Annotated in this window: 47 protein-coding genes, 1 tRNA gene and 1 pseudogene (2 of these 49 running past the window's edge); 21 read left to right on the forward strand and 28 right to left on the reverse strand. The window is 63.3% G+C overall.

Going from position 1 to position 57671, the window contains the following annotated elements; all coding sequences use genetic code 11:
* Both ACG33_RS10330 and lpxH read left to right on the forward strand, forming a co-directional pair.
* Window positions 1–3: the end of a peptidylprolyl isomerase gene (locus tag ACG33_RS10330; protein ID WP_066920964.1), read on the forward strand. It extends 597 nt beyond the left edge of the window; only the last 3 of its 600 coding nucleotides appear in the window; its start codon lies beyond the left edge, outside the window; it ends in the stop codon at window positions 1–3.
* Window positions 4–10: 7 nt separating this feature from the next.
* A pseudogene (lpxH, locus tag ACG33_RS10335) lies at window positions 11–742 on the forward strand (UDP-2,3-diacylglucosamine diphosphatase); the annotation flags it as partial.
* A gap of 220 nt (window positions 743–962) precedes the next feature.
* Here lpxH and ACG33_RS10340 read toward each other — a convergent pair.
* From ACG33_RS10340 to prmB, 11 genes are all read right to left on the reverse strand, one after another.
* A complete protein-coding gene (locus ACG33_RS10340) occupies window positions 963–2336 on the reverse strand; it encodes a serine/threonine-protein kinase (RefSeq protein ID WP_066920965.1) in 1374 nt (457 codons plus the stop codon).
* 6 nt (window positions 2337–2342) lie between these two features.
* Entirely contained in the window at window positions 2343–3854 is a 1512-nt protein-coding gene (purF, locus tag ACG33_RS10345; RefSeq protein WP_066920967.1) for an amidophosphoribosyltransferase, read from the reverse strand.
* Window positions 3855–3908: 54 nt separating this feature from the next.
* Window positions 3909–4409: a CvpA family protein gene (locus ACG33_RS10350; RefSeq protein ID WP_066920969.1), complete on the reverse strand. Its 501-nt coding sequence runs from the start codon at window positions 4407–4409 to the stop codon at window positions 3909–3911.
* 89 nt (window positions 4410–4498) lie between these two features.
* Window positions 4499–5293, reverse strand: a complete 795-nt coding sequence (locus ACG33_RS10355) for an SPOR domain-containing protein (RefSeq protein ID WP_066920971.1) — start codon at window positions 5291–5293, stop codon at window positions 4499–4501.
* A gap of 70 nt (window positions 5294–5363) precedes the next feature.
* Window positions 5364–6689, reverse strand: a complete 1326-nt coding sequence (gene folC, locus ACG33_RS10360) for a bifunctional tetrahydrofolate synthase/dihydrofolate synthase (RefSeq protein WP_066920973.1) — start codon at window positions 6687–6689, stop codon at window positions 5364–5366.
* Between the two features lie 71 nt (window positions 6690–6760).
* Window positions 6761–7624 (reverse strand): acetyl-CoA carboxylase, carboxyltransferase subunit beta, encoded by an 864-nt coding sequence (accD, locus tag ACG33_RS10365; protein WP_066920974.1) that lies wholly within the window; start codon window positions 7622–7624, stop codon window positions 6761–6763.
* Between the two features lie 26 nt (window positions 7625–7650).
* A complete protein-coding gene (gene truA / locus ACG33_RS16165; RefSeq protein ID WP_066920976.1) occupies window positions 7651–8448 on the reverse strand; it encodes a tRNA pseudouridine(38-40) synthase TruA in 798 nt (265 codons plus the stop codon).
* Window positions 8449–11940 (reverse strand): FimV/HubP family polar landmark protein, encoded by a 3492-nt coding sequence (locus ACG33_RS10375; protein WP_066920979.1) that lies wholly within the window; start codon window positions 11938–11940, stop codon window positions 8449–8451.
* Window positions 11941–12092: 152 nt separating this feature from the next.
* Window positions 12093–13115 (reverse strand): aspartate-semialdehyde dehydrogenase, encoded by a 1023-nt coding sequence (locus tag ACG33_RS10380; RefSeq protein WP_066920981.1) that lies wholly within the window; start codon window positions 13113–13115, stop codon window positions 12093–12095.
* 170 nt (window positions 13116–13285) lie between these two features.
* Complete coding sequence (gene aroC / locus ACG33_RS10385; protein ID WP_066920982.1) at window positions 13286–14398, reverse strand: chorismate synthase; 1113 nt, start codon at window positions 14396–14398, stop codon at window positions 13286–13288.
* A 144-nt stretch (window positions 14399–14542) separates the two neighbouring features.
* Window positions 14543–15439 carry a 50S ribosomal protein L3 N(5)-glutamine methyltransferase gene (prmB, locus tag ACG33_RS10390; protein ID WP_066923194.1) on the reverse strand — a complete coding sequence of 299 codons (897 nt, stop codon included), beginning with the start codon at window positions 15437–15439 and terminating at the stop codon, window positions 14543–14545.
* Window positions 15440–15629: 190 nt separating this feature from the next.
* Between prmB and ACG33_RS10395 the strand changes: the two genes are divergently transcribed.
* From ACG33_RS10395 to epmA, 3 genes are read left to right on the forward strand one after another with little or no spacing between them, the layout of a single operon-like run.
* A complete protein-coding gene (locus ACG33_RS10395; RefSeq protein ID WP_066920985.1) occupies window positions 15630–16442 on the forward strand; it encodes an SCO family protein in 813 nt (270 codons plus the stop codon).
* 14 nt (window positions 16443–16456) lie between these two features.
* Window positions 16457–17341 (forward strand): archaetidylserine decarboxylase, encoded by an 885-nt coding sequence (asd, locus tag ACG33_RS10400; RefSeq protein WP_066920986.1) that lies wholly within the window; start codon window positions 16457–16459, stop codon window positions 17339–17341.
* 10 nt (window positions 17342–17351) lie between these two features.
* A complete protein-coding gene (gene epmA, locus ACG33_RS10405) occupies window positions 17352–18305 on the forward strand; it encodes an EF-P lysine aminoacylase EpmA (protein WP_066920989.1) in 954 nt (317 codons plus the stop codon).
* A 162-nt stretch (window positions 18306–18467) separates the two neighbouring features.
* Here epmA and efp read toward each other — a convergent pair whose 3' ends face one another.
* The gene (efp, locus tag ACG33_RS10410) at window positions 18468–19037 is read right to left on the reverse strand and encodes an elongation factor P (RefSeq protein ID WP_066920991.1); all 570 of its coding nucleotides are present in this window, start codon (window positions 19035–19037) and stop codon (window positions 18468–18470) included.
* A gap of 292 nt (window positions 19038–19329) precedes the next feature.
* Here efp and epmB point away from each other — a divergent pair, with 292 nt between their 5' ends.
* The 4 genes from epmB (at window position 19330) to ACG33_RS10430 (ending at window position 23847) form a co-directional block, all read left to right on the forward strand.
* Window positions 19330–20340, forward strand: a complete 1011-nt coding sequence (gene epmB / locus ACG33_RS10415) for an EF-P beta-lysylation protein EpmB (RefSeq protein ID WP_066923197.1) — start codon at window positions 19330–19332, stop codon at window positions 20338–20340.
* A 194-nt stretch (window positions 20341–20534) separates the two neighbouring features.
* Window positions 20535–20942: a toxin-antitoxin system TumE family protein gene (locus ACG33_RS10420; protein ID WP_066920993.1), complete on the forward strand. Its 408-nt coding sequence runs from the start codon at window positions 20535–20537 to the stop codon at window positions 20940–20942.
* 107 nt (window positions 20943–21049) lie between these two features.
* Complete coding sequence (locus ACG33_RS10425) at window positions 21050–21310, forward strand: HVO_A0114 family putative DNA-binding protein (RefSeq protein WP_210399011.1); 261 nt, start codon at window positions 21050–21052, stop codon at window positions 21308–21310.
* Between the two features lie 485 nt (window positions 21311–21795).
* Window positions 21796–23847 (forward strand): EAL domain-containing protein, encoded by a 2052-nt coding sequence (locus ACG33_RS10430; RefSeq protein ID WP_168160066.1) that lies wholly within the window; start codon window positions 21796–21798, stop codon window positions 23845–23847.
* A gap of 44 nt (window positions 23848–23891) precedes the next feature.
* Here ACG33_RS10430 and parC read toward each other — a convergent pair whose 3' ends face one another.
* Window positions 23892–26096: a DNA topoisomerase IV subunit A gene (gene parC / locus ACG33_RS10435; protein ID WP_066923200.1), complete on the reverse strand. Its 2205-nt coding sequence runs from the start codon at window positions 26094–26096 to the stop codon at window positions 23892–23894.
* A gap of 290 nt (window positions 26097–26386) precedes the next feature.
* Entirely contained in the window at window positions 26387–28279 is a 1893-nt protein-coding gene (gene parE / locus ACG33_RS10440; RefSeq protein ID WP_066921000.1) for a DNA topoisomerase IV subunit B, read from the reverse strand.
* Between the two features lie 546 nt (window positions 28280–28825).
* On the opposite strand from parE, the gene xseB reads away from it, so the two are divergent.
* The 4 genes from xseB (at window position 28826) to folE2 (ending at window position 32858) form a co-directional block, all read left to right on the forward strand.
* Complete coding sequence (xseB, locus tag ACG33_RS10445) at window positions 28826–29026, forward strand: exodeoxyribonuclease VII small subunit (protein ID WP_066923203.1); 201 nt, start codon at window positions 28826–28828, stop codon at window positions 29024–29026.
* Window positions 29027–29078: 52 nt separating this feature from the next.
* On the forward strand, window positions 29079–30020 hold the full coding sequence (locus tag ACG33_RS10450) for a polyprenyl synthetase family protein (protein WP_083536744.1): 942 nt from the start codon (window positions 29079–29081) through the stop codon (window positions 30018–30020).
* Window positions 30021–30045: 25 nt separating this feature from the next.
* Entirely contained in the window at window positions 30046–31926 is a 1881-nt protein-coding gene (gene dxs / locus ACG33_RS10455) for a 1-deoxy-D-xylulose-5-phosphate synthase (protein WP_066921002.1), read from the forward strand.
* 80 nt (window positions 31927–32006) lie between these two features.
* A complete protein-coding gene (gene folE2, locus ACG33_RS10460) occupies window positions 32007–32858 on the forward strand; it encodes a GTP cyclohydrolase FolE2 (protein ID WP_066921004.1) in 852 nt (283 codons plus the stop codon).
* A 300-nt stretch (window positions 32859–33158) separates the two neighbouring features.
* On the opposite strand, the gene ACG33_RS10465 is transcribed toward folE2, so the two are convergent.
* The 11 genes from ACG33_RS10465 to ACG33_RS10515 form a co-directional block, all read right to left on the reverse strand.
* Entirely contained in the window at window positions 33159–34442 is a 1284-nt protein-coding gene (locus ACG33_RS10465) for a serine/threonine-protein kinase (RefSeq protein ID WP_066921006.1), read from the reverse strand.
* Window positions 34443–34503: 61 nt separating this feature from the next.
* Window positions 34504–35004, reverse strand: a complete 501-nt coding sequence (locus ACG33_RS10470) for a phosphatidylglycerophosphatase A family protein (protein WP_066921008.1) — start codon at window positions 35002–35004, stop codon at window positions 34504–34506.
* Between the two features lie 122 nt (window positions 35005–35126).
* A complete protein-coding gene (thiL, locus tag ACG33_RS10475; protein ID WP_083536746.1) occupies window positions 35127–36152 on the reverse strand; it encodes a thiamine-phosphate kinase in 1026 nt (341 codons plus the stop codon).
* Between the two features lie 49 nt (window positions 36153–36201).
* The gene (nusB, locus tag ACG33_RS10480; RefSeq protein ID WP_066921010.1) at window positions 36202–36642 is read right to left on the reverse strand and encodes a transcription antitermination factor NusB; all 441 of its coding nucleotides are present in this window, start codon (window positions 36640–36642) and stop codon (window positions 36202–36204) included.
* On the reverse strand, window positions 36642–37133 hold the full coding sequence (ribH, locus tag ACG33_RS10485) for a 6,7-dimethyl-8-ribityllumazine synthase (RefSeq protein WP_322109159.1): 492 nt from the start codon (window positions 37131–37133) through the stop codon (window positions 36642–36644). The genes nusB and ribH overlap by 1 nt, the downstream gene beginning before the upstream one ends.
* A 193-nt stretch (window positions 37134–37326) precedes the next feature.
* A complete protein-coding gene (gene ribBA, locus ACG33_RS10490; RefSeq protein ID WP_066921012.1) occupies window positions 37327–38481 on the reverse strand; it encodes a bifunctional 3,4-dihydroxy-2-butanone-4-phosphate synthase/GTP cyclohydrolase II in 1155 nt (384 codons plus the stop codon).
* A complete protein-coding gene (locus ACG33_RS10495) occupies window positions 38478–39173 on the reverse strand; it encodes a riboflavin synthase (RefSeq protein ID WP_066921014.1) in 696 nt (231 codons plus the stop codon). Before ACG33_RS10495 ends, ribBA begins: the two co-directional genes overlap by 4 nt.
* Before the next feature lie 58 nt (window positions 39174–39231).
* Complete coding sequence (gene ribD / locus ACG33_RS10500) at window positions 39232–40374, reverse strand: bifunctional diaminohydroxyphosphoribosylaminopyrimidine deaminase/5-amino-6-(5-phosphoribosylamino)uracil reductase RibD (RefSeq protein WP_210399013.1); 1143 nt, start codon at window positions 40372–40374, stop codon at window positions 39232–39234.
* A gap of 5 nt (window positions 40375–40379) precedes the next feature.
* Window positions 40380–40898 carry a transcriptional regulator NrdR gene (gene nrdR, locus ACG33_RS10505; RefSeq protein ID WP_066921016.1) on the reverse strand — a complete coding sequence of 173 codons (519 nt, stop codon included), beginning with the start codon at window positions 40896–40898 and terminating at the stop codon, window positions 40380–40382.
* Window positions 40899–40934: 36 nt separating this feature from the next.
* On the reverse strand, window positions 40935–42188 hold the full coding sequence (glyA, locus tag ACG33_RS10510; protein WP_066921018.1) for a serine hydroxymethyltransferase: 1254 nt from the start codon (window positions 42186–42188) through the stop codon (window positions 40935–40937).
* 40 nt (window positions 42189–42228) lie between these two features.
* On the reverse strand, window positions 42229–43179 hold the full coding sequence (locus ACG33_RS10515; RefSeq protein WP_066923216.1) for an arginase family protein: 951 nt from the start codon (window positions 43177–43179) through the stop codon (window positions 42229–42231).
* A 289-nt stretch (window positions 43180–43468) separates the two neighbouring features.
* On the opposite strand from ACG33_RS10515, the gene ettA reads away from it, so the two are divergent.
* Window positions 43469–45145, forward strand: coding sequence for an energy-dependent translational throttle protein EttA (gene ettA, locus ACG33_RS10520; protein ID WP_066921020.1), 1677 nt, complete (start codon window positions 43469–43471; stop codon window positions 45143–45145).
* A gap of 14 nt (window positions 45146–45159) precedes the next feature.
* A complete protein-coding gene (locus ACG33_RS10525) occupies window positions 45160–45846 on the forward strand; it encodes a hypothetical protein (RefSeq protein WP_066921022.1) in 687 nt (228 codons plus the stop codon).
* Window positions 45847–45943: 97 nt separating this feature from the next.
* Here ACG33_RS10525 and purL read toward each other — a convergent pair whose 3' ends face one another.
* On the reverse strand, window positions 45944–49933 hold the full coding sequence (purL, locus tag ACG33_RS10530) for a phosphoribosylformylglycinamidine synthase (protein ID WP_066921025.1): 3990 nt from the start codon (window positions 49931–49933) through the stop codon (window positions 45944–45946).
* Between the two features lie 321 nt (window positions 49934–50254).
* On the reverse strand, window positions 50255–50584 hold the full coding sequence (locus ACG33_RS10535; protein ID WP_066921027.1) for a DUF1820 family protein: 330 nt from the start codon (window positions 50582–50584) through the stop codon (window positions 50255–50257).
* A gap of 89 nt (window positions 50585–50673) precedes the next feature.
* Here ACG33_RS10535 and tagH point away from each other — a divergent pair, with 89 nt between their 5' ends.
* Together tagH and ACG33_RS10545 are read left to right on the forward strand one after the other, a co-directional pair.
* Window positions 50674–52167, forward strand: coding sequence for a type VI secretion system-associated FHA domain protein TagH (gene tagH, locus ACG33_RS10540; protein WP_066921029.1), 1494 nt, complete (start codon window positions 50674–50676; stop codon window positions 52165–52167).
* A gap of 101 nt (window positions 52168–52268) precedes the next feature.
* Window positions 52269–53654 carry an IS1380 family transposase gene (locus ACG33_RS10545; RefSeq protein WP_066921031.1) on the forward strand — a complete coding sequence of 462 codons (1386 nt, stop codon included), beginning with the start codon at window positions 52269–52271 and terminating at the stop codon, window positions 53652–53654.
* Window positions 53655–53898: 244 nt separating this feature from the next.
* On the opposite strand, the gene mltF is transcribed toward ACG33_RS10545, so the two are convergent.
* The gene (gene mltF, locus ACG33_RS10550) at window positions 53899–55302 is read right to left on the reverse strand and encodes a membrane-bound lytic murein transglycosylase MltF (protein WP_066921033.1); all 1404 of its coding nucleotides are present in this window, start codon (window positions 55300–55302) and stop codon (window positions 53899–53901) included.
* A gap of 524 nt (window positions 55303–55826) precedes the next feature.
* Between mltF and ACG33_RS10555 the strand changes: the two genes are divergently transcribed.
* The 4 genes from ACG33_RS10555 to ACG33_RS10570 all read left to right on the forward strand — a co-directional run.
* Window positions 55827–55919: transfer RNA gene (locus tag ACG33_RS10555), tRNA-Ser, on the forward strand.
* Between the two features lie 171 nt (window positions 55920–56090).
* Window positions 56091–56972, forward strand: coding sequence for an REP-associated tyrosine transposase (locus ACG33_RS10560; protein WP_066921035.1), 882 nt, complete (start codon window positions 56091–56093; stop codon window positions 56970–56972).
* Window positions 56973–57060: 88 nt separating this feature from the next.
* Window positions 57061–57606 (forward strand): glutathione peroxidase, encoded by a 546-nt coding sequence (locus tag ACG33_RS10565; RefSeq protein ID WP_066921037.1) that lies wholly within the window; start codon window positions 57061–57063, stop codon window positions 57604–57606.
* 58 nt (window positions 57607–57664) lie between these two features.
* Window positions 57665–57671: the 5' end (the start) of an ABC transporter permease gene (locus ACG33_RS10570; protein ID WP_066921039.1), read on the forward strand. 1730 nt of this gene lie beyond the right edge of the window; 7 of the gene's 1737 nt are visible here — the first part of the coding sequence; the start codon lies at window positions 57665–57667; the stop codon falls past the right edge of the window.

Consider the following 57671-nt stretch of genomic DNA (forward strand, 5'->3'; position numbering starts at 1 on the left):
TGAGATCCGTGTGACCACGCTGTTCATCTCGGATCTGCATCTGGACGCGCAGCGCCCGGACATCACCGCGCGGTTCCTGGATTTCCTTGCCCACGAAGCCCGCCAGGCGCAGGCCCTGTACATCCTGGGCGACTTGTTCGAAACCTGGATCGGCGATGACGATCCGGATGAGAGCAAGCGGCAGGTGATCGCTGCACTGCGCGCGGCGAGCGACGCCGGCCTCCCCATGGGACTGATCCATGGCAACCGCGATTTTCTCATCGGCCGACGCTTCAGCCGGGAGACGGGCGTGCAGCTGCTGGCGGACGGCACGATCGTGACGGTGTACGGGCGCCGGGTTCTGTTGATGCACGGCGACACCTTGTGTACCGACGATCACGCCTACCAGCGCCTGCGGCGCATCGTGCGCCATCCGCTGGTGCAGTTCACGTTGCGGCACCTGAGCCTGCGCCGGCGCATGGCACTGGCGCGGCGCATGCGCGCGGGCAGCAAGGCGCATATCGCCTCCATGGATCGTGCCGCGCCGCTGATCATGGATGTGAATCCCGAGGCGGTCCGCCGGACATTCCAGCGCCATGACGTCGATTGCATCGTGCATGGACACACGCATCGGCCGGCCATCCACGAGGTGGCGCTGCAAGATCAAGATCGGCATGGCACGCGCATCGTGCTCGGCGACTGGTACGAACAGGGCAGCGTGCTGCGCTGGAACGCAGCCGGCTATGAACTGGCGAGTCTCCCGGTGCTGCCGGCCGGCGCCTCGCCTTCAGCTGAGCGGCCGAACCCCGAACAACCAAACCTGGAACAACCAAGCCCCGAACAACCAAACCCGGGATTAGCAAATCCCGGGCAACCGGATCCCGCCCCGGGCACGCAGCCATCCTGAATCCATGCTGCCCCCCTGAAGCAACGACCCGCTGATATCGGCAGGCATCCGCCCAGGCGATGGATCCGCCTTGGATTCAACCTCCGGCTTGCGCCTGGAGCATCATTTCGTCGGCGAAAGATTCCGGCGGCGCAGCAGATACGCATGCCAGCTCGGCTTCGATAGCCGCCAGCAAGGCCTGGGCGCTGGCCGGGCGCTGCGCCGGATCCTTGGCCAGCAGCCGTTCCAGCAAAGGCTGACAGGACTGCAGATCGCCTTCCAGGATCGGCAGCGGCGCGTTGGCGTGCAGATAGATCACGCCCATGGGCGTGGTATCCACGTAGGGTTTCCTGCCCGTCAGCATCTCGTAGAACACCACGCCCAGGCTGTACAGATCGCTGCGTGCATCCAGGGGCCGGCCGTGGCCCTGCTCCGGGCTCATGTAATACGGCGTACCGAAGATTTCTCCGGTGGCCGTCATCTCGATATCGGCGATCTCCTGCCGGGCCAGCCCGAAATCGATGATGGCGATGGAATCATCCGCGCGCAGCATGATATTGCCGGGCTTGAGGTCGCGATGCAGTACGCCGACCTGGTGCACGGCCTGCAGGGCGCCGGCCATCTGTGCCAGCATGCGCAAGGCCTGTTCCCGGCCGATGCCCGCGGCGATGCGCGCGCGCAGGTCGCCGCGGGGAAAGTATTCCATGGCGATGTAGGCATGATCATCGGCAATGCCGAGATCGAAGATGCGCACCACATTGGGATGGCGGATCGCACAAATCAGCTCATACTCGCGCAGAAAGCGCGCGTACTGCGCCTGTTGCTCGCCGCTCTCGGCGGATTCCCGCAGGACCTTGAGCACCACCAGGTCGCCGGCACGCTCACTCTCGGCCAGATAGACCCTGGAGGTGCCGCCGCTGGCCAGTTCACGCACACAGCGATGGCCACGGATCGTGACCGTGCCGAAGCGCGCATCCCGTGCGGCCTGGGCACTGGTACGATGCAGGGCCAGATCCTGGCGACGCCGGCGCACCGAATCACGCAAGCAGCCTGCCAGGCGCCGGTGATCGATACGCTCGCGCGCCAGGCAATCCACCGCTCCCGCCTTCACGGCCCGCGCCGCGAGCGCCGAATCCTCGCCCGCAGCGAAATACAGCACGGGCGGAAAGCCGCTGCGATGCATCAGGTTTTCAAGCCACTGTTCGCCTGTGGGTTCGCCTGTGGGTTCGCCTGTGGGTTCGCCTGTGGGCTCACCGAGCTCGTCATCGGGCCGAGCGCGACGTATCTCGACCTCGTGATCGAGCAATACGGCGTCGAACCCCAGCGCCGTGAACCCCGAATGCAGCCGGCCGGACTGCGCCGGTGAGTGAATGCGGCATTGTGCCTCCGGCCAGACGATGGACACATGCTGTTCGAGTGCGCGCCCGAATGCTGCGTGGTCCGTGATGATCAGCAGGCGGGGCGCGGTCATGCCCGATCAGACGGCACGGATCGCCTTGAGCATGCCGCGATGCATCTGGCGCCGGCGCGCCTTGGCCTGATCCGAACGCTGGTGCTGCAAGCGTTCCAGGTAGCTTGGCGTAATGTCTCCGGTCACATACCGGCCGGAGAAACAGGAATCATCGAATTCCTGGATGTCCGCATCATGATGCTGACAGGCGCGCAGCAGGTCGGCCAGATCCTGATAAATGAGGCGGTCGGCGCCGATCAAACCGGCGACTTCCTCCTCGGTGCGGCCGGCGGCGACGAGTTCGGCGGCCGCGGGCATATCGATGCCGTAGACGTTGGGATACCGCACCGGCGGCGCCGCCGAGGCGAAATAAACGCGCTGCGCGCCCGCCTCCCGCGCCAGATCGATGATTTGCGCAGAAGTCGTGCCGCGCACGATGGAATCATCGATCAGCAGGACATTCTTGCCGCGAAACTCCAGATCGATCACATTGAGCTTGGAGCGCACCGAGCGCTCGCGCAACTCCTGGCCGGGCATGATGAAAGTGCGGCCGATGTAGCGGTTCTTGACGAACCCTTCGCGGTATTTGATGCCCAGATACTGCGCTACTTGTACGGCCGCCGTGCGGCTGGTATCCGGAATCGGGATCACGACATCGATATCGTGATCGGGCCAGATGCGGTGGATCTTTTCCGCCAGCAGATCGCCCATGCGCAGGCGCGCCTTGTGCACCGAGATCCGGTCGATGATCGAGTCCGGCCGGGCGAAATATACATATTCGAAGATGCAGGGCGTATGACGGGACACCGGCACGCATTGCTGCGAATACAGACGGCCGTGCTCGTCGATGAACACCGCCTCGCCCGGAGCCACATCGCGCAGGAAGGTGAAACCGAGCTGGTCGATGGCGACGCTCTCGGAGGCCAGCATGTATTCGCAGCCGCTGGCCAGCTCGCGCCGGCCGATGACCAGCGGACGGATGCCGTGCGGATCGCGAAAGCCGACCAGGCCGTGGCCCACGATCATGGCCACGACCGCAAAGCCGCCGCGCGCGCGGCGATACACGGTCGTGAGCGCCGTGAAAATATCGGCGGCGGAAACCCGCGGCGTACCGGGACGCGACAGCTCGCTGGCGAACACGTTCAGCAGCACTTCGGAATCCGAGCTGGTATTCAGATGCCGCAGATCCTCACGCACCAGGACTTCGGCCAGCTCCGCGGCATTGGTCAGGTTGCCGTTGTGCGCCAGGCAGATGCCGTAGGGCGAATTGACAAAGAACGGCTGTGCTTCCGAGGATGAATCGCAGCCCGCGGTGGGATAGCGCACATGGCCTATGCCGATAGTGCCCTTCAAGGCCAGCATGTGACGCTGCTGGAAGACATCGCGCACCAGGCCGTTCTTTTTGCGCATGAACAGCTCGCCGCCGTGGCAGGTCATGATGCCGGCCGCATCCTGGCCACGGTGCTGCAGGACCGTCAACGCATCATAGATCTGCTGATTGGCGGGCGAATGCCCAACGATACCGACGATACCGCACATGCGTTAAGGCCCCGGGTAAGAAGCTCCAATCTTACCACTTAGTGACTGGACAGCTCACACAGACGACTGCTCCTGCAATACGCGCAGGCCGGTTTCGGCAAATGATTGAATCCAGCCGGCCAGCTCCGCGGCGTACGGCAGCAACTGGGAGCGGTGCCACCAGTCGACCTGCTGCAGTTCGGCGAATTGTCCGAGCAGCACACAGATCGCCACCACGACCGCACCGCGCAGCAGACCGAAACCCATCCCCAGCAACCGGTCCACCGAGACGCTGACGCTGGAGTGACGCAGGAAATAGCCCACCAGGGCCGCCAGCAGCCAACCCAGGATCAAGACACCGATGACGATCAAGGTGCGCGCCACCCAGGTACTCACCGGCGGCTCACCGATCGCCCCGCCCAGGACGGGTTCCAGCAAAGGCGCATACCGCCAGGCCAGCCACAGGCCGCACAGCCAGGAGAGCAGCCCGATCGCCTCGCGCAGAAATCCACGCAATATGCCCAGCAGCATGGAAGCGGCCAGCAGGCCGAGAATCAGATAGTCAGCAGCATTCATGGATGAGTGCGATGGCCACGGCGCCGAAAGTAAGGCGCATGAAGTCTAGCAGCCCCCGCCCGCCGCCAAATCGGCGGCGTGTCGCAATTCTAGGGATGAGGCACCGCGGCGGCGGCACTCATGGAAGCGCCGGAAGCTTTGAGCTGCCTTGCCTTCGCCTCGGCGCTGGCCCGATCTTTCATGGGACCGACCCGCACCCGGTACAAGGTGCTGCCCTTGGCCTGGACGGGCATGACGAACGCCTGGTGGCCTCGCGCCCGCAATTGCTCCGCCAGCTGCCGGGCGGTCTCGTGCTTGGAGAAGCTGCCGACCTGGACCGCCCAGCCGCCGCCGGAGGCCGCGCCGGGGATCGCAGCGGCAGGGACGGCCGGGTTCGCCGCGGCGGCGGGCCGGGCTGCGCTGCTCGGCGCGGAAGCCGGCACTGCGGTCCTGGGAGCGGATACCGCCGCCTTTGGAGCCGGCTTTGCCGCTGTCGGCGCCGGCGTAGCGGCCTTGGGCGCAGGCATCGAAGCCGCCGCGGGGACGGCGAGGGACGCTTCGGCGGATGCACCGGCGAGTGGCACACCTGAAGGTGCGCTGCCCGCCGGCATCTCACCGGCCTCGAGCGCGGTCTTTTCGGACGGCGGCGCGCGCGTATCGTCGCTACCCGGTCCCGGCAATGGTGCAGCATTGGAGGTACTTCCCGGAGGCTGCTGCAAGTCGATCGTGTAGGTTTTGATCGGGGCGTCGGCGCGCCCCTCGTGGGCGGCAGCGAACTGCGCCTTGCCCTGCTCCTCCAATGTCTCGGCGCGCTTCGGCCCCGTCAGCATTTCCGGTACCAGGATGATTGCCGCGGCCATCAGCACGGCGGCACCGATCAGACGTTCTTTGACTGCGCGTTCCACGGTCGCGAAGTATAAGAGCAGGTGAGGCCTGTAGCGACTCCTGCGGCATCCCGGTATCGATGCCAGGTGGTCAGATGTCCTGCGCAGTGCCGAGGAACCGGCGTGAGCGCAGATAATCCAGCGCCGGGCCGACGGTCAGGAACGAGCCGAACACCACGATGCGATCACCCGGGCGTGCCATCGCTGCCGCGGCCCGGCAGCCGGCCGCCACATCCGGCGCATCGCTGACATTCCCGGCACCGGCTTGCCGTAAACGATCGGCAAGCAGGCCTGACTGGAGCGCACGAGGACTGTCCAGACCGACGACGATCCAGGCGTCCATGGCGGCCTGCAGCGGCGCGACGATGCCGGCCGCATCCTTGTCGCCCAGAATGCCGCATACCGCGATCGTGCGGCCCCGGCAGGGCCGCTGCGCCAACTGGCCGGCCAGACTGTGCGCGGCCTGCGGATTGTGCGCGACGTCCAGGATCCATTCTGCAGGGCTGGACTCCGCGGCATCGATGATCTGGAAGCGGCCGGGCAGATGCACTCGCATCAATCCGCGCTCGATCGCCGCGCGGCCGACCGGCAGCCGGACCGACAGACAGGCCAGGGCGGCGAGCACTGCGGAGGCATTGTCGAACTGGATGTCGCCCTGCAAGGCGGGACGCGGCAATCCCTCCAGGACATCCTGGCGGCCATGCCAGTTCCAGCCGGCCGGGCTTTGCGCCGCCGCTCGGCCGGCACGCGTCCAATCGAAATCATGGCCCAGACAGCGCAGATCGCTGTCCAGCGTCCGGGCGGCCGCCCGGATGGCGGCGGGCACTTCGCGCGAGCCGAAAATCACCGGACGAGCGGCGCGCATGATGCCGGCCTTCTCCCGGGCAATCGCCTCGAGGTCATGCCCGAGCCAGTCGCAATGATCCAGGGCGATCGAAGTGATCATCGCCACATCGGCATCCACCACGTTGACGGCGTCCAGACGGCCGCCCATACCCACTTCCAGCACGATCGCATCCAGCCCGGCGGTCTCGAACACCAGCAGCGCGGCCAGCGTGTTGAATTCGAAAAACGTCAGGGTATCCGCGCCGCGTGCCGCATCGATGCGTGCGAACGCCGCCACCAGAGAAGCGTCGCTGATTTCGCGCCCGGCAATGGTGATGCGCTCGTTGTAACGCAGCAGATGCGGAGAACTCAGGGAGCCGACTCTATAGCCGGCCTCGGCCAGGATGCACGTCAGCAGCGCTACGCTGGAACCCTTGCCGTTCGTACCGCCGATCGTGATGATCGGACAGGCCGGCCGCTGCCAATGCAGGTGCGCCAGCACCTGTCGCACCCGCGTCAATCCCAGGTCGATGACGCTGGGATGCAGCGCCTGCTGCCAGCCCAGCCAATCGGACAGACGATCGAATCGCATTTGCGAGCAGCCTCCCGGCCTTCATTCCGCCGGGCGCCGGCGGCACTGCGGAATGGATCGGTTCGCTTCGATCAGGCGCTGAGAGCCGGCCGGTTCATCAGCATGGTCAGCAGGCTGGCGATACGATCGCGCATGTCGCGCCGGTCCATGATCATGTCGAGCACGCCGTGTTCGAGCAGGAACTCGCTGCGCTGGAAACCTTCCGGCAGGGTCTCGCGCACCGTCTGCTGGATGACACGCGCGCCTGCAAAACCGATCAGCGCCCGAGGTTCGCCGATATTGATGTCGCCGAGCATGGCCAAACTTGCCGACACGCCGCCGGTCGTCGGGTCGGTGAGCACCGAAATATACGGCAGGCGTGCCTGGGCCATGCGTGCCAGCGCGGCGCTGGTCTTGGCCATTTGCAATAGCGACAGCAGGGCTTCCTGCATGCGCGCTCCGCCGCTGGCGGAAAAACATACCAGGGGCTTGCGATGCTCCAGGCAATGCTCCACTCCGCGCACGAACCGCTCGCCCACCACCGATCCCATGGAGCCGCCCATGAAAGCGAACTCGAATGCGCAGGCAACGATGGGCAAGGAATTCAAGGTTCCGGCCATGACCAGCAGCGCATCGCTTTCGTGAGTCGATTTCTGCGCCTGAATCAGGCGATCGCGATACTTCTTGGTGTCACGGAACTTCAACGGATCTTCCGGCAACACATTGTCGGCCAGTTCGACGATACCATCGGGATCCAGGAAACATTCCAGGCGATCGCGTGCGCCGATGCGCATGTGATGACCGCATTTGGGACAGACGTGCAGATTGCGCTCCAACTCGGCGCGATACAGCACGGCGTCGCAGGCGGCACACTTCATCCATAGACCTTCGGGCACCGAACGGGTACGCCGTTCGGTCTTGATGCGCGAAGGCATGATTTTTTCGAACCAGGTCATGCGATGAAATCCGTCAGCTCCATTGCTCAGCTGCTCCCCGCGACGCCGCCCAGGATATCCGCCGGTTCGCTCGGCAGCTGCAACGCGGATGCATAGCGTACACCGGCCAGGTACAGACCCGAAGCCACCGCCGTGACGCCGCCGCGAGTACGATCCCGCGCCGCCAGGACCTCCGCGGCCCACTCCGGCGAACGCTCCCCGGTGCCGATCGCGATCAGCACGCCGGCGATATTGCGCACCATATGGTGCAGGAAGGCGTTCGCACAAACCGTCAGCAGCACCAACTCGCCACGGCGCTGCACCTGAATCTCGTACAGCCGCCGCAGCGGCGTGCGGGACTGGCATTGCGCGGCACGAAAAGAGGAAAAATCATGCTCACCCAGCAAGTGTCGTGCGCCGGCCTGCATGCGCGCCGTATCGAGCGGATCGCGCACCCAGCACACACGCTGCGCCGCCAGAGCCGGCCGGGCGTTACGATTGAGGATCACGTACAAGTATCGGCGCGCCTGCGCACTGTAGCGGGCATGAAATGCATCCGGCACTTCGCGGGCCCACAGGACGCTGATCTGGGCGGGAAGATAGGCTGTCGTGCCGCGCACCCAACCGCGCTCGCTGCGCGAGGATGTGGTATCGAAATGCACGACCTGACAAACCGCATGCACCCCAGCATCCGTACGCCCCGCTGCGGTAACATGCACGGCGTGATCGGCGATCCTGGACAAGGCCGCCTCGACCACCGATTGCACGCCCAGCGCATGCGCCTGTGACTGCCATCCGGCGAAGGCGCTGCCGTCATACTCCAGTCCAAGCGCGATTCGCGTCATTCACCGGATCGAGTCGAGCAGCCGCTGAGCTTCCTGCTTCTGGCTGGGATTACCTTCCGCAACCACCTCATCGAGGATGCTGCGTGCCCCGTCCGGATCGCCCATGTCCATATAGGCACGTGCCAGATCGAGTTTCGTGCCAACCTCGCTCATGGTTACCGGATCGAGTTCCGAAAGCTCCAGAATCGCGGTGTTCTGTTTGTTGGTCGGCGCATCGTCATCACCGGACAGCGGTTCGCCCAGATCCAGGTCGATGCTCGGCTCCTCGGCGGCGCCGTCGGTGAACACATCGCTGAGGAACCGGTCGGCATCCGGCAGCCGGCGCTGCTCGACGGTGTCGCCAGCACCCGCTCCGGCCGCTTCGCTCAAATCCAGATCCAGTCCGGATCCCTGCGATACATCATCCAGGTCCAGGCCAAGTTCCGGCGACACATCGCCCAACCCGGTGAAATCCGCAGGCATCTTCATCGAGGCCGTGGCATCGGCATCCGGATATCGCGATTCGGTCGTATCCGACCCGACCCCCTCGCCAATATCGAGACCGTCGACATAGATCGTACCGGTGTCCGTGGGATCCGGCAGGGTCGCTCGCGGGACTTCCAGGGTACGGTCGAAGCTGCCGCTCGAGGGCGGCAGGGTCGCCTCGTCATCCTGCAGGGATACGAATTCCTGGGTCTCCGCCAGGGCTGCATAATTGTCCGCAGAGGCGATCTGGGTTGCCTCGAGCAGCGTCGGATCGCGTTCCAATGAGCCCGTATCCTCGAGCGCGGAAGGCTCCAGGGCATCCACATCCAGCCCAAGATCGTCGATCGACAATTCCGCCGTCTGATCCGTGGCGTACTTGGCCAATACCGTCTTGTCGATCTGTTCACGGATTGTCTGATCGCTGCGATCGGTCTCGACGCTGTCGCGCAGAGCATCCTCGGCGAAGGAAACCGGTGCCAGCAGAGTCTTATCCGGATCGATATCGCCCAGCCCCCGAGCTGTAAGTCCCTCCTGCTCGTCCAGCGCCGTGGCGCTCAGCACCGAGCCTCCCAAAGTAGTTTCGGGGGTGGTTTCGGGGGCCGTCCCAGGAATGATCGCGGAGGTCGCCAGGGAATCGCTCTGCCCGATCCGCATCGCATCCGGCGCCGCAGATTCGATCGTCGGCGAATCCAGTGAAGCCAGTTCTGTCGTGGGTGCATCCAGGAACGGCGACTCGATCGTCGGGGTTTCCTGGGTACGCGCCAATGCCTCGGGCGTACGCGTCGTATCTTCACCGAGCGACTCTTCACTGGGCGACGTCGAGTCGTCTTCCAGTAGAAAATCCAGACCCTCGTCAGCCTGGGCCGGCGCCAGCGCCTGCACCGGGAATTCGTACTCCCCGCTGCTGAGCTGCAGGTCCAGACCGCTGGAGGCTGTATCGACATCGGTGTCTGTATCCGTGCCTACCTCGGCAAACAGATCGACATCGACTCGGTTTTCGCCGCCTTCCAGGTTCACATCGACCAGGTCGACATGCGCCGCGCCCGCCTCGCCCTGGAACATGGGATCATCACCGGCGATCTGCCGGCCCATGATGAGCACTTTGTCCCATTCACCCGCTGCGGCATTGTCGCGGCCGGCATGCAGCCCGCGTGCGGTATCCAGGAACAAGTCCTTGTTGCCCCACACGAAGTAGATTTCGAGCAGCTTCAGTTTCAGATCGCGACGCGCCGGCTCGCGGTCGATCGCTATCTTGACCAGGTCCGCCGCCTGATCGTACAGGCCATAGGCCATGTGGAAGTCGGCTTCCGCCAGCGCATCCTGCTGATCGAAGCGCACCGCCGTTTCGCTGCTGAGCGTCTCGTCTGCCGCCAAGGCAGGCGCCTCCTCGGGCTCCAGCAGCGACATGGGTGCATCGGGCTCGGCGCTGACCGATGCCGGCGGCTGCGGTTCGCCTCGAGCATCCTCCTCGAAATCTTTTTCAACCTGCCTTCCAGAAAAGGAATCCGCCGGGTCGCCGTCTCGCAGGGCCATCGCTCCCGCGGCTGCCGGTCCTTGCGCGCCCGTATGCGCCGCACCCGCCCCGGATCGCATCTGCATCCCGGTTTGCGCCACCTGCGAGGTGTCCATTCCGGGTTCGGTTCGCTGCCCGAGTCCGCCCTGCTCCAAGGCGGCGAATGCCGCCTGGGACTCGGATTCCTCCCGGCGTCTACGAATGAATGCCAGCACCAATCCCAGCACGAGCAGCAGGCCGGCGACGACCGGTACCCACCAGTGCTGCGCCAGCCGCTCGAATAAAGTGGGGCTGGGTGAGGAATCGGCCGGTTGCTGCGCCGGCGCGCCACGGACGGCGGCCTGTTCTTCGGTTTCGGGAACCGCCGGCGCTGCTTCGGCGTCGGTGTCGGCTTCGGCCTCGGGGGCGAACTCGGCCTCCCCGGCCGGCACATCCTCGGTGCGCTGAACACCGGCCAGCGTTTCGCTGTCGATCTCCACGCGCCGGTCCTGTGCCGCGGCGCCCCTGCCGGTGTCGCCCGGTGCCGATCCTGCCTCCCCGCGGCCCGCGGGCGCCGGAGCCGGCTCGGTCGGAATTTCTTCCGGCGTCACCAGACGCAGGCGGCTGGCTTCCTCCGCCGACGGCACGGGCAACGCGCCGCTCCATTCCGCGGTCTGCCGGGCGACTTCCACGGACGCCTCGCTGCCGGAGATCGCATCGATCTCGGCCAGATCCGGAATACGCAGTACGCTGCCGGCGAGCAGCCGATTGATATTGCCGTTGAAGGCATGGGGATTCGCGCGGAACAGCGCGATCATGGTGCGATTCACCACGCTGGTCGCGCCGGGATTCGTCGCCTGGGCGATCCGCCACAAGGTATCGTTGCGCTCTACGACATATTCACCGCCTTGGGTCAGGCTGCGAGCCGCAGGCTGGGCCGGTGTCTCGGTACGGGGTACGGGCGCCGATGCCGGCGTCGCCATAGAGGCGGGTTCCGGCACCGCTTCGGCGGCCGGCTCCTCGGATTGAACCGGATCGGGCCTGACAGGCTCGGGCTGGGTACGCTCGATACGGCCATCGGCCTGGGCACCCGCCTGCGGCGTCGCCACGGGCGCCGGGGCCTCCGGCTGGGCCGGCATGAAGACCGGTGGATCCAACAAAACCGTATATTCGCGCAGCAGACGTCCGCGTCCCCAGCTGGCCTCGACCAGCAAGGTCACGAAAGGTTCGGTCACCGGACGCGAGGATGTCACCTTGATCGCCGTACCGCCGTCGCCGCTGCGGCCGACGGAAAACTCGAAGCCGGACAGGAATGCCGGGCGATCGATACCGTAGCGATTGAACAGATCCGCTTCCGCCAGGCCCACCTTCAGGCTGAGAAGCTCGTCCCGAGTGGGTGAAATCAGTTCGATTTCCGCATCGAACGGCTGGTTCAAGGCCGAACTCAGACGAATCTCACCCAGACCCAGCGCATGCAGCGTCACGGGGGACAGCAATGCGCCCGTCATCAGCAGACGCGGCAGATGTCTTCTCATCAGCTCTCCCGGTACCAGTGGTTCCGAAGCGTTCGGCCCCGGCGGGACCTGGTTTAGGCCTTGATTTTTAAGTACTAGTTTAGATGCTTATCAAAGCGGACGCGGGCGGCCAAAGCTCATGTGCCAGTTGACTTTACGCGCGCAACTATAGCTTACAAATACTCTTTCACCAAAATCTCGGCAATCTGTATGGTATTTAAAGCAGCTCCCTTGCGAATGTTATCGGACACAATCCACAGATTCAGGCCGCACTCGTGGCTGATATCTTCACGGATGCGGCCGACATACACCGCATCGGTGCCTGCCGCCTCGGTCACCGCCGTCGGATAGCCGCCGGGCTTGCGCTCATCCATCAATACCACCCCAGGGGCGTTCGACAGCAGTTCGCGCGCCTCCCCCACGGTCAGCTTGCGGCGGGTCTCGATACTCACCGCTTCGGAATGGCCGAAATACACACCGACACGAACCGCGGTCGCATTCACTCGGATCGAGGTGTCCTCGAAAATCTTCTGGGTTTCCCAGAACATCTTCATCTCTTCCTTCGTATAGCCGTTATCCAGGAAAACGTCGATCTGCGGCACGCAATTGAAGGCAATCTGCTTGGCGATCACCTGCGGCCTCACCGCCTCCCCGCTCGCCAGGGCGGTCGTCTGCCGGGCCAGTTCATCCATGGCCTTCTGGCCGCCGCCGGAAACGGACTGATAGGTGGACACATTGATGCGCTCGATGTGGGCGGCATCATGCAGGGGCTTGAGCGCCACCAGCATCTGCATGGTCGAACAATTGGGGTTGGCGACGATATTGTGCTTGCGATAGCCGGCGATCGCGTGCGGATTGACCTCGGTGACGACCAGCGGAATATCGTCCTGGTAGCGAAACTGCGAGGTGTTGTCGATGACGACACAGCCGGCCTGACCAGCCCGCACCGCATGCACCTTCGAGACGCTGGCGCCGGCCGAAAACAGGCCGATCTGTGCCTTTGAAAAATCGAAGGTCTCCAGATCCTGGACCGCCACGTCCTGGCCGCGAAACCGCACCGTTTTACCGACCGAGCGCGCACTTGCCAGCGGGAAAAGCTCCCCCACCGGGAATTCGCGTTGCTCAAGGATGGACAAGAGAGTGCCGCCTACCAGGCCGGTCGCGCCGGCGACCGCTACATTCCAACGTCTGCTCATCGTCTTTCTGTCATGCCCTCTGGGCGTCATCGGTCATCCGGGCGACGGCACGCCAAGCCGCTCCTACATGGGTCGTCCCAGTCAGCGCGCGATGCCCGTGAACCGCACGCAACTCACAACACTACCGTAAACTTCGCCGGCACATAAGGTGTGCCGTGGACTTTTCCTGCTCAAGCGCCGGCGGGAGGGGCGCTGGCGGGAATCGCCGCAGTATCCGGCGCCACATCCGCATTCTGGGCGCGATGGCGCAAATAATGATCCATGAGCACCAGCGCCAGCATGGCTTCGGCAATCGGCGTGGCCCGCAATCCGACACAGGGATCATGACGCCCCGTGGTGACGACTTCGACGCTGCGCCCCTGAATATCGATCGTCTCCCCCGGAATCACGATACTGGAAGTCGGCTTGAATGCCAGGCTCACCAGGATGTCCTGACCCGAGGAGATGCCGCCGAGCACGCCGCCGGCATGATTGGAGAGAAATCCCTGCGGACTCATCAGGTCGCGATGTTCACTGCCGCGCTGCGCCACCGACTCGAAACCCGCCCCGAGCTCTACTCCTTTCACCGCGTTGATGCTCATCATGGCATGGGCGATATCCGCATCCAACCGATCGAAGATCGGCTCGCCCAGGCCCGGCGGCACACCGCGGGCCAGCACATTGATCCGGGCCCCCACTGAATCGCCGTCGCGACGCAGCTGGGTCATATAGTCCTCGATTTCTGTCAGCCGCGATGGATCCGGGCTGAAGAACGGGTTGTCATACACGGTCCGCAGCGAGCGCACCTCCAGACGCAACGGTCCCAGCTGCGCCAGGTAGCCCTGGATCGTCACGCCCAGGCGCTCGCGCAAATACTTGCGCGCAATCGCGCCGGCCGCCACGCGCATGACGGTTTCGCGCGCCGAGGAACGCCCGCCGCCGCGATAATCGCGCCGGCCATACTTCTGTTGGTAGGTGTAGTCGGCGTGTCCCGGGCGAAAGCGATCCTTGACCTTGTCATAGTCGCGCGAACGCTGGTCCTGGTTCTCGATCAGCAGCCCGATCGGCGTCCCCGTGGTGCGCCCCTCGAACACGCCGGAAAGAATGCGCACCTGATCCGGCTCCTTACGCTGGCTGGTGTGGCGGGACGTCCCGGTACGGCGGCGTTCGATCTCCGGCTGGATGTCCTGCTCGGACAGCGGCAGGCCTGGCGGACAGCCATCGACGATACAGCCCATTGCCGGCCCGTGGCTCTCGCCGAAGGAGCTCACGCAAAAAAGCTTGCCGAACGTGTTACCGGACATCGCAACCGACCTTATCTGCGTCTGCGCCGGCCCTCCCCGGCATCATGCGGCGTCGGGCGTCGCGCCGGCCCGCATCCCATCCGGTGATCATCATGCAGGGGGTATCGTGCATCCGCTGCGTTCCTCCATCGTCCACGGCTGTCCTCATTCTACGGCAGCCTCCAGTACCGCGCGCGCTTCATGTAGTTGTGCCGCGGTCAGCAGGAATACGCCGCCGCCGCCGCGCTCGAACTCCAGCCAGGTGAAGGGCACGTGAGGATAGGCCTGCACCAGAGCTTGTTCCGTATTGCCGACTTCGACGATCAGGATGCCCTCGGGATACAGATGCGCTCCGGCCTCCCGCAATATGCGGCGCACCACCTTCAGACCATCGCGCCCGGCATGCAGCCCGCCGACCGGCTCATGATGATATTCGCTGGGCAGAGCGCGCATTTCCTCATCCCCGACATAGGGAGGATTGGACACGATCACATCGTAGCGTTCGCCGGCCAGCGCTCCGAACACGTCCGATGCCACGGCACGCACGCGCCCGCCCACGCCATGGCGTTCGATGTTCATGCGCGCCACGGCCAGCGCTTCTGCGGAAATGTCCGCCGCATCGACCTGCGCCCGCGGCAAGGCGAGCGCCGCAGCGATGGCGATACAGCCCGAACCGGTGCCGATGTCGAGCAGGCGGCGAATGCGCGATGCCGGTATCCAGGGCTCGAAACCCGTCTCGATCAACTCCGCGATGGGAGAGCGCGGCACCAGCACCCGCTCGTCGACATGAAATTCGTATCCCGCGAACCACATGCGTTGGGTGAGATACGCTGCCGGCACGCGCTCGCGCACGCGTCGTTCGAACAGACGCCGTATTGCCTCCTGTCGGGCCGGCGCCAGCGGCTGCGCATAGACTCCGGGCGCATCCGCGTGATCCAGGTCCGCAGCGAAAAAAACCAGTTCCGCCGCTTCGTCGAAAGCGTTGTCGCTGCCATGGCCGAACCACAGGGATGCCGCCTCCAAGTAGCGTGCGCCTTCATGGATCAGCTGTTCGACGGTCATCGGCTCGAGGCTTGCCGCCCCGGAACCCGCCGGCCCGCGAGCCGCCGATCCGGAACTCGCCGCTCCGCCGCGTCCTCGGCCCTGGCGCAGGACTTGGCGAATATCTTGATCCGAATTTCGGTCGGCGCGGCGTTTCGGGCCGGAGGGGGGTTTGGATCCGGGTTTCATGCGGACGTGCGATAATATTGATATGTCACGAATTCCACGAATTCCATCGATCGCCCTGGCGATCGTCGTTATTGTAGCCGTGGTCGCGGGAATGCTGCTGTCCCGTGCGTTGTTGCAGTCTGAAACGACCCTCCCCGTGCTCACCGCCGGCACCTTGCTGGATCCGCCCAAGCCGCTGCCGCCGATGGCCGCGCACACGACCCGTACGGCGGAGGGCGCGTCGATGCTCGCTGCCGGCCCGAAGACCGATGCACGAGCGTCCATGTCCGCGCCGGTATCCGCCGCCGCATCGTCCGCCGCGGGTTTCGTCGATCAGGACCGGCAAACCTTCGACCTTGAGCGTCTCGAGGGACACTGGAGCCTGATGTTCTTCGGTTTCACCAACTGTCCCGACATCTGTCCGATGACCCTGGGTACGCTCGCTCAGACCGAGAAACAGCTGATGGATCTGCCGCCGGCGCAGCGTCCCCAGGTCATCCTGGTATCGGTCGATGCCCGGCGTGACACGCCCGAACAGCTAGCCACCTACGTCAAATTCTTCAGTCCATCCTTCACGGGCATCACCGCACCCCAGGAGATCGTCGAGGAGTTCGCCCGCCGGATGGGCGTGGTCGTGGCCATCGCTCCGATCGGCAGCGGCGGGATCCAGGCGGACGGCACGCCCGGGGATTCATCCGGCAACCACGACAGCTACACAGTCGATCATTCCACATCCATCTTCCTGATCGATCCGCACGGCGCGATGCGTGCCCTGTTTTCGCCGGCTCATTCCGCGGCGGCGATCGCCGCGGATTACCGGCGCGTGATCGCCGCGGATCGGCGCGACCTCCGGTGAGGCGGCATCCATCGATGACAGTTGATCGTGCCCCCGGTGTCGGTGACCGCCTGTTCGCCATTCTGCAGTATCTGCTCCCCAAGCATCTGCTTTCACGCCTGGTCTACGCCCTTGCGCGCTGTGAACGGACACTGGTGAAAAACACACTCCTGCGCCTGTTCCTGCACAGCTATCGCCTGGACCTGAACGAAGCTGTACAAAGCGATCCCTTTGCCTACCGCAGCTTCAACGATTTCTTCACCCGCGCGCTGCGTCCCGAGGCACGGCCGATCGATGACTCGCCGCAGAGCATCGTCAGCCCGGTCGACGGCACGGTCAGCCAATACGGCCGGCTCGACAATGAACGGCTGCTGCAAGCCAAGGGCCGCGAATATTCCTTGCTGGAACTACTGGGCGGAGACCGGCGGCTCCTCGAAACTTATCGTGACGGCAGTTTCGCCTGCATCTATCTTGCTCCCTACAACTATCACCGCATTCACATGCCCTGCGAGGGCACTCTGCGCGGCAATTTGTACATACCCGGCGACCTGTTCAGCGTGAATGCCGCGACCACGCGCGCCGTGCCGCGCCTGTTCGCGCGCAATGAACGTTTGATCTGCAACTTCGAGACGTCTTTCGGTTCCATGGCCCTGATCCTGGTCGGCGCCCTGTTCGTCGGCAGTATCGAAACCGTCCATGCTGGAGAGATCAATCCCGTGCCGCGCCTGCGCAAGGCGCCGCAACCGCTCCAGGACGGCCTCGGCCGTACCTTCGGCAAGGGCGAGGAACTCGGCCGCTTCAACATGGGCTCGACCGTGTTCGTCCTGTTCCAGCGCGGCCGCGTCACCTGGGACCGGACACTGGTATCGCAATCCATGATGCGGCTCGGCCGTCCCATCGGCCGATGCACGCAAGCGTGAACCGCCGCGGATGAGCGATTGGATGCCGACCGCCACGCTCGCTACGCTGGAACTGCGCGCCTCCATGCTGCGCGCGGCACGCGAGTATTTCACCGCCACCAGAGCGCTCGAGGTGGACACGCCGGCTCTGGGCGCCGCGGGCGTCACCGACATCCATCTCGCCAACGTCGAGGCATGCGCCAACGGCCAGCGTCGTTTTCTGCACACCTCGCCTGAATACGCCATGAAGCGCCTGCTCGCGGCGGGTTGCGGCGATATATGGCAGGCCTGCAAGGTGTATCGCGATGGTGAAAGCGGACGCTGGCACAACCCGGAATTCACGCTCATCGAATGGTATCGCCTGGGTATGGATCATCATGCATTGATGTCCGACGTGGAGCGTCTGCTGGCGGCCATGCTGCCGCCGGCGCGCGCCTTGGACCGCGCCGAACGCCTGAGCTACCAGGATGCCATGCAGCTGCATGCCGGCATCGATGCGCTGCAGGATCCCGCGCCGGTGTTGATCGCGCGTCTGGATACCGCCGGCATCGATGTGCCGGACGGGTTGCACCGCGATCGCGATGCCTGCCTGGACCTGATCATGGCGACGCTGGTCGGGCCCCGTCTCGGGCTTGAACGACTGTGCTTCGTCTATGACTATCCCGCCAGCCAGGCCGCGCTGGCACGATTGCGCGGACCGGTCGCTTCGCGCTTCGAGGCCTATTGGGACGGCATCGAACTCGCCAACGGATTTCATGAACTCGCCGCGCCTGCCGAACAGCGCGCCCGCATCGAGAACGATGCCCGGGAACGCGCCCGGCGCGGCCTGCCTCCCATGCCCGCGGATGAACGCTTCCTGGCGGCGCTCGAACACGGCCTGCCCGAGTGTTCCGGAGTGGCCCTGGGATTCGACCGCCTGGTCATGTGCGCCAGCGGCGCTCGCCACATCGACGAAGTTCTGGCCTTTCCTTTCGCCCGCGCCTGACTTCGTGCTTGTCCAAGACGCCGGCTTTTCCCGCCGGCATCCGGCGTATCAGCCGAGGTTTCGATACTCAGCCGGCATCCGGCGTATCAGCCGAGGTTTCGATACTCAGCCGGCATCCGGCGTATCAGCCGAGGTTTCGACACTCAACCGGCTCCCGGCACATCAGCCCTTGGCGCGCGCGATGTATTCGCCGCTGCGGGTATCCACGCGAATGGCTTCACCTTCGTTGATGAACAGCGGCACGCGCACGACCGCGCCGGTTTCCAGCTTGGCGGGCTTCTGTCCGCCGGTGGCCGTATCGCCGCGCAGCCCCGGATCGGTCTCGACGATCTTCAACTCGACATGCGCGGGCGGCGTCACGCTCAGCGGGACGCCGTTCCATAGCATGACCGTGCATTCCATGCCGTCCTTCAGCCACTGCGCGTTATCACCCAGCGCGTCCTTGTCGGCGGTGAATTGCTCGAAGCTGTCCGGCACCATGAAATGCCAGAATTCCCCATCCGCATATAGATACTGCATCTGGGTTTCCATCACGTCCGCCGCCTCGACGCTGTCGCCCGACTTGAAGGTGCGCTCGATCGTGCGCCCGGTCTTGAGATTACGAACCTTGACGCGATTGAAAGCCTGGCCCTTGCCGGGCTTGACCATTTCGTTTTCGACGATCGTATAGGGATCGTTGTCGAGGATGATCTTCAGGCCGGACTTGAACTCGTTTGTGGAATAACTAGCCATTGAATAGCGTCGCGCGGTCTGTGGATTACGGAAGATTCGTATGAAGCTGGAAGCTGCTTGTATGATGCTGCGCCTGTTCCGGCGCGGCTAAAGAGCGCAAATGATATCCGCAACCCGCCCCTCTGACCACTTCCCTGGGCACACCGCAGACCGAGACGGTCTCCCGGCCGGTCTTTCCGGAGATCTTTCGGGCAACCGTGCAGGAAAGGATCTTTCGCAGGACGGCCCCGGCGAAACAGCCGGAAATGACTCAACCGGGAGCGCTTCGGCCGGGAGCGGTTCCTCGGGAGCTCTGCCGCCCACTGGACACTGGCAGCAGCTGCTCGCCGATGCGCTCAGTGACCCACGCGAACTGTGCTCTCTGCTGGCGCTGGATCCGGATCTCGTGCTGCCGGCGATCCAGGCAGCCCGCGGCTTCGCGCTACGGGTGCCGCGGGGCTACGTGGCGCGGATGCGCCCGGGAGACCCCAAGGATCCCCTGCTGCTGCAAGTGCTGCCCGTGGGCGCGGAGCTCGTGGCGGTCGATGGCTATCTCACCGACCCCGTGGGCGACATGGACAGCCGAGCCGGTTCGGGCCTGCTGCAAAAATACGCCGGCCGGGCCCTGCTGGTGACGACCGGCGCCTGCGCGGTGCATTGCCGTTACTGCTTCCGGCGTCATTTTCCCTATGGACAGGAATCGGCGCTGCACGGCGGCTGGCAACCGGCATTGGCGCAACTGCGCGCCGCACCGGATATCCATGAAGTCATCCTGAGCGGCGGCGATCCCTGGAGCCTGAGCGACCGGCGCCTGCGCCAGCTCACCGACGGTCTGCAGGAACTGCCGCAGCTGCGCCGGCTGCGCATACATACGCGCTATCCCGTCGTGCTTCCGGAGCGGGTCGATGCGGGGCTGCTGGCCTGGCTGGGAGAATTGAAGCTGCAGATCGTCATCGTCATTCACGCCAATCACGCCAACGAGATCGACGCTTCGGTCCGCGAGGCCTGCGCCCGCCTTGCCGGAACCGGGGCGACCCTGCTGAATCAGTCCGTGTTGCTGGCGCAGATCAACGACGACGTCGATACTCTGGCACAGCTGAGCGAAGCTCTATTTGCAGCCAAGGTCCTTCCTTATTACCTGCATATGCTGGACAAGGTGCGCGGCGCGGCGCATTTCGACATCGATACCAAACGCGCCCTCGCACTGCACCAGGAACTCGCCGCGCGCCTGCCGGGATATCTGGTGCCGCGGCTGGTACGCGAGGTCGCAGGCGCGAACGCCAAGACGCCGGTCGGCCCCAACCTCCCTGGAACGCTCGATTGACACACTCCGGTAAGCACGCGGTTGATAGGATTCGACAACGCTCACGGCGTGCCGCCGCCAGGATCGCGTTTCAATAGGCACCCCGCAGCGGCAGATCACTGGCACCGCACGCCGAACGATCCGGGACGGCCTGCTGTTTCCGTTTGACACTAATCAGCCGACAGATATACTATGATCATGTGAGGATATGATATATGCCATGGACAGGCGACGAATATACGCTTGAATTTCTTCTGGAATTCGACGGACGCATCCACAAATACGGAAGCGGTCATTTCCTGAAGTTCGAGATCAAGCGGGTACCGGTGACAGCGACCCGCCCGCACGGATTGAGTTACTCGCTCACGTTGCATGCGCCCGAAGGCACGCGGTTGATCGGATTCGACAACGCTCACGGCGTGCCGCCGCCAGGATCGCGTTTCAATAGGCGCCCCGCAGCGGCAGACCACTGGCACCGCACGCCGAACGATCCGGGACGGCCCTATATCTTCAAGGATGCCGATACGCTGTTGGCGGATTTCTTTAAAGAGGTTTACCGCGTCATCGATGAACTGGAGATTTCGGACATCATCGTGGCCGAAGAGGAAAGGCAGAAAAGGTGAAAAGGATCAAGATTCAAAGCACCCGCTCCCTTGAAAGGGAAATGCGCGCGGTTGCACGCGGTGAGCACAAGGCGCCGAAAGATGCCGCCGTCATCAGCTTCGAATCCGTGGATGCGCTGCTGCGTCTGCTGACGCCGGAGAACCGCACGCTGCTGGCAATCATCCGTGACAAAAGGCCCCAATCGATCGCCGAACTTGCGGAACTGACCGGCCGCGCCCAGCCAAATCTGACGCGCACGATGCGCAAGCTGGAAGCCGCCGGCTTCGTGCGCATGGATATGGTCAAACGCCGCAAGGTACCGACGACCTCGATCCATCCGTTCACAATCAGAATCGATCCATTCTCGCAAAACGACCGTATCGTCTGAAACGGGCACGGGCAATCGGTATAGCGGCCCGGCAATGAGCGTTCGTGCGAGCGCCGCGTCCACCCAGCCGGGATTCGCTGGATACCGATCCGCGAGAAGCTAATAATTAGAAAACATAAAAATCAATTACTTACACTTTCGCCTCTATTGAACGACGGCAACGGACCGGACCGGACGGGGGCAACGAGCCAGGGTTGCACGGCTGAAATACCTCAGATCCATGACGACCCCTGTCGATGGCGGCCCATCGAATCGATGACGGCCCATCGAAACACCCGCTCAACCGGGAATTCTGTAAAAAAGCGGCAAAATCCAGGTTGCAGGGGCCAACCTTCGACGCAGGTTGCAGAATTCCCCCCTGCGATTCTGGCAGTGTTCACGGGCTGGAGTGCACAGGGTCCCACCGACCCGGCCCCGACACTGCGGTGCGCCGGAATTGCCGGCCGAACTCCGCGGACATCATGAGGATCGATTGGAGAACGATTTTGGCTGAACAGAGCGCTGTACCGATGATCGTCCTGACCCGTCATCAGGACAACGTCGAGGCCATCAACAGTACCTTGCGCAATGCCGGACATGCTGCGCGCTGTCACTGGATCCGCGAGCTCAACGATCTAGGCGATGCGCTGATGCAGATCAATGCCTATCTGCTGATCGCTTTCGCCGGCCCCGATCCCGAAGACAGTGCCAAGATCATGAGCGTCTGCCGTCAATTCGGCAGCGATATGCCGGTTCTGATTGCACGCGATCAGGTGGATGAGGACATCATCGCCTCGGCCATGCAGCAGGGCGCACGCGACGTCGTCACCCTGATTCATCCCGCACGTCTGCAGGCCGTGGTGACGCGCGAGTTGGAGGCGCACCGCCAGGCGCGCGCACTGAACAGTACGATCCGTTCGGCGCGTGAGTATCGCGAGCAGCTTAAATCGTTCATGGCGGGTTCTGCCGACGCCATCGCTCATGTCCAGGAAGGCATCGTCGTGGACGTCAATCCGGCATGGCTGGAACTGTACGGCTACGCAGAGGCGAACGACGTTGTCGGTACGCCCTTGATGGATGCCTTCGACCCCGAGGCACACGCGGCGCTCAAGGGCGCACTGGTAGCCTGCTCGCAGGGCAAGTGGGCCGACCATAATCTGCGCGCCAGTGGCCTGCTCAGTGACGGCTCCAGCGTGTCCCTGGAGATGGAACTGTCTGCGACGGAATTCGAAGGTGAGCCCGCCGTGCGTTTGTGCATCGCCGCTAACAAGCGCGACGCCGGCAACCTCAATGAACAACTCTCCCAGGCATTGCAGCGCGATGCGGCCACCGGTGCGCTGCAGCGGCGTTTTTTCCTGGAGCACCTGGGCACGACGCTCTCCCAACCGATCAAGGCCGGGGTCCGCCAGTTGCTGGCGATCGAGCCGGACAAGTTCGACACGCTCATGGAAGAAATCGGGCCGCTCGGCATCGAGGAGTTCGTCGGCCAGTTTGCCGGACTGGTCGGCGAAGCACGCGCGCCCGGCGATCTATTCGGACGATTCGGGGATGGTACCCTGATGCTCTTGATGGAACGCGGCACCACCGGCGATATCGAGACCTGGGCCGAGCACCTGATCCGCAAGGCCGGCGCTCAGGTCTTTCGCATCGGCGACAAACAAATCTCCTGCACTTGCAGCATCGGTATCGGCACGATCGATCCACGCTCACCCGATACCGGTGCGGCCATCGCCACTGCGCTTGCCGCACGGCGCAACGCCGAGCAGGACGGCGGCGCGCGCACCGCCAGCATCGACCGGCGCGATGAGGATACCCGTCAGCAAGCTACCGACGAACTCTGGGGACGCAGTATCCGCGCTGCCTTGATGGAAAACCGCTTCCGGCTCATGCAGCAGCCGATCGCCAGCCTGCTGGGCGGAGACCGCGGCATGTTCGACGTGCTGGTGCGCATGATCGATGAGCAGGGACAAGAGGTGCTGCCCTCGGAATTCATGGCAGCGGCACAACGCAACGATCTGATGAAAAACATCGATCGCTGGGTCATCGCAGCCTCCATGAATTTCTGCGCCAGTCGGCCGGTGAAGCAATTGTTCGTACGGCTGTCGGAAGGATCCGTGCGTGATAAATCGCTGCTGCAATGGCTGTCCAACCAGCTCAAATCCAGCCGCATCGATCCACATCGCATCGTGTTTCAGATCAGCGAACAGGCGGCGACCGAATACCTTCGAGATGCGGCCGAAATGGGTGCGGCGCTGCGCAAAAGCGGCTTCGGTTTCGCTCTGGAGCATTTCGGCGCCGGCCGCGACCCACGGCGCCTGCTGGCCGAGCTGCCGCTGGGATTCATCAAGATCGACGGCACGCTGATCCAGAGCCTCGCGGTCGACCAGGAACTGCAGCAGCACGTCCGTGAACTGGTGGATCAGGCACGGCAAAGGGAAATCGCCACGATCGCCGAGCGGGTCGAGGATGCCAACACCATGGCCGTGCTATGGCAGTTGGGCGTCGAATATATCCAAGGCTACTTCGTCAACGAACCCGAGCAGGTCGTGATGGGCTGAAGCATGCGAGGCTTCCTCGGGCTTCATGCTTCCATCTCGACGGGTTAGCCCTCGACGGCCAGCCGATCCACCTTGCGCCAGCCACGCGGCAGGACCGCACCGCGTTGAGCACGCTCGCCGCGATAGTCGTCGAGCTCGGCAAATTTCAGCGTCATCTTGCGCCCGCTGCTGTACACGATGAGACTTTGCTGCGGCGCCACCACCGCGATCGCCGCAAGATACTCCTCGCGGCTCTGCACCTTCTTGGCGGCCAGCCCGAAAATCTTGTTGCCCTTGCCACGCGGCAGTTCGGGCAACTGCGTCGCCGGGAAGGTCAGCAGCCTGCCATCACTGCTGAGTGCGCACAGCAGCGCAGTATCGCTGTTCGGCACCGGTATGGGCTCCAGCACGCCGCTGCCCTCGGGCACCTTCAGTACCGCCTTGCCGGCGCGATTGCGCGAGTGCAGCTCCCCCAGCCGCACGATGAAGCCATAGCCGGCATCCGAAGCCACGATCCAGCGATCATCGGCATCGCCGATCAATACCCCCGCAAATGTCGCGCCGTCGGGCGGATCGATACGGCCCGAGAGCGGCTCGCCCTGCCCGCGCGCCGACGGCAGCGAATGCGCCGGCAGGCTGTAGGCACGCCCGGTGCTGTCCAGGAATACCGCCTGCTGCGTGCTGCGCCCGCGCGCGGCCGCCCGGAATGCATCGCCGGTCTTGTAGGACAGGGCCGCCGGATCCAACTCATGCCCCTTGGCTGTACGCACCCAGCCGCGCTCGGACAACACCACGCTCACCGGTTCGCTCACCACCAATTCGGTTTCGGTGATCGCCTGCGCCGCTGCGCGCTCCACGATACGGCTACGACGCTCGTCGCCGAATTGCTGCGCATCCGCCAGCAATTCCTCGCGCACCAACTTCCTTAAACGTGCCTTGCTCTTGAGAATGCGGTCGAGTTCGTCGCGTTCCTGCGCCAATTCGTCCTGCTCACCGCGAATCTTCATCTCTTCCAGTTTGGCCAAATGCCGCAGCTTGGTCTCCAGGATCGCCTCGGCCTGAAGATCGCTCAACGAGAAGCGTTTCATCAACACCGCCTTGGGCTCGTCCTCCTGGCGGATGATCCGTATGACCTCATCCAGGTTCAGATAGGCTGCCAGCAAACCTTCCAGGATATGCAGGCGGGCCTGTACTTTCGCCAGCCGCCAGTTCAGACGCCGGGTCACCGTGTCGATGCGAAAGACGAGCCACTCCTCCAGCAGCGGCTTCAATCCCATGACCCGCGGACGCCCGTCCAGGCCGATGACGTTAAGATTGACGCGGTAGCTGCGCTCCAGGTCGGTGGTGGCGAACAAGTGCGCCATCAATTGTTCGATATCGACGCGATTGGAGCGCGGCACGATCACGATGCGGGTGGGATGCTCGTGATCGGACTCGTCGCGGATGTCCTCCACCATCGGCAGCTTCTTGGCCTGCATCTGCGCCGCGACCTGCTCCTGGATGCGGCTGCCGGATACCTGGTAGGGAAGCTGCGTGATGACGATATCCCCGTCCTCGATCTCATAGACCGCGCGCGCGCGAATCGAACCGTTGCCGCTCTCGTAGATCTGCCTGATCTCCCGGCGCGGCGAGATGATCTCCGCGCCGGTGGGAAAATCAGGACCTTTGATATGCATACAGAGTTCGTCCAGCGTGGTCTCGGGTTCCTCCAGCAGACGCACGCAGGCCGTGACGACCTCGCGCAGATTGTGCGGCGGAATGTCCGTCGCCATGCCGACCGCGATGCCCGCGCCGCCGTTCAACAACAGGTTGGGCACGCGCGCCGGCAGCAATACGGGCTCCTCCAGCGTGCCATCGAAATTCGGCGCCCAATCGACCGTGCCCTGCCCCAGTTCCGTCAACAGCAAGGAGGCATAGCGCGTCAGCCGCGATTCGGTATAGCGCATCGCGGCGAAGGATTTTGGATCGTCCGGGGAGCCGAAATTACCCTGTCCGTCCACCAGCGGATAACGATACGAAAAGCCCTGGGCCATCAGCACCATGGCCTCATAGCAGGCCGAATCGCCATGCGGATGAAACTTGCCGATTACATCGCCGATCGTGCGTGCGGATTTCTTGTGCTTGGAGGCGGCCGACAAGCCGAGTTCGCTCATGGCGTACACGATGCGGCGTTGCACCGGCTTCAAACCATCACCGATATGCGGCAGGGCGCGATCGAGAATCACGTACATCGAATAGTCGAGGTACGCCTTCTCCGTGAAGGTGCGCATCGGCAGGCGTTCGACGCCTTCGAAATTCAGAGCGGTTTGATTGGACACGATCGATTCCGATTCAATGATTCAATGATTCAAAGCCAAGCCGGCACGCATGCCACTCACCCATGCGGCGCGCATTGCAGGCTGCCTGTCTTTCGTGCTGCCGCCTGCTGCGCGAACCCGCCCTGGGATGACCATCCCGCTCAAGGTCCTCGACGGCCATGCATCAAGATTGATTGCATGGCCGGCGAGAACCCTGGGCGGGACGGCATTGCCACGATCATCGACATCAGCCCGTGTCGCGCTCAGAGCTGCACTTCCGCCAGGTTGCCCTTGCTCTCCAGCCATTCGCGGCGATCGCCGGCGCGCTTCTTCGCCAGCAGCATGTCCAGCATCGTGTCCGCCTCGTCCTTGGCATCGACGGTGAGCTGCACCAGCCGGCGCGTCTCGGGCGCCATGGTGGTTTCGCGCAGCTGAATGGCGCTCATCTCGCCCAGGCCCTTGAAGCGGGTGACGACCGGTTTCGCGCGCGGATTTTCGGCATGGATACGATCCAGGATCCCGTTGCGCTCCGCCTCATCGAGCGCATAGTAGACCTGCTTGCCCACATCCACCCGAAACAACGGCGGCATCGCCACATAGACATGACCGGCCAGCACCAGGGGCCGGAAATGACGCAAAAACAAGGCGCACAGCAGCGTGGCGATGTGCTGTCCGTCGGAGTCGGCGTCCGCGAGTATGCAGACCTTGTGGTAGCGCAGTCCGTCGAGCTTGTCCGAGCCGGGATCCACGCCCAGCGCGATCGCGATATGGTGCACCTCCTGAGACTGCAGCACCTGGCCGGCCTCGACCTCCCAGGTATTGAGGATCTTGCCGCGTAGCGGCATGACCGCCTGGAAGACACGATCGCGTGCCTGCTTGGCCGAACCGCCGGCCGAATCGCCTTCCACCAGGAACAATTCGCCGCGCTCGGGCTCCTGCGAAGTGCAGTCCGCCAGCTTGCCCGGCAGCGCCGGTCCGCTGATCACACGCTTGCGCGCGACGGACTTCGAAGCCTTCAGGCGCGCCTGTGCCCCGGCGATGGCGGTTTGTGCGATTTTTTCGCCGGACTCGGGATGCTGATTCAGCCACAGGCCGAACTGATCCTTGACGACTCCGGAGACGAAGGCGGCAGACTCGCGCGAGGACAGGCGCTCCTTGGTCTGTCCCGCGAATTGAGGTTCGCGCAACTTGATCGAAAGAACGTAGCTGACACCATCCCATACATCTTCGGGCGCGAGCTTGAGCCCCTTGGGCAGCAGATTTCTGAACTCGCAAAATTCACGGATCGCATCGGTAAGGCCGATACGCAGCCCGTTGACATGCGTACCACCCTGCGGCGTCGGAATAAGATTGACGTAGCTCTCCTCCACGCGTGCGCCGTCATCGACCCGCCAGACGAGCGCCCACTCGGCAGCTTCCTGTTCGCCCTCGATGCTGCCGGAGAACGGTTCCGACGGCAGCCACTCACCCTGTCCCAGCGACTCGCGCAGATATTCATTGACGCCGCCGGAATATATCCATTCTTCCTGCTCGCCGGTCTGCTCGATGCGCAAGCTCACGCGTAGACCGGCGCACAGCACCGCCTTGGCGCGCAAGGTATGGCGCAGCTTGGGAATGGAAAAGGCGGGCGACTCGAAGTATTTCGGATCCGGCCAGAAACGTATGCGCGTACCGGTATTGTTCTTGCCGACCTCGCCGACGATCTCGAGCCGGGTACGCGCCGTGCCGCCGCTGAAACCGATTTGGTATTCCTTGCCGCCGCGCTTCACCCAGCATTCCAGGTTTTTCGACAGCGCATTGACGACCGACACCCCCACACCGTGCAGTCCCCCGGAGAACTTGTAACTCTGCCCGGAGAATTTTCCGCCGGCATGCAAGCGCGTGAGGATCAGCTCGACGCCGCTGACCTTTTCCTTGGGGTGGATATCCACCGGCATGCCTCGACCGTCATCGGCGACCTCCAGCGAGCCGTCCTTGTAGAGTGTGACATCGATGCGTTTGGCATGGCCGGACAAGGCCTCATCGACGGAGTTGTCGATGACTTCATGTGCGAGATGATTCGGCCGGCTGGTGTCCGTGTACATGCCGGGGCGCCGGCGCACGGGATCGAGTCCGCTGAGGACCTCGATGTCGGAAGCGTTATAGGACTGGAGCATTAATGGATTCTTAGCGGATCATTTCGTAGCGGCAAACGGATTGCGGGATCGAGGATCCCATCACGGGCGCGTGTCGTATGAGCATCGTTCATGCAGCGCACTGCCGCCGACGGCGCGCGATTCTAGCACGTGTCGATTCAGGCCCCGCCATCCCACGGCGTGGGACGGACTCGATCCTCTAATAGCTTGATTTTTCAGCTATCTAGACGAAGTCTATTCAAATCGGTGAATATCCAATCCACAATGTTACCCCAGTCAAACGTCCTGCAGGCTTTCCGGGCAGGACGCCGGCGCCGATGGCACCTGCCACTGCGGCCGTTATCTGCCCGGGCTACCATTCCCGGCTGCTATGTGGTCCCATGACGAGCTGTGTAATAATCGCGGGATCTGCCGCCGGGCAGCCCCTACCGGACGGCGACTTTCCACGTGAGTAGCAAAGCCATCGCGAACAGCACCTCTGGCGACGCCGCAGACCGCGCGGCGGACGCACGCCCTGATGCCTCGACCGCCGCGGATTTCGAAAGCTCGCTCGCCGAACTCGAAGCGATCGTGGGAAAACTGGAGCAGGGCGACCTGTCCCTGGATGAATCGCTGCGGCATTTCGAACGTGGCGTGCAACTGACCCGTGCATGTCAGAATTCGCTCAAGCTCGCTGAACAAAAGGTGCAGATCCTGATGAGCAGGAGCGGCGATCCGGAGTCCTTCGATGCGGTGCCGTTCGACGCGGATGATGATCGCGAACGCTGATTCACGCGCCGGCTCCGGTGCATGACGCACACGCTTCCATGAATTCATCCCCATGAACGTACTCGATGGCGCATTCGACGCCGCCACCGTACCGCGCGAGACGGATTTCGATGCGCGGCTCGCCCGCTGGCAGGCGCGTATCGAGAAGAAATTGGCGGCCAGGCTGCCACCCCCCGATATCGAGCCGGCGCGCCTGCATGAGGCGATGCGCTACGCGGTGCTGGGCGGGGGGAAACGGGTACGCCCCGTGCTCGTATATGCCGCCGGCGCGGCACTGGGCATCCCGGAATCCCAGATCGATGGTGCTGCCTGCGCCGTGGAGCTGATTCATGCCTATTCCCTGGTACATGACGATCTGCCGGCGATGGATGATGACGACCTGCGCCGGGGACGACCCACCTGCCATAAAGCCTACGACGAAGCGACCGCCATCCTGGTCGGCGATGCCCTGCAGGTTCTGGCATTCGAGATCCTGGCCCGAGGGTCCGGCCTGCCCGAGGATACAGCCATACGGCTGCGCCTGATCCACCTGCTCGCCACTGCCAGCGGTACGCAAGGCATGGCCGGCGGGCAGGCGCTGGATCTCGCCGCGACCGGCAGGTCTCTCACGATCGATGCAGTGGAAAAAATGCATGCCTGCAAGACCGGTGCGCTGATCCGAGCCTGCATCCTCATGGTCGCCGCCTGCGCACCGGACCTTGATCCGGCCATTCATACGGCGCTGGACGAATACGCGCAGGCCATCGGATTGGCGTTCCAGATTCAGGACGATCTGCTGGATATCGAAGGCGATCCGCAGATGCTGGGCAAGGCCACGGGGTCCGACGAAGCCGCCCGCAAGCCGACCTACCCATCGGTCGCCGGAGTGGAGGCCGCGCGCATACGTATGCATGCGCTGCACCGGCACGCCCTGCGGTTGTTGCGGCAGACACCCGGCCTGCAAAGTGCGCCTCTGGCCTCGGTATCCGACTGGCTGGTGCTCAGAAAGCGCTGAGCACATGCTGTAGACTTCTTTCTCCATGAAGCCCGCCACACCTTATCCGTTGCTCATGGCGATCGACTCGCCGGCGGATCTGCGCCGTCTGCCGGCCGGACAGCTCGAGACCGTTGCCGCCGAGTTGCGCCGGTATCTGATCGATACGGTCAGTCAGATGGGCGGTCACTTCGCGGCCGGGCTGGGTACCGTCGAACTGACGGTGGCGCTGCACTACGTTTTCGATACGCCTACGGACAGGCTGGTATGGGACGTCGGCCATCAAGCCTATCCCCACAAGGTGCTGACCGGACGGCGTGATCGCCTGCGCACCATCAAGCTCAAGGGCGGTCTCGCGCCATTTCCCACGCGTGTCGAAAGCGAATACGACACGTTCGGCGTAGGGCATTCCAGCACCTCGATCAGTGCCGCGCTTGGCATGGCGATCGCTGCAGCCCGCGGACGCTCTCGCCGCATCGTCTCGGTCATCGGTGACGGCGCCATGAGCGCGGGTATGGCCTTCGAGGCGCTCAACCATGCCGGCAGCCTGGATGTGGACATGCTGGTGATCCTGAACGATAACGACATGTCGATTTCCGAAAATGTCGGAGCATTCTCCAACTACTTCGCCCGGGTGCTCTCGGGCAAGCTCTATGCCACCCTGCGCGAGGGCAGCAAGAGAGTGCTCAGCCGCATGCCTACGGTCTGGGAGCTGGCACGCCGTTCCGAAGAGCACATGAAAGGCATGGTCCTGCCCGGCACGATCTTCGAGGAAATGGGCTTCAATTATATTGGCCCCATCGACGGACATGACATAGGCGCGCTGGTCGCAACCTTGCGCAACCTGCGCGACATGAAGGGTCCGCAATTCCTGCACGTGATCACCCGCAAGGGAAAAGGCTACGCTCCGGCGGAAGCCGATCCGATCAAGTGGCATGGCCCCGGCCCCTTCGATCCCAAGAGCGGCATCATCTTCAAGGAGACGGCCAGCGGACCGGCCTACTCTCAGGTTTTCGGCCAATGGATGTGCGATATGGCCGAACTCGATCCGCAACTGGTCGCCATTACGCCTGCCATGCGCGAGGGTTCGGGACTGGTCGAGTACTCCAAGCGTTTCCCGGAGCGATATTTCGATGTAGCGATCGCCGAGCAGCACGCCGTCACCCTCGGCGCCGGAATGGCTTGTGAAGGACTGCATCCGGTCATTGCCATCTACTCGACATTCCTCCAGCGCGCCTACGATCAGTTGATCCACGACGTCGCCTTGCAAAATCTACCGGTCACCCTCGCAATCGATCGCGCCGGACTGGTCGGCGGAGATGGCGCCACCCACCAGGGCAGCTATGATCTGTCCTTCCTGCGATGCATTCCGAACCTGGTGCTGATGGCGCCGGCCGACGAGAACGAATGCCGGCAAATGCTGTACACGGCAGTGCAGTTGCGTCGCCCCGCGGCCGTCCGCTATCCACGTGGACAAGGCCCTGGCGTGGTCCAGGAGCCCGTCATGCAGGCTCTGCCTCTGGGCAAGGCGCAGGTGCGGCGCGACGGCCGCAGCGGGCTGCTGCTCATCGCTGTCGGCGCGATGGTGCCCATGTGCGACTGGCTCGCCGAAAAACACGACGCCACCCTGGTCAACCTGCGGTTCGTCAAGCCGCTGGACGAGGAACTCATCGTGCATCTCGCCGGAACGCACCGCGCCCTGGTGACCATCGAGGAGAACGTCGTGGCCGGCGGCGCCGGCAGCGCCATCAACGAGTGCCTGCTTGCCCACGGCCATGTGATGCCTACGCTGAACCTGGGCATCCCCGATCGCTTCATCGAACACGGTTCGCGCGAGGACTGCCTGGCCGCCGCCGGATTGGACGCCGCATCCATCGACGGCGCTATCGAGCACTGGTGGCGGATGCCTGCCCGTGCCACCGGCTAGGCCGCACTTGCCTTTATACTGTACAGTCCCCATAAGTCTTCCTTAGCCGTTTTCCGGCTGTCATCTTTGCCTTTCGCGCTATGTCGACTCTTCCCAGCAACGTCCAGTCAGCCACGCAGCCCCCCACGATCACCTCGATCGAGGATGTGCAAGGCCGCGCCGACTCACGCCGTATCCCGATCAACAAGGTCGGCATCAAGGAGGTGTATCACCCGGTGCGGGTCAAGGACCGCTCGCGCGGCGAACAGCACACCGTCGCCAGCTTCAATATGTACGTGGCCCTGCCCCATCATTTCAAGGGCACCCACATGTCGCGTTTCGTGGAAATACTGCATGGCAACGAGCGGGAAATTTCGGTCGAATCCTTTCGCGAAATCTTGATCGAGATGACCCGCAGGCTGGATGCCCAATCCGGCCATATCGAGATGGAATTTCCCTACTTCGTCATGAAAAAAGCACCGGTATCGGGTGTGGAAAGCCTGATGAACTACAAGGCTTCCCTGATCGGCGAGTTTCATGGCGGCGAGCCGGAACTGTGGCTCAAGGTGGTCGTGGCGGTCACCAGCCTGTGCCCCTGTTCCAAGGGTATCTCGGACTATGGCGCCCACAACCAACGCTCCCACATCACCATCAAGGCCCGTATCGACGGACACATGTGGCTGGAGGAATTGATCGATATCGCCGAACAGGAAGCCTCCTGCGAGGTGTACGGCATCCTGAAGCGGCCCGACGAAAAATTCGTGACGGAACGCGCTTACGACAATCCGAAATTCGTCGAAGACATCGTTCGCGACGTGGCCGTGCGCATGAACGACGAGGCGCGTGTACTTGCCTATGTCGTGGAAGCCGAGAACTTCGAGTCCATTCACAACCACTCGGCCTATGCGCTGATCGAGCACAACAAGACCGCGGAGCCGGTACAAGGCGATTGATGGGCGGCGCGCACCGCCGTCATCGAACAAGCAGGACATCCCCGCATACGGCGCTCGTACACCGCACGCCACCATCACTGAATCCACAATCCGGCTCACCCAGCGATTGTCGGATCAACGAATCGTCAGCGGTCAGCCCCACTCGCAATCGCCGAATATCTCGCCCATGGTCCTTGCCTGCCATGGATCCGAAGGCACGGCAGGTAAGGACCATGGGCGAGACACTCCCGCAACGGCGTACCGACGTGACAATAACGATGTCTTGGTGCCAGGCGATCCGAGGTACCGATCCTGTCTGGATCAACTCGGACTTTGCAGCCGGCTGATGAGGCTGCGCAAAAAAACCTTGTTGAAGCGCAGCTGACAGGCCGCCGAGGACTGCTCCAGCAAGGTGGAGCTCACTTTCATCAAGGTGACCGGAGATATCGCCTTGATCGTCGCCAGGCGCTTGGCGCCGCGCACATAGCTGGTCTCACCGAAGCAATCGCCGGCATCCAGTTGACCCACGGCCTTGGCGTGACGCATGACCGCAACGCTGCCGGATACCAGCACATAGAAACGATCGTCCATTTCGCCTTCCTTGACGATCTCCTCGCCCTCCTCATAGTCCTGCCAGGTACTGGCTCTCAGCACCTCGAGGATCTCCGAATGCGAAAAGTCGTGAAAAAACTTCAAGGTGCGCAGGATCGAGAACTGCTCCTGCCGATCGAGTTTCGAAGAACCGTCGCGCAGCGTCTGATGCACCCGGGTCAAATCCGCGGCCAGCTCCAGACCATTTCGATAACGCTTCGCCGGATCCTTCTGCAAGGCCTTGGCGACGGCGTTCTCCAGAACCTCGGGAATGTCGTTACGCAAGGTGTGGATCGGCTGGGCCGTCGCGTACACGATCTGGTGCAGCAGCTTGGACAGATTGCCGCCGCGAAACGGGCGAAAGCCCGTCAGCATTTCGTACATCACCGCGCCCAGGGAATATAGATCCGAGCGGTTGGTGATATCCAATGACTGCACCTGCTCGGGCGACATGTAGGACGGACTGCCGGCGATACCGTCGATGCGCGAAATCTCGGAGTCGGACACCAGCGCGATGCCGAAATCGATGATGCGTACGTCGTTCGCCTGCGTCAGCATGATATTGGAAGGCTTGATGTCCCGATGGATCACGCCGCGGCTGTGCGCGTAATGCAGAGCCTTTGCACACTTGTACATGATCTCGACGACATCATCGACCGGCAGCAGATTGTCCGGCTTGCAATAGGCCGATAGTGTGCGCGCGCCATGCACATGTTCGGTGACGATGTAATAGTGCCCTTCTTCCTCGCCTGCATCGAAGATCGGCAGGATATTCGGATGCTGCAACATGCCGACCATGTGCGCTTCCGACAGGAACATCTTGCGCGTGACGCGCGCCCGTTCCTCGTCGTGAGTCTCGAGGTTGTATACCTTGATGGCGACGTCGCGGCGATAGTAGGGATCGTGGGACAGGTAGACGACGCCCGTGCTGCCGCGTCCAACCTCCTTGACCAGCACGTATTTGCCGATCTTTTCCGGGAGAGAATGCTCGGGAGCGGCGCCGCGCTGTGTCATCGAACCACTCGGGAGAATCACGATAGCTGTCGTCTCGTCGGCCGGCGCCGGTTGGATCGCGTCACAAAAGCAGCTTCAAGCCAAGCAGGATCGCCGCTGCGAAAATACCCGCGATGATGTCGTCCAGCATAATTCCGAGTCCGCCGGAGAGTCTGTGATCGGCCTCCCGGATCGGCCAGGGCTTCAAGATATCGAACAGGCGAAACAGGATGAATCCGCCGGCCAGCCAATACCATTCATACGAAGCTGCCAACATGGTCACGGAAAATCCGACGATCTCGTCCCAGACGATACCTGGATGATCGTGCGCTCCGAGCCGGCGGGCACTTTCACCACAAATATGAATGCCGGCGAGGGCCGCACCGATCGTGCAGACGGCATGTACCAGCAAGCCGAATTGCATCACGAAGGCCACGATGGGAACTGCGACCAAGGTGCCAAAGGTGCCCGGCGCCCAGGGGCTCAATCCTGCGCCGAAACCGAACGCCAGCAAATGAACGGGCTGGCGCAACAAACGCGGCTCGAGGCGTGGGCGCCGGCGCAGATATCTATCCAGATTCATGAGAACGACAGTCTCACGCGAGGGATCTCACGCATCCTTCAGGCATAGCGCGATGAACATGAGGCGGTGACATCGTGGGAGCCATCGATGCTCATGGCGGATCGATAGTCACAGTTCATGCTTCATGGCGCGGCAAAATGATCGTAGCCACCCTGGGGCCGGTCGTCCTGCCGCCGCTGATCGCCGCTCGACGGTAGCTCGAAGGGTTGCCCCTGGCGCAGACACTGCACACCCTGGCCGGCGCACATGACGCCGATGCGCCTCACTTGCGGCAGCGTCTCTCCCGCGGATGATGCCGCCGCGGCCGGAACAGCGGCCAGCGCCGCTTCCAGGGCTGCCAGGCGCGAGGCCGGCACTGTGAACAGCAATTCGTAGTCGTCGCCGCCCGCCAGGGCATGGCGTAGACAGGCGTCAGGAGGAAACAGCGTCTCCAGTGCTGTCGAGCGCGGCAGGGCATCGACGTCCACATAGGCAGCACAAGCACTGGCCGCACACAGCTTGCGCAGGTCCGCCAGCACACCATCGGAGACATCCATGGCAGCGCTGGCAATGCCGCGCAGCAGCCGCCCCAGCGCAATCCGCGGCACTGGCCGCAGGAAGCGTTGCTGCAATCGGGCCGCAGCCTCCCCTTCCAGCCGCTGCTGCATCGCCGCCAGGCCGCCGGCCGCCTCCCCTGGCACTCCGGAAAGCATCAACAGGTCGCCCGGACAAGCGCCGGCGCGGCTCAACCAGCCATCGGCTTCCACCCAGCCGGCCACCTGGACGGTCACTACCCGCGGACCGCGTACGGTATCGCCTCCGACCAGGGCGACCGCGTGGCGCTGTGCCAGTTCGAACAGGCCGGCTGAAAAGCCCTCCAGCCAGCCTTCATCCGCCTCGGGCAGCGACACGGACAGAGTCATCCAGGCCGGTTTCGCCCCCATCGCCGCCAGATCGCTCAAATTGACGGCCAAGGCGCGATAGCCGATGTCGGCTGCAGACGTACCAGGCAAAAAATGTACGCCTTCAACGATGGTATCCATGGCGACGACCAGCTTGTGTCCTGGAGCGATGTCCAGCACAGCAGCGTCGTCACCGATCCCCAGAAGCACATCGCCCCGATGCACCGGGCGGGTGAAATAGCGCGCAATGATCTCGAATTCGCCCATGCCTCTGATGCTCGTAAACGTAGGCGACGGCGGCAAGCCGTAATACCGGCTACACCTCCGCCGTGCGTATGCCACGGGCGGCGCGATCCAGTACGGCGTTGACGTACTTATGCGCATCCGTGGCGCCGAAGCGCTTGCACAGCTCGACCGCCTCGTTGATGATCACCCGATAGGGAATCTCGATGCGATGCTGCAGTTCATAGACGCCGATCATCAGGATTCCCGCCTCGACCACATCGAGCTGTTGCAGCGGCCGGTCGGCGCAATCCGTCAGTGCGGCACTGATCTGCGTCTGGTTGCCAATACAACCATCGAGCAATTCGGCGAAGTATTCCGCATCCACACCAGCGGATTCATCGCCTTCGAGCAGTTGTTCCTTGATCAGCGAACCCGGCTGTCGAGTCAGCTGCCACTGGTACAAGCCCTGCATCGCCAGCCGGCGCGCGATCGAACGTCCACGGGTACCGCGCGCCGGCTTTCGGTTCCGCATCAGTTCTCGATTCGGCGCAGCAAGTTGGCCAGTTCCAGCGCCGTGATCGCCGCATCCGCCCCCTTGTTGCCGGCCTTCGTACCGGCGCGCTCGATCGCCTGTTCGATGGTATCGGTGGTGAGCACGCCGAAGGCGACCGGAATCCCGGTATCCTGCGCCACGCGGGCCAGCCCGCCGGCACATTCGCCGGCCACATAGTCGAAATGCGCTGTCGCACCCTTGATCACCGCACCCAGTGCCACCAGCGCATCATAGCGCTGAGTCTGCGCCAGCCGGCGCGCCACCAGCGGCAGATCGAACGCTCCCGGCACCCGGATGATCTCGATCTGCTGATCGCCGGCGCCATGGCGTCTGAGCGTATCGACCGCGCCATCCACCAGCCGCTCCACGATGAACTCGTTGAACCGCGAGGCGAGGATGGCGAAACGCAGCTCGCGGCACTGCAAGTCACCTTCGATTGTCTTGATGGAATCCATGGTCGCTGCACGCATCAGGTGGGAAGGTAGGGCTGGGACATGCTCGCACCGCCGGCGAGCAGGATATAGACCTGTCCCGATCCGCGGTGCCGGCGCTCAGTATAGCGGATCGCTGCGGATCCCATGATGTGGGCGCTCTTCGCCCCCGCGACGGCCGGTGGCCGCGGCCGCGGCGCTGCAGAAAGTGCAGCGCATGCTTCGTGCCGACTCAGCGATCCACGTATTCGACCACTTCCAGATCGAATCCCGACAAGGCATGCATCTGCATGGGCGCCGACAACACCCGCATCCTGCCTACACCCAGATCGCGCAGAATCTGGGCGCCGATACCATAAGTCCGAAGCACCTTGGTTCCCGCCTCGTGGCGCGACACAGGTTGTGCGGCGGCGAGCATACCCGCCGCGGCATCGGCTGCAGCGCCGACCGTGGCAGATTGACCGATCGCCCTGACCGCATCCATGAAATCACGCGGCGTTTCATCCGGCCGCAGCAGAACCAGGACGCCATTGCCTTCCTGGGCGATGCGCCGCATTGCCGAGCGCAGCGGCCAGCCCAACGTCTGATCATGGATACCGACCACATCGCCCAAGGTATCGCGCAGATGCACGCGTACCAGCGGGATCTTCTCCGGGCTCAACTCACCCGCGACCAGCGCCAAGTGTACGGTGCGATTGACATGATCCTCATAGCACAGCATGCGAAAAGACCCGAATTCGGTTTCGATAGCCTGCTCGGCGATGCGCTCCACGGAACGCTCCTTTTCCAGGCGATAGCGGATCAAATCGGCAATCGTTCCCATTTTCAGCTGGTGCTGCCGGGCGAATTTTTCCAGATCGGGCCGGCGCGCCATCGTGCCGTTGTCGTTCAGGATTTCCACGATGGCGGCGGCAGGCTCCAGTCCGGCCAGCCGCGCCAGGTCACATCCGGCTTCCGTGTGCCCGGCACGGGTCAATACACCGCCGGCCTGCGCCATCACCGGAAAAATATGTCCAGGCTGATGCAGATCCTCGGGACGGGCATCCTTGCGCACCGCCGCCAGGATCGTCTGGGCGCGATCATGGGCGGAAATACCCGTCGTCACACCCTGTGCGGCCTCGATCGAGACCGTGAAGTTCGTTCCATGGCTAAGATGGGTCTCGCTCACCATCAACGGCAGGCGCAGTTGCCGGCAACGCTCATGAGTCAACGTCAGGCAGATCAGGCCGCGCGCATAACGCGCCATGAAGTTCACGTCCTCCGGCCGCACCAACTCGGCGGCCATCACCAGATCGCCTTCGTTTTCACGGTCCTCGTCGTCCATGATCACGACCATGCGCCCGGCGCGCAGGTCATCCAGAATTTCTTCGATCGAATTCAAGCTCATAAAGGTGCCGCAAGTCTTTCCACGTAACGCGCAATGATATCGACTTCCAGGTTCACGCGGGCGATCCCGTCGTCGGTGCCGCCCGAAAGCCGGCCCGATGCCCGGCTCAGCATCTGATCCGATGCCTGTTCAGGCGCCTGACCCGGCGTCTGATTCGACATCCGGCCCAGCATCCGGCCCAGGCTGGTGACCTGTAGCGTATGCGGAATCAGGTTCACGCAAAAACGCGCGCCATCGACTTCGTTCACCGTCAGGCTGATGCCGTCGATACACACCGATCCCTTGCGTGCAATGTAGCGAGCCAGGGCGGCGGGCACTTCGAACCACGCACGCAGGGAGCGCGCCTGCGCTTCGGTGGCCACCACGGTGGCAATGCCGTCCACATGCCCGGTGACATAATGACCGCCCAGCGGCTGCCCGGCACACAATGCCTTCTCCAGGTTGACCGGCTGGCCGATGCGCCACTGGCCCAAAGTAGTCACCTCGAGCGTCTCCACGGAAACATCGGCGGCGAATACATCGCCCTCGATCCGGGTCACGGTCAGGCAGCAGCCGCTGACGGCGATGCTGTCGCCGAGGGCGACGCCGCCCAGATCCAGGCCCGGCGCCGCGATGGCCATCTCCACGTCACCGCCGTGGTGCGTCTGCATCGAGCGCAACTCGCCGATGGCTTGGATGATTCCGGTAAACATGGGTCGATCTCGGGATATTCAGCGACAGGATTGAAAACAAGAATTCGGCGACCTGCCGTCAGACATTCGTCGCGCTGCCAGCGCTCGTTCGCAGCACCAGCTTGGCGTCCGTACCGATGCGCGACAGCGCCTGCAACTCGAAACGGCGAGCCTCCTCAAGGCGCTGCAGAGCCGGCAGGACCGCCATGGCCCGGGCATCTCCACCCAGGACCATTGGTGCATAGTAAATGATCCATTCATCCACCATGCCCTGATGCAGCAGGCTGCCGGTCAAGGTCGGGCCCGCCTCGACCAGCACGTCATTGCATTGCCGACGCCCCAATTCGCGCCATACCTCCCGCAAGTCGAGCCTGCCCTGCGCATCCAGACCAATACCGATGCATTGTGCGCCGGCCGCCTGCAGCGCCTCAAGCCGGGCAGCGGCCGCGGCACCGGGAAGCAGGTTCGCGGCGGAGGTCATCACCAGGGTTTCTCCGGCCATCTGCAGCATGCGCGCCGCTGCCGGCAGGCGCAGTCCGGTATCCAGCACCACCCGCAGCGGCTGGCGACCGCGCAGTTCGATCGCCGGATCCCTTACATTGAGTTGCGGGTCGTCGGCCAGCGCCGTATCGATGCCCGTCAGCACCGCGCTGGCCTGTGCACGCAGCCGCTGGACATCGGCGCGCGCCTGCTCGCCGGTGATCCACTGGCTGACGCCGTTAGCCAGTGCGACGCGCCCATCCAGACTCGCCGCCACCTTGACGATCACACGCGGCAAGCCCGAACGCATGCGCTGCTCGAACCCCAGGTTGAGTTCGCGCACCTCCGGCTCCAGCAGCCCCGAATGCACCTCGATGCCGGCCGCACGCAACTGGCGCACTCCCTCACCATGCACCTTGGGATTGGGGTCCAGCGCCCCGCAGAATACCCGCGCCACGCCCGCCCGAATCAGCGCCTCGGTGCATGGCGGCGTACGTCCCTGGTAGGAATGAGGCTCCAGGGTCACATAGCAATCGGCACCGCGCGCCGCCGCGCCGGCCGCTTGCAGCGCGTGCACTTCGGCATGCGCCTCACCCCATTTGAGATGGCTGCCCTCGCCCACGATCCGGCCTTCATGCACGATCACGCAGCCCACACGCGGATTAGGATGATTGCTGTAGCGGCCTTGGCCCGCCAGCTCGATCGCATGGCGCATCATGCGTTCATCGAATGCGGTGAACACGCGTCTTACTTCCTCTTGCCCGCATCGTCCACAGCCCACAGGGCCAGCTGAATCTCCTCGGCCTCGCGACTGCGGCGATGCTGCATACGCTCGATCTCCTCGCGGAAGGCATCGATGTCCTGGAAGCTGCGGTACACGGAGGCAAATCTCACGTAGGCAACTTCATCCAGGTGGTGCAGCTCGTCCATCGCCAGCTCACCCACCAGCCGGGAAGCAACCTCGCGTTCTCCGAGCGAGCGCAGCTTGTTGCAGATATGCACGATCGCCGCATCCAGCGCCTCGCTGGCGACCGGGCGTTTCTCGAGCGCCTTCAGCAAGCTGCTGCGCAGTTTCGACTCGTCGAAGGGTTCGCGGCTCTCATCGCTCTTGATGATGCGCGGCATGACCAGTTCCGCCGTTTCGAACGTCGTGAACCGCTCGCCGCATTGCAGACACTCCCGCCGCCGGCGAATCTGCTGTCCCTCGCCCGCCAGGCGGGAGTCGATGACTTTGGTTTCCTCATGACTGCAGAATGGGCAGTACATGTCACCTGCTACCCGCAGAGCGCTGCGAGTCTGGTTTCAGCCATATACCGGGAATCGAGCGCACAGCGCCTGCACCTTGCCGCGCACGGTTTCCACGGCCGCGTCGCTTAAACCGGCATCCAACACATCGGCGATCCATCCTGCCAGATCGTTGACCTCGGCTTCCTTGAAACCGCGCGTGGTCGCCGCCGGTGTACCGATACGCAGACCGCTGGTCACGAACGGCGAGCGCGGATCGTTTGGCACCGCGTTCTTGTTCACGGTGATATGTGCGCGGCCCAAGGCTGCATCCGCGTCCTTGCCGGTGATGTTCTTGTCGACCAGATCGATCAGGAACAAGTGGTTGTCCGTCCCGCCCGAGACGATCTTGAAGCCACGCCGCATCAGCGTACCCGCCATGGCGCGGGCGTTCGCCAGCACCTGCTTCTGGTAAACCGTAAAGTCCGGCTGCAGCGCCTCCAGCAGCGCCACGGCCTTGGCGGCGATCACATGCATCAGCGGACCGCCCTGTGTGCCCGGAAACACCAGTGAATTCAGTTTCTTGTGGATCGCCTCATGCGGGCGCGCCAGGATCAGTCCGCCGCGCGGACCCCGCAGGGTCTTGTGGGTCGTAGTCGTCACCACATCCGCATGCGGCACCGGATTGGGATAGATGCCGGCGGCGACCAGACCCGCCACATGCGCCATGTCGACCAGGAAGTACGCCCCCACCTCATCGCTGATACGGCGGAATCGCTCCCAATCCACCACCCGCGAATAGGCCGAAAACCCGGCGATGATCAGGCGCGGACGATGCTCCCGCGCCAGGCGCTCGACCTGAGCATAGTCGATCTCACCTGTAGCTGGATCCAGACCGTACTGCACCGCCTTGAACAGCTTGCCGGAGAAATTCACCTTGGCCCCGTGGGTCAGATGACCGCCGTGGTCCAGGCTCATGCCCAGAATCGTATCGCCTGCTTCGACCAGCGCCAGGTAGGCTGCGGCGTTGGCCTGCGATCCCGAGTGAGGCTGCACATTCGCATAGGTCGCGCCGAACAGCTGCCTGGCACGATCGATCGCCAGTTGCTCGGCGACATCGACATGTTCGCAGCCGCCGTAATAGCGCTTGCCCGGATAACCCTCGGCGTACTTGTTCGTCAGCACCGACCCCTGCGCCTCCAGCACGCGCGGGCTGGCGTAATTCTCAGAGGCGATCAGCTCGATGTGGTCTTCCTGGCGGCGGCGCTCAGCCTGGATGGCGGCCTGAAGTTCGGGATCGAACTCTGCGATGGTCGAATTGGCGGCGAACATGAACTACCTCGGGATGGCGGTCCGGGGATTGTACCACCCGTCACTCGCTATCCAGGAATGCCTGCACGACACCCGTCCAAGCCTCGGCCAGATTACGCCGATTGTAGCCCCCGCCTCCCATACCCACGACCCGGCCATGCCCGAGCCCATCGGCAATCGCGCACAGCCGCGCCGCCGCGTGGGCATGCGCCCGGACACTGAAGCGCAGCGACGTGAGCGGATCACCGGCCACACTGTCGGCGCCGCACTGGAATAAAATGAACTGCGGCTGTCCGGCCCGCAGATAAGCCTCCACTCGCTCCCACGAGGCCAGGAAATCACTGTCATCCGCATCAGGCGGCAGCGGTAGATTCAACTTGGTGCCGCGGGCGGCGCCGATTCCGGTCTCATGAGCGGCGCCGGTACCGGGATACAGAAAGCGGCCATCCGCATGCAGATCGGCATACAAGACATCCGGATCGTCCTCGAAAGCGTAGAATATGCCATCGCCGTGATGCGCATCGATGTCGACGTAGGCGATGCGCCGCAGACCGTGCCTACGCCTGAGCATTTCGATCGCCACGCCGCAATCGTTGAACACACAGAATCCCGCCGCCTGGTCGCGTGCCGCATGATGCAGGCCGCCGATGGGAATGAACGCGCGGCGCACTTCCCCCTCCATGACCGCATCCACGGCATTCAAGGTGCCGCCGACCACATAGCTCGCCGCCTCGAACAGGCCCCGCCAGGCCGGCGTATCGCCTCCGTCAAGATAAGCATGGCCGCCGGCCGAACGCTCCCGCACCTGATCGATGTATTCCGCCGTGTGAAAACTCTCCAGTTCCTCGCGGGTGGCGGCACGGGCAGCGCCGCAACGCACCCGCCCGTCCAGGCCGCGCGCGTGCAGTTCGCGCATGAATGCCTCGTGACGATCGGGTCCGAAAGGATGTCCGCCACCGAAACCATAGCGCGCGATCTCGGCGCCACATATCAGCAGGACACCGCTACTCACGTCATCACCGGCCTGTTGAGTTTCATGAAACCACCGCAGCCTAGCATGAGGATTCATGAACCGCCGGAAACGATCCGCGCGAAATGCCTCGGGATCCCGGCGCAGGCCGGGAGGGTGGCCGGAGTAAGCGGGGTGGTCAGGTGGCCCGCGGTGACCGATCCATACCGACACGGGTTAGGTATCATGCGCTCCCTTTAGGATCCGGCGGCAAACTCTCGGGGCGCCTGCCCGGGCCGTCTGCCGAGGCAGCCGGCCGCACTGCCCCTTCGAGGAGGTATTTCGAGTCAATATGGCCCAGTTCATCTACACCATGAATCGCGTCTCCAAGGTGGTGCCGCCCAAGCGCGTCATCCTGCGGGACATATCGCTGTCGTTTTTCCCTGGGGCAAAGATCGGCGTGCTCGGCCTGAACGGCTCGGGCAAATCCACGCTCCTGCGCATCATGGCCGGAGTCGATCAGGAATTCGATGGCGAAGCCCGTCCTCAGCCCGGTATCAAGATCGGCCTGCTCGCACAGGAACCCGAGTTGGATCCCGACCAGGACGTACGTGGCAACGTCGTACAAGGCGTCGCCGAAATCCAGGCACTGCTCGATCGCTTCAACGCTGTCTCGGACCAGTTCGCCGATCCCGATCTCGGCGAGGAACAGATGAATAAATTGCTGGAAGAGCAAGCCAAGCTCCAGGACGCCATCGATGCCAACGGCGGCTGGGAGCTGGGGCGCAGACTGGAAGTCGCTGCGGATGCACTGCGGCTGCCACCCTGGGATGCCGATGTCACCCGGATTTCCGGGGGCGAACGCCGCCGCGTCGCTCTGTGCCGGCTGCTGTTGTCCCAGCCCGACATGCTGCTGCTGGATGAGCCCACGAATCACCTCGACGCCGAGTCGGTGGCCTGGCTGGAGCGTTTCCTGGAAAACTATCCCGGCACCGTGATCGCCGTGACGCACGATCGCTACTTCCTGGACAATGTCGCCGGCTGGATCCTGGAACTCGACCGCGGTCACGGCATCCCCTGGGAAGGCAACTATTCTTCCTGGCTCGAACAAAAGGAAAAACGCCTGGCCGTGGAAGAAAAACAGCAGGAAGGCCTGCGCAAGACCCTGGCGCGAGAGTTGGAATGGGTGCGCGCCAATCCCAAGGCCCGCCAAGCCAAGAGCAAGGCCCGTCTGCAGCGCTACGAGGAACTGGCCTCCCAGGAATTCCAGAAACGCAACGAAACCAACGAGATCTACATCCCGCCGGGCCCGCGCCTGGGCGAACTCGTCATCGAGGCGAACGGCCTGCGCAAGGGTTTCGGCGATCGCCTGCTGTTCGACAATCTCGACTTCAACCTGCCCGCCGGCGGCATCGTCGGGGTCATCGGACCCAATGGCGCCGGCAAAACCACCTTGTTTCGCATCATGACCGGACAGGAAACACCGGATGCCGGTGAGCTGCGCATCGGCCCCTCGGTACAGCTGGCCTATGTGGATCAGTCACGCCAGGCGCTCGATGATGCCAACACCGTCTGGCAGGAAATTTCCGGCGGTCTGGATATGATCCGAGTCGGCAACTACGAGACTGCCTCGCGCGGCTATGTCGGGCGTTTCAATTTTCGCGGCGCCCAGCAGCAACAGCACATCGGCGAGTTATCCGGCGGCGAACGCAATCGCGTACATCTTGCCAAGGTGCTCAAGAGCGGCGGCAACGTAATCCTGCTCGATGAACCGACCAACGATTTGGACGTGGAAACCCTGCGCGCGCTCGAGGAGGCCTTGCTCAATTTCCCCGGCTGCGCGGTCGTGATTTCGCACGATCGCTGGTTCCTGGACCGTATCGCCACTCACATCCTGGCGTTCGAGGGCAACAGCGAGGTGACCTGGTTCGAAGGCAATTACGCGCAGTACGTGGAAGATTTCAAGCGCCGCAAAGGCGATGAAGCCGCCACGCCACGCCGGATTCGCTACAAAAGGCTGGATGCCTAGGAACGGCACTGTCCATGGCTGCCGACGCAATCGCCATCCTGCTCGCCCTGTTCGGCCTGCTGCTGCTGACGCTGAGCTGTCAGCGGCTGCTGCGCGCCCGCTTTTTCGCTGCAGGCGGCAGTGCGCTCGCCGGGCTGCTCATGCTGGCCGCTGCCGCAGTGTTTTTCGTTTTGTCCACGAATCTTCATACCTATGCGCGCCTGACACACGAGGAGCCCGTCGCGCAGATCGTGTTCGAGGCACGCGGCCCGCAGCGCTTTCGCGCCACCCTCGCGCAGATTCCCGGCGGCGAGATGCAAACCTTCATGCTTGCCGGGGACGAATGGCAGTTGGATGCACGGATATTGAAGTGGCGGGGCTGGGCGAACCTGCTCGGGCTGAATGCCCGCTATCGCCTGGAACGGATGAGCGGTCGCTATCGCGACATCGAACAGGAGCGTCACAAGGAACGAACGGTTTACGCCCTGAGTGAAAATCCCGGACTGGATCTGTGGCGCCTGTCGGCGAACTACCCGCGCCGGCTGCCCTTCGTGGATGCCATGTACGGCAGCGCCGCCTATCTGCCCATGGCCGATGGAGCACGCTTTGAGGTCTCGATCACCGCCGCCGGCCTGATCGCCCGTCCGATGAACGAAGCGGCCGGCAGCGCCGTGGACACCTGGGCGCTCCCTGCCGCACGGACGGCGCCGCGGCGGCCCTGAATCGCCATTCCCCCGCTTCTGGATGCCTGGGTTGGGGTCTGGGGCTTGGGTTGGGGTCGGCGCGGGACGCTGCGGGCCGGCATCGACCCATATGCAGCTACCCTACCCAGGCACGCACATTACGCCAGATTTGCATCCAGGGACTGTCTCCGCCGCTGTGATCATTCCATTCCTCGGGATACCAGGAATGCTGTACGGCTCGGAACACCCGCTCCGGATGCGGCATCAGCAGGGTTACCCGTCCATCCGGAATGGTGATCCCCGTCAGCCCTCCAGGCGAGCCGTTCGGATTGGCTGGGTAGCGCCGCGCCGGCTGCCCGTGGTTATCCACGAAGCGCATCGATATCAGCCCGTCCGCCGCCAGCGTCTCGGCGTCCTGCGGACGCTCGAAACAGGCGCGGCCCTCGCCATGCGACACCACGATGGGCAGGCGTGAACCTTCCATGCCCGTGAAAAACAGCGACGGCGACTTCACGATCTCGACCAGACTCAATCGTCCCTCGAACTGCTCGGAGCGATTACGCACGAACCGCGGCCAGTGCTGCGTGCCGGGAATCAGTTCACGCATCGCCGACATCATCTGGCAGCCATTGCACACGCCCAGGGAGAAGGTGTCGGAGCGATGAAAGAATTCGCTGAACATGTCGCGAAGGCGGGCATGGAACAGGATGGATTTCGCCCAGCCCTCTCCAGCCCCCAGGACATCGCCGTAGGAAAAGCCGCCGCAGACCACCAGTCCGCGGAAATCCTCCAGTTGCAGACGGCCGCTGCACAGGTCCGTCATATGTACATCGAAGGCATCGAAGCCCGCCCGATGAAATGCGGCGGCCATTTCAGCGTGGCTGTTGACACCCTGCTCGCGCAGGATGGCGACCTTCGGTCGCGCCCCGGTGGCGATGTGAAGCGTCTGCCGCGCCTGGGCTGCGGCCGTGTCGACATCGAAGCTCAACCTGACATTCAGGCCGGGATCGTCGGGATCGACGGCCGTTTCAAATTGTTCGCGGGCGCATTGCGGATCATCGCGCAGTTCCATCATGCGCAAGCTGGTCTGTGACCAGGCACGATGCAAGTCCACTCGCGACTCGTCCAGCAACACTGAATCGCCAGCGCGAATGCGCAGGCGATCACCGGCCGTCGCCTCGCCGAGACGACGTGCAAAACATGCGACGCCGTGCTGTTGCAGGATTTCACTCACTGCCTCACGGTTCGCATCGCACAGCTGCAGCACCGCGCCGAGTTCCTCGCTGAACAAGGCGGCCGCACCGCCCGCCGCGCCGAGATCGACTTCGATGCCGCAATGACCGGCGAAGGCCATTTCCGTCAAGGTCACGAACAGCCCGCCATCGGACCGGTCGTGGTAAGCAAGGAGGAGTCCCTGAGCGCGCAAGTGGGCGATAGCGCCAAAAAATCCAGCCAGCCGCCGCGGATCGTCGCAATCCGGTGTTTCGCGGCCCAGCCGACCGTACACCTGTGCCAGGCAGGATCCCCCCAGGCGGTCGCGGCCTGCTCCCAGGTCGAGCAGCCAGAGTGAACTCGGACCGCGGTCCAGCCGCAGTTGCGGCGTGAGCGTACGCCGCACATCGATGACCGGCGCGAACGCGGACACCACCAAGGACAGCGGTGCCGCCATCGTGCGCGTACCTTCCGTGGTGTTCCAGCGGGTCTTCATGGACAGCGAATCCTTGCCGACCGGAATCGTGAGACCCAGTGCCGGACAGAACTCCTCGCCCACTGCCCGCACGGCCGCATACAAATCGGCATCCTCCCCGGGTTCGCCGCAGGCTGCCATCCAATTCGCGGACAAGCGCACTTCCGACAGGGCCGCGACGTCGGCGGCGGCCATGTTCATGATCGCCTCGCTGACCGCCATGCGAGCCGATGCGGCCGCATTCAGCAAGGCCAGGGGCGGCCGCTCGCCCAAGGCCATGGCCTCACCCGAGTATGAACTGTAGTCGCTCAAGGTCACCGCGACATCGCTGACCGGAACCTGCCAGGGTCCGACCATGGGATCGCGACTGATCATTCCACCCACCGAACGATCCCCGATCGTCACCAGGAAGCTCTTGTCGGCAATCGCGGGAAAGCGCAGCAGACGATAGGCACTCTCGCGAATGTCGAGCGAGGTCGTATCGAAGTCATCGCCCAGGGGCGGCAACGTGCGCACCTCGCGGATCATCTTCGGTGCCTTGCCCAGGATCACCTCCAGCGGCAGATCCACCGGTGCGGCATCCAGCAAGGCATCGGCAAGCTTCAGCCAGCCATCGTCGGTGGTTTGGCCCACGACTGCGAACGGACAACGCTCACGCTCACAGAAGGCCGCCACCTGCGCGACCCGGTCGGCCGCCACGACCAGCACATAGCGCTCCTGCGCCTCGTTGCACCACAGCTCCAGCGGCGACATGCCAGGCTCGGCGGAGGGTATGGCGCGCAGATCGATACGGCCGCCACGGCTGCTATGCGCGATGGATTCCGGGATGGCATTCGACAGACCGCCGGCGCCGACGTCATGAATCAGCAGAATCGGATTGTCCTCGCCCAGCGCCCAGCACTGGTCGATCACTTCCTGGGCCCGGCGCTGGATCTCCGGATTGCCGCGTTGCACCGAGGCGAAATCCAGATCCTCCGTGCTGGCGCCGCTGCCGACCGATGAGGCTGCCCCGCCGCCCAGCCCGATCAGCATGGCCGGCCCGCCCAGCACAATGATTTTTGCACCGGCCGGGATATCGGCTTTCTCCACATGCATGCGCCGAATATTGCCGAGGCCGCCGGCGATCATGATCGGCTTGTGATAGCCGCGCAGCCGCGGCCGCGAGGTGTCCGTAGCTGGGGCGCCGCCATCGCCCGCAGCCGTGTCGGCAGCACCGTTCGCGGCGGCGGCCTCGATCTCGAAAGTCCGGAAATAACCCAGGATGTTCGGACGTCCAAACTCGTTGTTGAACGTCGCCGCGCCGATCGGACCTTCGAGCATGATGTCCAATGCCGAGGCAATGCGCGCCGGGTACCCGTGGTCCTGCTCCCAAGGCTGCTCGAAGCCCGGAATCCGTAGATGCGACACTGAAAAGCCGGCCAGACCGGCCTTGGGACGCCCGCCGCGCCCCGTGGCGCCTTCATCGCGTATTTCGCCGCCGGAACCCGTCGCCGCACCGGGGAAAGGCGAAATCGCCGTGGGATGATTGTGGGTCTCGACCTTGATCAGAATGTCGATCGGCTCGTCACGATACCCGTAGCGATGCGTATCGGCGTCGGCAAACCAACGGCGTCCCTGCGGTCCTTCGATGACCGCGGCATTGTCGCGATAGGCGGACAGCACGCCCCGGGAGTTGCGGACATAGGTGTTTTTGATCATCGCGAACAGCGATTTCGGCTGCGGTTCGCCGTCGATGACCCACTCGGCGTTGAATATCTTGTGCCGGCAATGCTCCGAGTTCGCCTGCGCGAACATCATGAGTTCCACGTCGGTCGGATCCCGGCCAAGGCGAGTGAAATTGTCCACGAGATAATCGATCTCGTCCGCAGACAGGGCCAGCCCGAGGCTTTCGTTCGCCGCAACCAAAGCGGCCCGCCCGTGTGCGCCCAGGCCGATGGTGGCCAGCGGCCGCGGTGCCTCCTGGGTAAACAGGCATTGCACATCCTCCGGCGAAAACACCGCCGTCTCGGTCATGCGGTCGTACAGCATGGGCGCAAGCTGCCGCAGCAGCTGCGCATCCAGTTGCTCTGTCGAGCTATCGAAGTTCGTGCCGCGCAGTTCATAAGCAATACCGCGCTCGATACGAACGACCCCCGTCAGGCCGCAGACTCGAGCAATATCGCTTGCCTTGCTCGACCAGGGAGAAATCGTGCCGGGACGCGGAATCACCAGGATGGGTGCCTCGCCAATGGCGGCCGGCTCGCCGCCGCCGGGAATGCCATGGCCCAGCAAGGCTGCCAACACGCTGCGCTCCTGCGGCGTCGGCTCACGCTGCACCTGCACGAAGTGCACGAAACGGGCATGCAAACGCCGCACGCTCGCACACCGCTTCTGTAGGGCGGCAAGAAGCCGGGTGGTGCGGAACTCCGCAAGTGCAGGTGCGCCGGGCAGTATCAGCATCGTGGGGCCAACCGATTCGCGCGCTCGGGCGCGGCATGGAGAGCTGGGAGCGGGCGCGAATCATAGCGGAAACCTGCCACGGGTGCCCGCGGCACCCTCCTCGACAGCCCCTTCCGGGAATGCCGGATCATCGCTGCGCCACTTTGCGATCTGCTCAAAGACTCCCCGTTCATGGTTCGTCGTTCATGGCGAACAGGTCCGCTCGATGCCTGTGCCGGCGGCCATGAATTCCGAAGGCACGGCCGGTACAGGCATCGAGCGGACCTGCTACCCGCCGAAAGGGCTTGAACCGGACTTCTGAACGCGGGGAAACCCGGCGGCCTACTTCTTGTCGCCCGGGGTATACATGGGCATCGGGAACGGCGTCACATTCGAGCCCTCCATCGTGCTGACCTTACTGATGCCCTGCTGACGTACCTCGTCAACCCGCAGCACGGAATGCAAAGGCAGATATGTGCGCTTGACGCCTTCGAATTCGGCCTTCACCTTCTCCTCGGAAGGGTCGACGACGACCGCCGAACGCTCCCCGAAGACGATATCCTCGACCTCGATGAAGCCGAACAAGGCGCCATGGCTGACCTTGCGGGCGTAAATCTCGTAGACCTTGCCCTGATTGACGAATACGACCTTGAAAATGTGACTGGCTGCCATCTTGATCCTGAGCCGGGTTGATACTCTGGAAGCATATTACATAGCGCGTGCTATGCGTCAGCTTTAAGGCATTCCCTCACGCTTCGTCAATGGCACTGAAACTCCGCGTCATCAGCGATCACTACAAGGTGCTGGGCAAGGCAGGCTCCCGCTTGTTCGGCGTTACCGGCGGACGCATCGGTCGCGCGCAGGATAACGACTGGATCCTGCCGGATCCCGATCGCTATATTTCCGGCCATCACTGCAAGGTCAGCTTCCAAGCCGGCGAATGGCTGCTGGAGGATACCAGCACCAACGGCGTATTCATCAACGGATCCGATATGCCGGCCTCCGTCGCCGGCGTTCATATTCTTCAGGACGGCGATCGCCTGCGCCTGGGGGACTACGAGATCATCGTCAGCATCGACACGCGCAACGACTTTTCTCCCGATGCCAGCGGCCAGATGCCTATACCGCCGCGTGCACAGGACGCTGCGACAGTCCGGCCCGACGAGGATCTGGGCGAGGAGTTGGATCTCACCGACCTGCTGGGCAGTTCCAAGGTCGCCGAAGCATCGGCGTTGTCGTCCTCCGCGACCCACGGCACACACCCACGCGGACAACCGTCCGTCCTTGCTACGCCTGTTACCCGCAAGCCGGCACCAGCCGTCTCAGGCATCGACACCGTACTGGATCTCGCCAAGGCTCTGTATCCGGACGAGCGTCCGTCTACATCTCGTCCGGCGGTTCGTACCGCGGCGCCTGCGAAGAGTCCGACCCGGTCTCCTCGTGCTCATCTTGCATCCCTGCTGAACGAGGATCACGGCGATGCGCTGCCGCGTACCGCCGCTCAGGCAGGCAAGCCGGACGACTGGCAGATGCAGACCCGGCCGTACGATCTGAGCACCCTGTCCTCGATCCGTTCGCCGTCCGCTCTGGCGCGCCCGCCGGAGGCACCACGGCCAAGCCGCAACACCGATGCCGGCGCAGACCCCGGTGCAGGCCCTGCTGCAGGCCCTGCTGCAGGACTGGAGGCCTTCTGCCGCGGTGCGGGGATCGATCCGGACAGCCTGCCGTCCGATAGCGAAAACGCCTTGCTGACGATTGCCGGGCAAATGGTGCGTGAGGTCGTGGTCGGCCTGATGGACGTGCTCAAGGGCCGCGCGGATCTCAAGAGCCGGCTGCGCCTGAGTCAGACGACGATCCAGCCCGGCGATAACAATCCCTTGAAGTTCTCGGCCAGCGTCGACGAAGCAATGATGAAATTGCTCGACTCGCACGGCAGCCGGTACCTCGGTCCGATCGAGGCCATTCGTGATTCATTCACGGATCTGCGCACCCACCAGGCGGCACTGTCGGTGGCCATCCAAGCGGCGATCGACGAAATCATGAATCGCATCGAACCTGCCGACCTGCAGGATCGATTCGACCGCGGCCTCAAGCGCGGTGCATTGCTGGGCGCAGCCAACAAAATGAAATACTGGGATCTGTACGCCGAGTTCTATCACGTGCTCAACCAACGCAACGAACAGGGCCTGCCTACGCTATTCGCCGAAGAACTGGCGCGCAGCTACGAGGAACGGGCCGCGCAAAAGAAGCGTTAGCGCTAGCCCGGATATCTCACCGCTAGGGGGTGCATCGAGGCTGTGATTGGGTAAAACTTGTTTTACGACGACGAGTTAAGACCCAACCACAGGAGTCCCCGATGCCGACACAGTGTAACGCTGAACAACTGCAATTTTCATGTGTAGAACGCCGCCGGGTGGTGGCGGCATTTGACGGCGGCACGGTCAGCTCGGATGCCGGCGCATTGCTGCTGGGCAAGTGCGATGAAGCGATCGGATTGATCGATCGGCTGGCGGGGTGTTTTGTCGATTCGCGCGATCCGAACCTAATCGAGCATACGGTGAGGACGCTGATCGGGCAGCGCGTGTTCGCGATGGCGCTAGGGTATGAGGACCTGAACGACCATGACAGTCTGCGCCATGACCCAGTGTTCGGCGCCTTGTTGGGCAAGCTTGAGCCGAAGCGTCGCGGCGATTGTGCGGCGCTGGCGGGCAAGAGCACGCTGAACCGTCTGGAGTTGCACGCAGCGCAAGGCATCAGCCGCTATCACAAGATCCGCCCCGATACACAGGCCATCGAGGGGCTGTGGGTGGATCTGTATCTGGATGCCCACCACGAGGCGCCCAGCGAGATTGTCCTGGACCTGGATGCCACCGATGATCCGCTGCACGGTCATCAGGAAGGCCGATTCTTCCATGGCTATTACGACGGCTATTGTTATCTGCCGCTGTACATCTTTGCGGGCGAGCATCTGCTGTGTGCGAAGCTGCGTCGCTCGAACATCGATGGGGCCGCCGGGGCGCGCGAGGAAGTCGAGCGCATCGTGGCGCAGATCCGCCAGCGCTGGGGCGCGGTGAAGATTATTCTGCGCGCCGACTCGGGCTTTTGCCGCGAGGAGCTGATGAGCTGGTGCGAGCAAAACGCGGTGGATTATGTGTTTGGGCTCGCCAGGAACGCCCGCCTGGTGCGCTCGATCGGCGCCGAGTTGCAGGCCGCGGCGGCCGAATCACGCGAGACGCAGCAGTCTGCGCGGCGCTTCAAGGAACTGGTGTATCGAACGCGCAAGAGCTGGTGTCGTGCGCGACGCGTGGTGGCCAAAGCGGAACAAACCGGGGATAAAGCCAACCCGCGCTTCATCGTGACCAGTGTGTCGATGCGGCAGTGGCCAACGCGCGCGCTGTATGAAGAGTTTTACTGCGCCCGTGGGGAATGTGAGAACCGCATCAAGGAAGCGCAGCTGGATCTGTTCGCCGATCGACTCTCAACCGCCACGTTCCGGGCCAATCAGTTGCGCCTCTGGCTGTCCTCGGCTGCCTACGTGTTGATGCACGCGCTACGTCGTATCGGACTGGCTGGCACTGCGCTCGCACGTGCCTGTGCGAACACCATTCGACTGCGATTACTGAAAATCGGCGCTGTCGTCACCGTGAGCGTGCGGCGCGTGAAACTTGCCATGAGTGAGGCCTGTGCAACCCAGCGCGAGTTCATCGCAGCCTTCCACGCCTTGAGCGCTGCGGCGCGATAAACCGCACCCCCACGAACCAGACTGCCTCAACGTTGCACCATCGCCTCGATTACCGCTCGCTCGCAGCGGCGGTATTCTATATCCAAAAATCCACCTCCTCATCGGCGCGCCGCGCCGCGCTCGTGCCTGCGCGATCGCGATAACTCTGACATGTGTTTATATACAGTTATGTCGGTCGGTGTGAGAAATGCGGGCTAGGGCCGGCGCCGCCCTGTGTGCAGGGACCGGCAGGTTGGATGCGAACTCATCGTGCTCCCAGGGCGGCCGCCGTGATGTCATGCTGAGCCTGCGGCCGCTCGGTCGCGACCCAGTCCAGGGTATCCATATAACCGCGGATATTGTCCACGAATCGTACGGGCTCCCAGCCGCGCGCATAGCCACGTTTGACTCGCGTATACCACTTCGCTTGTGTCAGCAGCGGCAAGTGCTCGCGTACATCGCTCCACGCATCGGGGTTTTTGCCATGCATCTGGGTCAGGATGCGCGCATCTTCCAGATGTCCCATGCCGACGTTGTAGGCCGCCAGCGTGAACCAGGTACGGTCGGGCTCCAGGATGCGCTTGGGAATCTGACTCCTGATCCACACGATATATCGAGCGCCGCCGAAAATACTCTCGCGTGGATCCAGACGATTCGCCACGCTCAGGCTACTGGCGGTTTCCTCGGTCAGCATCATCAGGCCGCGCACCCCGGTCGGCGAAGTAGCCGTCGGATTCCAGTGCGACTCCTGGTAGCCCACCGCGGCAAGCAGACGCCAGTCGATGCCGACCTCGGCGGCGGCTTCCTTGAACCAGTGCCGATATTGCGGCAGGCGCGTTTCGATATGTGCGATGAAATCGCGGGCATGAACGTAGTCGAACCGGTCCGTGCCTCCGTAATGGGCATCGAGAATGGACGCCAGACGTCCCTCTGCCCTGAGCGAGGAATAGAACGCGGTGACGCGCCTGAGCAGACTGGCATCGCGCGTATCCACGACCCAAGCCAGGGATTTGCCGCCCGACAAATCCAGCGCAATACGAATTTCCGGATGAAAAGAGCGGCTGATCGCGAATTCATTGGAATCCGCCACCGTGAAATCGAATTCGCGGCGTGACAGCCGGTACAGAAGTTCCTCGGTCTCCGCCGTCGGGTTCTCGACCCACGACAATCGCGGATGCGCGGCCCGCAACTGCTCCAGGGTCGCGGCATGAGAACTGCCGGCGACGACTTCGATATGGCCTCGGCCGGCCTGCTCCAGGCTACGTGGCCGCTGCTCCCCCTGACGGAAAATGAGATGTTCTCGTACCTGCTGATAGGGTGGACCGAAACTGGTGTGCTGCGGCAGGCGCACACCGCGCGTCAGCCCTGCGGCAGCCACATGAGCCCGACCGGACTCCAGTTCGCGCAGCACGTCGGCGACATTCGGCACCGAATACATATACAGGCGCACGCCCAGTTCGGCTGCGAACCGGCTGGCCAGTTCAAACTCGGGCCCCTGAGGACCTATCGCCCCCAGGTAGTAGGCACTGGGCAGATTGCGGGTCACGACGCGCAACTCGCCGGTCCGCATGATCTGCTCCAGTACGCTCGGGGGCTGTGAGCAGGTACTGAGCAGCAGTAGGGCAATGATGGCCAGGGTGATTTTCAATACGGCCGGTGCGTCGTCCAAAACGGCGGACAGATTACCAGCAAGCAGGATGGATGACAGCGAAGCGGAGCGCAGTGCCGAGATACCGACTGCCCGGAGCGGCCGGCCCTCGCCCCCGCCCTCGCTCAGCCATCGGCCGTGAGCGGCGATGAGACAAGGGTTACGGTCACTCGTCCCGCGTCGTGAACGAGCCGACTCACAAACTGGAGCGGCGATGAGACAAGGGTTACGGTCACTCGCCCCGGTGACTTCCAAGTGATTGATCTACAATGACCGCGTGGAACGACCGCCTGATTACAACGCGCACCACCGCGGCCACGACGCCGGCGATACCTCGCTTTTTCGAACAAGTTTTCCCATGATTTGGTGTAGAATCTGCACCAGTCGGCCTGGATCGCCGGCGGGTGCTGCTTTCCCGGCTGCATACGGCATGCGGACGCCCGCGAATGCCCTCGTAGAATCCGCCGCAGCGCGCTCTCCTGCCTGGCCGCCGATTCACGAACTTAGGCAATCCGCGCCGGCTGATATAAAATTGTTTCCTCGGCGGAGAGGTACCGAAGCGGTCACAACGGCACCGATTCGAAATCGGTTGAGGGCATTGCGTCCCTACGTGGGTTCGAATCCCACCCTCTCCGCCACTTCCTCTCGGCGCCTCCTCTCGGCGCCGGGCCGGAAAACCGGGAAAACTGGACCAACACATCGAAAAGACACAGTGTTACGCCCGGTGTTGTTTACACTGACCGAGTGATCTGAGATCTGCTTGACCGAATGATCTAAGACCCGCCACGACACTTCGGGGAGAGGCAAGGATGCCGCGACGCCTGCGCTTGCACATACCCGGCGCGTTTTACCACGTGACCTTGCGTGGCAACCATCGCCGAGACATCTTTTTCAAGGAAAACGACCAGCGAATCCTCTGCGATCTGATCGCAGAGGTCATCGAACGATTCGGCGCGCGGCTGCATGCCTATTGTTTCATGACCAATCATGTTCACTTGTTGATTCAAGTGGCCGATATGCCGCTGGGTCGGCTCATGCTGCATATCGCCGGCCGCTATGCGCGCACGATTCAAGTCACGTTGGATACCACCGGACACCTGTTCGAGAAACGCTATCACTCAGTGCTGGTCGATGCGGATGAATATCTACTCGAACTGCTGCGCTACATTCACCTCAATCCTGTAAGAGCGCATATGGTGGCATCACCAGATGACTACCCCTGGTCAAGTCATCACGTATACGCAGGCAAGCGCGAGGAATCCTGGGTCACGACCGACTTCGTGCTGTCGCGCTTTCATTGGCAGCGCAGCCAGGCAATGCATGCATACCGGCAGTTCATCTACAGCCACATCGGGCAGTCGACAACATCCCCGCTGGATGCGTGCAATCCGCATGATCATCGGATTCTGGGTGGCGATGACTTTGCCGCCAGAATGCTCGGCGACGCCTGGCACCCGTGTTCGCACAAAACACTGGAGGAGATCATCGGCGAGGCCTGTACGATTTTCTCGATCATGCCGGAACACCTCGTATCAACCAGTCGCGCAGCATCCCTGGTCAAAGCTCGTGCCTGGATCGCGTATCAGGCTATCACGCTACGTGTCGCCCCCTTGGCCAGGGTCGCTCGACGGCTCAACCGTGACGAGTCCAGCTTGCGGCATGGAGTCAAGCATCACTTCGGCGGTGTGTGACTTGTAATTATCCCGGTTTCCCGGCCCGGCACCGTTTAACATACTGCGTTTGCACTCGCCGGCACCGATTTTCCACAGGAGACACTCCATGGCGACTTCCATATACGACGTTCCGGTCAAACGGATCGACGGCAGCGATGCCTGTCTTGGCGACTATCGCAACAAGGTGTTGCTGGTGGTCAATGTGGCGTCCAAGTGCGGACTGACGCCGCAATACGCCGGTCTGGAGAAACTGTACCAGGACAAGCGAGCCGCAGGTCTGGAGATCCTTGCTTTTCCCGCCAACGACTTCAAGGAACAGGAGCCGGGTTCGGATGCCGAGATTCGCGAATTTTGTTCAAGGACCTACGACATACACTTCCCCCTATTCTCGAAGATTTCCGTGATCGGTGCCGATCAGCACCCGCTTTATGCGGCGCTGACATCGGCCCAACCGGCCGCCATTGGCGACGGTCCATTCCGCGAACGGCTCAAGGAGTACGGCATCGACACCGGCAAGCCGGCCGACGTGCTGTGGAACTTCGAGAAATTCCTGATCGACCGTCAGGGCGGCATCGTGGCGCGCTTTGCACCGGACGTCGCCGCGGACGATCCGCGGCTGACCACGGCGATCGATACAGAACTGGCGAAATAATGAAGGCTGATGAAAACGACAGCTCTCTAACCTGGGAAAGACTGGCGGGAGGGTTGGGATGACCT

Origin of the sequence: Steroidobacter denitrificans, assembly GCF_001579945.1 — a bacterium.
Lineage (GTDB): Bacteria > Pseudomonadota > Gammaproteobacteria > Steroidobacterales > Steroidobacteraceae > Steroidobacter > Steroidobacter denitrificans.

Coding starts and splice junctions, on each gene's coding strand:
- ACG33_RS10340 (WP_066920965.1), bottom strand. CDS start 2,336: ATGACCGCGCCCCGCCTGCTGATCATCACGGACCACGCAGCATTCGGG.
- purF (WP_066920967.1), bottom strand. CDS start 3,854: ATGTGCGGTATCGTCGGTATCGTTGGGCATTCGCCCGCCAATCAGCAG.
- ACG33_RS10350 (WP_066920969.1), bottom strand. CDS start 4,409: ATGAATGCTGCTGACTATCTGATTCTCGGCCTGCTGGCCGCTTCCATG.
- folC (WP_066920973.1), bottom strand. CDS start 6,689: ATGCGATTCGATCGTCTGTCCGATTGGCTGGGCTGGCAGCAGGCGCTG.
- accD (WP_066920974.1), bottom strand. CDS start 7,624: ATGACCTGGTTCGAAAAAATCATGCCTTCGCGCATCAAGACCGAACGG.
- truA (WP_066920976.1), bottom strand. CDS start 8,448: ATGACGCGAATCGCGCTTGGACTGGAGTATGACGGCAGCGCCTTCGCC.
- ACG33_RS10375 (WP_066920979.1), bottom strand. CDS start 11,940: ATGAGAAGACATCTGCCGCGTCTGCTGATGACGGGCGCATTGCTGTCC.
- ACG33_RS10380 (WP_066920981.1), bottom strand. CDS start 13,115: ATGAGCAGACGTTGGAATGTAGCGGTCGCCGGCGCGACCGGCCTGGTA.
- aroC (WP_066920982.1), bottom strand. CDS start 14,398: ATGTCCGGTAACACGTTCGGCAAGCTTTTTTGCGTGAGCTCCTTCGGC.
- prmB (WP_066923194.1), bottom strand. CDS start 15,439: ATGACCGTCGAACAGCTGATCCATGAAGGCGCACGCTACTTGGAGGCG.
- ACG33_RS10395 (WP_066920985.1), top strand. CDS start 15,630: ATGTCACGAATTCCACGAATTCCATCGATCGCCCTGGCGATCGTCGTT.
- asd (WP_066920986.1), top strand. CDS start 16,457: ATGACAGTTGATCGTGCCCCCGGTGTCGGTGACCGCCTGTTCGCCATT.
- epmA (WP_066920989.1), top strand. CDS start 17,352: ATGAGCGATTGGATGCCGACCGCCACGCTCGCTACGCTGGAACTGCGC.
- efp (WP_066920991.1), bottom strand. CDS start 19,037: ATGGCTAGTTATTCCACAAACGAGTTCAAGTCCGGCCTGAAGATCATC.
- ACG33_RS10420 (WP_066920993.1), top strand. CDS start 20,535: ATGCCATGGACAGGCGACGAATATACGCTTGAATTTCTTCTGGAATTC.
- parC (WP_066923200.1), bottom strand. CDS start 26,096: ATGCGCACCTTCACGGAGAAGGCGTACCTCGACTATTCGATGTACGTG.
- parE (WP_066921000.1), bottom strand. CDS start 28,279: ATGCTCCAGTCCTATAACGCTTCCGACATCGAGGTCCTCAGCGGACTC.
- ACG33_RS10450 (WP_083536744.1), top strand. CDS start 29,079: ATGAACGTACTCGATGGCGCATTCGACGCCGCCACCGTACCGCGCGAG.
- dxs (WP_066921002.1), top strand. CDS start 30,046: ATGAAGCCCGCCACACCTTATCCGTTGCTCATGGCGATCGACTCGCCG.
- folE2 (WP_066921004.1), top strand. CDS start 32,007: ATGTCGACTCTTCCCAGCAACGTCCAGTCAGCCACGCAGCCCCCCACG.
- ACG33_RS10465 (WP_066921006.1), bottom strand. CDS start 34,442: ATGACACAGCGCGGCGCCGCTCCCGAGCATTCTCTCCCGGAAAAGATC.
- ACG33_RS10470 (WP_066921008.1), bottom strand. CDS start 35,004: ATGAATCTGGATAGATATCTGCGCCGGCGCCCACGCCTCGAGCCGCGT.
- thiL (WP_083536746.1), bottom strand. CDS start 36,152: ATGGGCGAATTCGAGATCATTGCGCGCTATTTCACCCGCCCGGTGCAT.
- nusB (WP_066921010.1), bottom strand. CDS start 36,642: ATGCGGAACCGAAAGCCGGCGCGCGGTACCCGTGGACGTTCGATCGCG.
- ribH (WP_322109159.1), bottom strand. CDS start 37,133: ATGCGTGCAGCGACCATGGATTCCATCAAGACAATCGAAGGTGACTTG.
- ribBA (WP_066921012.1), bottom strand. CDS start 38,481: ATGAGCTTGAATTCGATCGAAGAAATTCTGGATGACCTGCGCGCCGGG.
- ACG33_RS10495 (WP_066921014.1), bottom strand. CDS start 39,173: ATGTTTACCGGAATCATCCAAGCCATCGGCGAGTTGCGCTCGATGCAG.
- nrdR (WP_066921016.1), bottom strand. CDS start 40,898: ATGTACTGCCCATTCTGCAGTCATGAGGAAACCAAAGTCATCGACTCC.
- glyA (WP_066921018.1), bottom strand. CDS start 42,188: ATGTTCGCCGCCAATTCGACCATCGCAGAGTTCGATCCCGAACTTCAG.
- ettA (WP_066921020.1), top strand. CDS start 43,469: ATGGCCCAGTTCATCTACACCATGAATCGCGTCTCCAAGGTGGTGCCG.
- ACG33_RS10525 (WP_066921022.1), top strand. CDS start 45,160: ATGGCTGCCGACGCAATCGCCATCCTGCTCGCCCTGTTCGGCCTGCTG.
- purL (WP_066921025.1), bottom strand. CDS start 49,933: ATGCTGATACTGCCCGGCGCACCTGCACTTGCGGAGTTCCGCACCACC.
- ACG33_RS10535 (WP_066921027.1), bottom strand. CDS start 50,584: ATGGCAGCCAGTCACATTTTCAAGGTCGTATTCGTCAATCAGGGCAAG.
- tagH (WP_066921029.1), top strand. CDS start 50,674: ATGGCACTGAAACTCCGCGTCATCAGCGATCACTACAAGGTGCTGGGC.
- ACG33_RS10545 (WP_066921031.1), top strand. CDS start 52,269: ATGCCGACACAGTGTAACGCTGAACAACTGCAATTTTCATGTGTAGAA.
- ACG33_RS10560 (WP_066921035.1), top strand. CDS start 56,091: ATGCCGCGACGCCTGCGCTTGCACATACCCGGCGCGTTTTACCACGTG.
- ACG33_RS10565 (WP_066921037.1), top strand. CDS start 57,061: ATGGCGACTTCCATATACGACGTTCCGGTCAAACGGATCGACGGCAGC.